The 57,483-nt window shown below is 70.3% G+C and carries 51 protein-coding genes, 3 tRNA genes, 1 other RNA gene and 1 pseudogene (1 of these 56 only partly in view); 24 read left to right on the forward strand and 32 right to left on the reverse strand.

All coding sequences use genetic code 11. The features are described from left to right. Positions 1-115 precede the first annotated feature (115 nt). From Aut01nite_RS12460 to Aut01nite_RS12480, 5 genes are read right to left on the reverse strand one after another with little or no spacing between them, the layout of a single operon-like run. Positions 116-1,294 carry a MarP family serine protease gene (locus Aut01nite_RS12460; RefSeq protein WP_084000077.1) on the reverse strand — a complete coding sequence of 393 codons (1,179 nt, stop codon included), beginning with the start codon at positions 1,292-1,294 and terminating at the stop codon, positions 116-118. A gap of 28 nt (positions 1,295-1,322) precedes the next feature. After that, complete coding sequence (locus Aut01nite_RS12465; protein WP_043533069.1) at positions 1,323-2,036, reverse strand: NUDIX hydrolase; 714 nt, start codon at positions 2,034-2,036, stop codon at positions 1,323-1,325. Between the two features lie 16 nt (positions 2,037-2,052). After that, on the reverse strand, positions 2,053-2,604 hold the full coding sequence (locus tag Aut01nite_RS12470) for a TlpA family protein disulfide reductase (RefSeq protein WP_043533068.1): 552 nt from the start codon (positions 2,602-2,604) through the stop codon (positions 2,053-2,055). After that, the gene (gene nth / locus Aut01nite_RS12475) at positions 2,601-3,452 is read right to left on the reverse strand and encodes an endonuclease III (protein WP_043533067.1); all 852 of its coding nucleotides are present in this window, start codon (positions 3,450-3,452) and stop codon (positions 2,601-2,603) included. Before nth ends, Aut01nite_RS12470 begins: the two co-directional genes overlap by 4 nt. An 18-nt stretch (positions 3,453-3,470) precedes the next feature. Continuing rightward, a complete protein-coding gene (locus Aut01nite_RS12480) occupies positions 3,471-4,640 on the reverse strand; it encodes a CapA family protein (protein WP_043533066.1) in 1,170 nt (389 codons plus the stop codon). 205 nt (positions 4,641-4,845) lie between these two features. Here Aut01nite_RS12480 and Aut01nite_RS12485 point away from each other — a divergent pair, with 205 nt between their 5' ends. The 4 genes from Aut01nite_RS12485 (at position 4,846) to Aut01nite_RS12500 (ending at position 12,144) form a co-directional block, all read left to right on the forward strand. Then, on the forward strand, positions 4,846-5,523 hold the full coding sequence (locus tag Aut01nite_RS12485; RefSeq protein WP_014447921.1) for a Crp/Fnr family transcriptional regulator: 678 nt from the start codon (positions 4,846-4,848) through the stop codon (positions 5,521-5,523). 161 nt (positions 5,524-5,684) lie between these two features. Next, a complete protein-coding gene (locus tag Aut01nite_RS12490; RefSeq protein WP_043533065.1) occupies positions 5,685-7,031 on the forward strand; it encodes a carboxyl transferase domain-containing protein in 1,347 nt (448 codons plus the stop codon). Between the two features lie 11 nt (positions 7,032-7,042). Continuing rightward, a complete protein-coding gene (locus Aut01nite_RS12495) occupies positions 7,043-9,049 on the forward strand; it encodes an ATP-binding protein (RefSeq protein ID WP_043533064.1) in 2,007 nt (668 codons plus the stop codon). A gap of 50 nt (positions 9,050-9,099) precedes the next feature. Next, positions 9,100-12,144 carry a M4 family metallopeptidase gene (locus Aut01nite_RS12500; protein ID WP_052164588.1) on the forward strand — a complete coding sequence of 1,015 codons (3,045 nt, stop codon included), beginning with the start codon at positions 9,100-9,102 and terminating at the stop codon, positions 12,142-12,144. A 310-nt stretch (positions 12,145-12,454) separates the two neighbouring features. Here Aut01nite_RS12500 and Aut01nite_RS12505 read toward each other — a convergent pair whose 3' ends face one another. From Aut01nite_RS12505 to sp36, 5 genes are all read right to left on the reverse strand, one after another. Then, the gene (locus tag Aut01nite_RS12505; protein ID WP_043533063.1) at positions 12,455-13,453 is read right to left on the reverse strand and encodes a serine/threonine-protein kinase; all 999 of its coding nucleotides are present in this window, start codon (positions 13,451-13,453) and stop codon (positions 12,455-12,457) included. Between the two features lie 31 nt (positions 13,454-13,484). Continuing rightward, complete coding sequence (locus Aut01nite_RS12510) at positions 13,485-17,084, reverse strand: adenylate/guanylate cyclase domain-containing protein (RefSeq protein WP_043533062.1); 3,600 nt, start codon at positions 17,082-17,084, stop codon at positions 13,485-13,487. Further along, complete coding sequence (locus Aut01nite_RS12515; protein WP_043533061.1) at positions 17,081-17,878, reverse strand: MBL fold metallo-hydrolase; 798 nt, start codon at positions 17,876-17,878, stop codon at positions 17,081-17,083. Before Aut01nite_RS12515 ends, Aut01nite_RS12510 begins: the two co-directional genes overlap by 4 nt. A gap of 95 nt (positions 17,879-17,973) precedes the next feature. Then, on the reverse strand, positions 17,974-18,465 hold the full coding sequence (locus tag Aut01nite_RS12520) for a RidA family protein (protein ID WP_084000075.1): 492 nt from the start codon (positions 18,463-18,465) through the stop codon (positions 17,974-17,976). Next, positions 18,462-18,620: a Sp36 family protein gene (sp36, locus tag Aut01nite_RS12525; protein ID WP_152629122.1), complete on the reverse strand. Its 159-nt coding sequence runs from the start codon at positions 18,618-18,620 to the stop codon at positions 18,462-18,464. Before sp36 ends, Aut01nite_RS12520 begins: the two co-directional genes overlap by 4 nt. 135 nt (positions 18,621-18,755) lie before the next feature. Between sp36 and Aut01nite_RS12530 the strand changes: the two genes are divergently transcribed. Genes Aut01nite_RS12530 through bagB form a run of 3 tightly spaced genes read left to right on the forward strand, consistent with a single transcriptional unit; the run spans position 18,756 to position 21,704 of the window. Beyond that, complete coding sequence (locus tag Aut01nite_RS12530; protein WP_052164586.1) at positions 18,756-19,550, forward strand: Rv0361 family membrane protein; 795 nt, start codon at positions 18,756-18,758, stop codon at positions 19,548-19,550. Between the two features lie 23 nt (positions 19,551-19,573). Then, the gene (gene bagA / locus Aut01nite_RS12535; protein ID WP_043533059.1) at positions 19,574-20,533 is read left to right on the forward strand and encodes an ATPase BagA; all 960 of its coding nucleotides are present in this window, start codon (positions 19,574-19,576) and stop codon (positions 20,531-20,533) included. A gap of 43 nt (positions 20,534-20,576) precedes the next feature. Then, a complete protein-coding gene (bagB, locus tag Aut01nite_RS12540) occupies positions 20,577-21,704 on the forward strand; it encodes an ArsA family ATPase (protein WP_084000072.1) in 1,128 nt (375 codons plus the stop codon). A 9-nt stretch (positions 21,705-21,713) separates the two neighbouring features. Here bagB and Aut01nite_RS12545 read toward each other — a convergent pair whose 3' ends face one another. After that, a complete protein-coding gene (locus Aut01nite_RS12545; RefSeq protein WP_043533057.1) occupies positions 21,714-22,016 on the reverse strand; it encodes a WhiB family transcriptional regulator in 303 nt (100 codons plus the stop codon). A 310-nt stretch (positions 22,017-22,326) separates the two neighbouring features. Between Aut01nite_RS12545 and Aut01nite_RS12550 the strand changes: the two genes are divergently transcribed. Continuing rightward, complete coding sequence (locus tag Aut01nite_RS12550; protein ID WP_043533056.1) at positions 22,327-24,738, forward strand: transglycosylase domain-containing protein; 2,412 nt, start codon at positions 22,327-22,329, stop codon at positions 24,736-24,738. Positions 24,739-24,820: 82 nt separating this feature from the next. Here the strand turns inward: Aut01nite_RS12550 and Aut01nite_RS12555 are convergent, their stop codons facing one another. Further along, on the reverse strand, positions 24,821-25,273 hold the full coding sequence (locus Aut01nite_RS12555) for a GatB/YqeY domain-containing protein (RefSeq protein ID WP_043533055.1): 453 nt from the start codon (positions 25,271-25,273) through the stop codon (positions 24,821-24,823). 25 nt (positions 25,274-25,298) lie between these two features. Between Aut01nite_RS12555 and Aut01nite_RS12560 the strand changes: the two genes are divergently transcribed. Together Aut01nite_RS12560 and Aut01nite_RS12565 are read left to right on the forward strand one after the other, a co-directional pair. Then, positions 25,299-26,192 carry a metallophosphoesterase gene (locus Aut01nite_RS12560; protein ID WP_043533054.1) on the forward strand — a complete coding sequence of 298 codons (894 nt, stop codon included), beginning with the start codon at positions 25,299-25,301 and terminating at the stop codon, positions 26,190-26,192. A gap of 74 nt (positions 26,193-26,266) precedes the next feature. After that, positions 26,267-26,343: transfer RNA gene (locus tag Aut01nite_RS12565), tRNA-Pro, on the forward strand. 367 nt (positions 26,344-26,710) lie between these two features. Here Aut01nite_RS12565 and Aut01nite_RS12570 read toward each other — a convergent pair. Continuing rightward, on the reverse strand, positions 26,711-26,980 hold the full coding sequence (locus Aut01nite_RS12570; RefSeq protein ID WP_043533053.1) for a hypothetical protein: 270 nt from the start codon (positions 26,978-26,980) through the stop codon (positions 26,711-26,713). 150 nt (positions 26,981-27,130) lie between these two features. On the opposite strand from Aut01nite_RS12570, the gene pyrE reads away from it, so the two are divergent. Next, positions 27,131-27,658: an orotate phosphoribosyltransferase gene (gene pyrE, locus Aut01nite_RS12575; RefSeq protein WP_043533052.1), complete on the forward strand. Its 528-nt coding sequence runs from the start codon at positions 27,131-27,133 to the stop codon at positions 27,656-27,658. 109 nt (positions 27,659-27,767) lie between these two features. Here the strand turns inward: pyrE and Aut01nite_RS12580 are convergent, their stop codons facing one another. Together Aut01nite_RS12580 and Aut01nite_RS12585 are read right to left on the reverse strand one after the other, a co-directional pair. Further along, complete coding sequence (locus Aut01nite_RS12580; protein ID WP_043533051.1) at positions 27,768-28,835, reverse strand: aspartate-semialdehyde dehydrogenase; 1,068 nt, start codon at positions 28,833-28,835, stop codon at positions 27,768-27,770. 8 nt (positions 28,836-28,843) lie between these two features. Further along, the gene (locus tag Aut01nite_RS12585) at positions 28,844-30,109 is read right to left on the reverse strand and encodes an aspartate kinase (protein ID WP_043533050.1); all 1,266 of its coding nucleotides are present in this window, start codon (positions 30,107-30,109) and stop codon (positions 28,844-28,846) included. A 162-nt stretch (positions 30,110-30,271) separates the two neighbouring features. On the opposite strand from Aut01nite_RS12585, the gene Aut01nite_RS12590 reads away from it, so the two are divergent. From Aut01nite_RS12590 to Aut01nite_RS12615, 6 genes and pseudogenes are all read left to right on the forward strand, one after another. Further along, entirely contained in the window at positions 30,272-31,057 is a 786-nt protein-coding gene (locus tag Aut01nite_RS12590) for a hypothetical protein (protein WP_043533049.1), read from the forward strand. Between the two features lie 155 nt (positions 31,058-31,212). Next, a complete protein-coding gene (leuA, locus tag Aut01nite_RS12595) occupies positions 31,213-32,934 on the forward strand; it encodes a 2-isopropylmalate synthase (RefSeq protein WP_043533048.1) in 1,722 nt (573 codons plus the stop codon). A gap of 22 nt (positions 32,935-32,956) precedes the next feature. After that, the gene (locus tag Aut01nite_RS12600) at positions 32,957-33,595 is read left to right on the forward strand and encodes an HNH endonuclease family protein (RefSeq protein WP_043533047.1); all 639 of its coding nucleotides are present in this window, start codon (positions 32,957-32,959) and stop codon (positions 33,593-33,595) included. Between the two features lie 2 nt (positions 33,596-33,597). Then, positions 33,598-33,840 (forward strand): annotated as a pseudogene (locus tag Aut01nite_RS12605) (hypothetical protein); the annotation flags it as partial. 81 nt (positions 33,841-33,921) lie between these two features. Then, entirely contained in the window at positions 33,922-35,043 is a 1,122-nt protein-coding gene (locus tag Aut01nite_RS12610; protein ID WP_161790761.1) for a calcium-binding protein, read from the forward strand. 28 nt (positions 35,044-35,071) lie between these two features. Continuing rightward, positions 35,072-36,634: a beta-N-acetylhexosaminidase gene (locus Aut01nite_RS12615; protein WP_043533045.1), complete on the forward strand. Its 1,563-nt coding sequence runs from the start codon at positions 35,072-35,074 to the stop codon at positions 36,632-36,634. A gap of 116 nt (positions 36,635-36,750) precedes the next feature. Here the strand turns inward: Aut01nite_RS12615 and Aut01nite_RS12620 are convergent, their stop codons facing one another. The 9 genes from Aut01nite_RS12620 to ffs form a co-directional block, all read right to left on the reverse strand. Continuing rightward, positions 36,751-37,812 (reverse strand): ABC transporter ATP-binding protein, encoded by a 1,062-nt coding sequence (locus tag Aut01nite_RS12620; protein WP_043533044.1) that lies wholly within the window; start codon positions 37,810-37,812, stop codon positions 36,751-36,753. Next, complete coding sequence (locus tag Aut01nite_RS12625) at positions 37,809-38,843, reverse strand: ABC transporter ATP-binding protein (protein ID WP_043533043.1); 1,035 nt, start codon at positions 38,841-38,843, stop codon at positions 37,809-37,811. The genes Aut01nite_RS12620 and Aut01nite_RS12625 overlap by 4 nt, the downstream gene beginning before the upstream one ends. Next, a complete protein-coding gene (locus tag Aut01nite_RS12630; protein WP_307837499.1) occupies positions 38,843-39,853 on the reverse strand; it encodes an ABC transporter permease in 1,011 nt (336 codons plus the stop codon). The genes Aut01nite_RS12625 and Aut01nite_RS12630 overlap by 1 nt, the downstream gene beginning before the upstream one ends. A 116-nt stretch (positions 39,854-39,969) precedes the next feature. Beyond that, positions 39,970-41,715 (reverse strand): ABC transporter substrate-binding protein, encoded by a 1,746-nt coding sequence (locus Aut01nite_RS12635; protein ID WP_236643174.1) that lies wholly within the window; start codon positions 41,713-41,715, stop codon positions 39,970-39,972. A gap of 58 nt (positions 41,716-41,773) precedes the next feature. Beyond that, positions 41,774-42,784, reverse strand: a complete 1,011-nt coding sequence (locus tag Aut01nite_RS12640; protein ID WP_084000070.1) for an ABC transporter permease — start codon at positions 42,782-42,784, stop codon at positions 41,774-41,776. A gap of 399 nt (positions 42,785-43,183) precedes the next feature. Next, positions 43,184-43,777, reverse strand: a complete 594-nt coding sequence (gene recR, locus Aut01nite_RS12645) for a recombination mediator RecR (RefSeq protein WP_043533040.1) — start codon at positions 43,775-43,777, stop codon at positions 43,184-43,186. 4 nt (positions 43,778-43,781) lie between these two features. Then, positions 43,782-44,081: a YbaB/EbfC family nucleoid-associated protein gene (locus Aut01nite_RS12650; RefSeq protein ID WP_043533523.1), complete on the reverse strand. Its 300-nt coding sequence runs from the start codon at positions 44,079-44,081 to the stop codon at positions 43,782-43,784. A 639-nt stretch (positions 44,082-44,720) separates the two neighbouring features. Further along, on the reverse strand, positions 44,721-48,617 hold the full coding sequence (locus Aut01nite_RS45065; protein WP_043533039.1) for a DNA polymerase III subunit gamma and tau: 3,897 nt from the start codon (positions 48,615-48,617) through the stop codon (positions 44,721-44,723). Between the two features lie 94 nt (positions 48,618-48,711). Then, an RNA gene (gene ffs / locus Aut01nite_RS12660) (signal recognition particle sRNA small type) lies at positions 48,712-48,808 on the reverse strand. Positions 48,809-48,891: 83 nt separating this feature from the next. On the opposite strand from ffs, the gene Aut01nite_RS12665 reads away from it, so the two are divergent. The 3 genes from Aut01nite_RS12665 (at position 48,892) to Aut01nite_RS12675 (ending at position 50,329) form a co-directional block, all read left to right on the forward strand. Then, positions 48,892-48,976: transfer RNA gene (locus Aut01nite_RS12665), tRNA-Ser, on the forward strand. Between the two features lie 118 nt (positions 48,977-49,094). Continuing rightward, positions 49,095-49,460 carry a PadR family transcriptional regulator gene (locus Aut01nite_RS12670; RefSeq protein ID WP_043533038.1) on the forward strand — a complete coding sequence of 122 codons (366 nt, stop codon included), beginning with the start codon at positions 49,095-49,097 and terminating at the stop codon, positions 49,458-49,460. Then, on the forward strand, positions 49,457-50,329 hold the full coding sequence (locus tag Aut01nite_RS12675; protein WP_043533037.1) for a hypothetical protein: 873 nt from the start codon (positions 49,457-49,459) through the stop codon (positions 50,327-50,329). The genes Aut01nite_RS12670 and Aut01nite_RS12675 overlap by 4 nt, the downstream gene beginning before the upstream one ends. Positions 50,330-50,466: 137 nt before the next feature. Here Aut01nite_RS12675 and Aut01nite_RS12680 read toward each other — a convergent pair whose 3' ends face one another. From Aut01nite_RS12680 to Aut01nite_RS12700, 5 genes are all read right to left on the reverse strand, one after another. Continuing rightward, on the reverse strand, positions 50,467-50,961 hold the full coding sequence (locus tag Aut01nite_RS12680; RefSeq protein WP_043533036.1) for a hypothetical protein: 495 nt from the start codon (positions 50,959-50,961) through the stop codon (positions 50,467-50,469). Between the two features lie 171 nt (positions 50,962-51,132). After that, on the reverse strand, positions 51,133-51,294 hold the full coding sequence (locus Aut01nite_RS12685) for a hypothetical protein (RefSeq protein WP_161790760.1): 162 nt from the start codon (positions 51,292-51,294) through the stop codon (positions 51,133-51,135). A gap of 13 nt (positions 51,295-51,307) precedes the next feature. Further along, the gene (locus tag Aut01nite_RS12690; protein WP_043533035.1) at positions 51,308-51,649 is read right to left on the reverse strand and encodes an STAS domain-containing protein; all 342 of its coding nucleotides are present in this window, start codon (positions 51,647-51,649) and stop codon (positions 51,308-51,310) included. Between the two features lie 205 nt (positions 51,650-51,854). Further along, positions 51,855-52,064 carry a hypothetical protein gene (locus Aut01nite_RS12695; protein WP_043533034.1) on the reverse strand — a complete coding sequence of 70 codons (210 nt, stop codon included), beginning with the start codon at positions 52,062-52,064 and terminating at the stop codon, positions 51,855-51,857. A gap of 344 nt (positions 52,065-52,408) precedes the next feature. Then, a tRNA-Ser gene (locus Aut01nite_RS12700) sits at positions 52,409-52,498 on the reverse strand. Positions 52,499-52,613: 115 nt separating this feature from the next. Here Aut01nite_RS12700 and deoD point away from each other — a divergent pair. After that, a complete protein-coding gene (gene deoD, locus Aut01nite_RS12705) occupies positions 52,614-53,327 on the forward strand; it encodes a purine-nucleoside phosphorylase (RefSeq protein WP_043533033.1) in 714 nt (237 codons plus the stop codon). A gap of 188 nt (positions 53,328-53,515) precedes the next feature. Here the strand turns inward: deoD and Aut01nite_RS12710 are convergent, their stop codons facing one another. From Aut01nite_RS12710 to Aut01nite_RS12720, 3 genes are all read right to left on the reverse strand, one after another. Further along, a complete protein-coding gene (locus Aut01nite_RS12710) occupies positions 53,516-53,962 on the reverse strand; it encodes a nucleoside deaminase (RefSeq protein ID WP_043533032.1) in 447 nt (148 codons plus the stop codon). After that, positions 53,959-54,465 (reverse strand): tRNA adenosine deaminase-associated protein, encoded by a 507-nt coding sequence (locus Aut01nite_RS12715; RefSeq protein ID WP_043533031.1) that lies wholly within the window; start codon positions 54,463-54,465, stop codon positions 53,959-53,961. Before Aut01nite_RS12715 ends, Aut01nite_RS12710 begins: the two co-directional genes overlap by 4 nt. Before the next feature lie 368 nt (positions 54,466-54,833). After that, positions 54,834-55,235 carry a hypothetical protein gene (locus Aut01nite_RS12720; RefSeq protein ID WP_236643173.1) on the reverse strand — a complete coding sequence of 134 codons (402 nt, stop codon included), beginning with the start codon at positions 55,233-55,235 and terminating at the stop codon, positions 54,834-54,836. A gap of 87 nt (positions 55,236-55,322) precedes the next feature. Between Aut01nite_RS12720 and Aut01nite_RS12725 the strand changes: the two genes are divergently transcribed. The 3 genes in view from Aut01nite_RS12725 to Aut01nite_RS12735 are tightly spaced (at most 41 nt apart) and all read left to right on the forward strand, a layout consistent with a single transcriptional unit that may run on beyond the window. Further along, entirely contained in the window at positions 55,323-56,102 is a 780-nt protein-coding gene (locus tag Aut01nite_RS12725; protein WP_043533030.1) for a M23 family metallopeptidase, read from the forward strand. Positions 56,103-56,112: 10 nt separating this feature from the next. After that, positions 56,113-57,045: a prephenate dehydrogenase gene (locus Aut01nite_RS12730; RefSeq protein ID WP_043533029.1), complete on the forward strand. Its 933-nt coding sequence runs from the start codon at positions 56,113-56,115 to the stop codon at positions 57,043-57,045. A 41-nt stretch (positions 57,046-57,086) separates the two neighbouring features. Beyond that, positions 57,087-57,483 carry the 5' portion of a DinB family protein gene (locus tag Aut01nite_RS12735; protein WP_043533028.1) on the forward strand. 173 nt of this gene lie beyond the right edge of the window, so only the first 397 of its 570 coding nucleotides appear in the window; it begins with the start codon at positions 57,087-57,089; its stop codon lies beyond the right edge, outside the window.

Raw genomic sequence — 57,483 nt, forward strand, 5'->3', positions numbered from 1 at the left:
ACGCCACCACCGGCTGACCCCTTCAGCCGCCCGGAGACGCCACCACCGGCTGACCCCTTCAGCCGCCCGGAGACGCCACCACCGGCTGACCCCCTGCAGCGGCCCGGAGAGCCGGTCAGGCGCACTTGCCGGTGCGCACCCGCTCGTTGTTGGTGAGGCCCGCCTTGGCGACCGGGGCGGCCTCCTGGGCGGTCAGGGCGAATCCGACGTTCCGATCGTCGGCCGCGGCCGCGAAGATCACGCCGAGGACGTCCCCGTTCGGGGCGATCAGCGGGCCGCCCGAGTTGCCGCTGCGGACCAGCGACTTGATCGTGTAGATCTCCCGGGTCACGTCGCCGGACTTGTAGATGTCGGGGCCGGGGATGTCGCTGACCTCGCGGATCCGGGCGGACTGCGCGTTGTACGGCCCGTCCTGGGGATAGCCGAGGACGATCGCGCTGGCGCCGGTCCCGGCCTCCTTGGCGGCGAAGGGCATCACCGGCGCCTTCAGGCCCGGCACGTAGAGGACGGCGAGGTCACGCTTGGGGTCGTAGACGACGACCTGGGCGGTCACCTCGCGGCCGCCGCTCTCCACCACCACCTCCTCGGTGCCGGCCACCACGTGCGCGTTGGTCATCACCCGCTCCCGGGCGTAGACGAAGCCGGTGCCCTCGATGCGGCGGGAGCAGCTCGGCGCCGAACCGAGGATCTTCAGCACCGAGCTCTTCGACTCCTTGACCACCCTGGAGCCGGCCAGAGCCGGGTCGGGGGCGGCCACCTCACGGGCCTGGGTGCGGGCCAGCCCGCCGAAGACGTCCGGGAAGCCGCTGGTGTCCAGGGTGTCGCGCAGCCCGGCGGAGAGCGCCTGCACCTGCTCGGGGACCAGCTCGTCGACTCCACCGAGGATCGCGCTGTCGCGGACCGCCGCGTTGATCGCCGGGAACGGCGTGGAACCGAACGGGACCGCCACCAGCCAGGCGGCGAACAGCACGGCGACGACCGAGACGAGCGCGCCGCCGGCATCGTCCAGGTATTGCAGGGGACGGCTCTCGATGTTCTGCCGCAGGTTGGTGCCGAGCCACCCGGCGAGGGTCTGGCCCAGCACCGCGAGCACCAGGATGACGCCGAGCGCGACGACCAGGCGGACCGTGCCGTTCTCGGACTGGCGGGCGATGAGCGGGCCCAACTGGAGACCGATCAGCACACCGCTGAAGAAGCCACCGAGCGACAGCGCGCCGATGACGAAGCCCTGGCGATATCCGCTGATCGCGAACAGCACCATGAGCACGATCAGGAAGATATCGACCACGGGCACTCATTCAGCGTAGAAGTCGGGGGCCATCTCACGGGAGCACCTCGTCGGGCGCACCGCCACGGGCGGCCGGGACCGGCGCGGCGGCGCCGGGCAGTTCCACCACCCGTCCGGGCTCCCACGGGCGCGACCACCCGGCCATGTCCAGCAACGTCGAGATCACCCCAGCCGTGAAACCCCAGACGAGCAGCCCCCGGATCTGGAACGCAGGCCCGACCCAGCCGCTCGGATGTCGCACCCGGATACGGTTCTCCGGGTCGGCGAGTTCACTGATCGGCAACCGGGCGACGTGCGCGACCTCGGTCGCCTGCAGCGGGTACACCGGATGGGGCTTGCGCCACCAGGCCAGCACGGGGGTCACCACGAAGCCGCTGACCGGGATCCACAGGTCCGGCAGCAGGGCCAGCACCTCCGCCGACGACGGGTCGAGGCCGACCTCCTCGCTGGCCTCGCGCAGCGCGGTGGCGGGCGCGTCGGCGTCCTCCGGGTCGGTGGCGCCGCCCGGGAAGGCGGGCTGGCCGGCATGGTTCCGCATGGTCGCGGCCCGTTGCAGGATCAGCAGATCGGGTTCCCCGGGAGTGTCCTCGCCGAGCAGCACCAGGACCGCGCTGGCCCGGCCGCCGCCGCCGATCGGGGCGCGCAGGGTGGTGAAATCCTCGGTGCGGCACACGGCGACCCGGGTGAGCAGCGGGTCGAACCAATCCGGCAGCCCGTCCGGCCGCTCCAGCACCACACCCCGGCTCATCTCGTCCCGCCCGCGCTCATCGGGTCACCGTAACGCCGAAGTGTTTCTTGACCTGTTCGATCACCTGGTCGACATCCATGGCGGCACGATGCACGTCCATCCTCCCGTCGGCATCGATGAACACGGTGGCCGGCAACATCGTCGTCCGGAGCGCACCGAGCAGGCGCTTGTCCTGGTCGAAGAGCGTCGGAAAGGTGACAGCGTGGTCGGCGGCGAAGCTGGCGGCCTTGTTCCGGCTGTCGCCGGTGTTCACCCCGATCACGGTGAACCGGCCCTGTGCCCGGTCGGCCAGCCCCTGGATGACCGGCAGCTCGTCCCGACAGGGGCCGCACCAGGACGCCCACAGGTTGATCACCGCGGGTCCGCGCAGGTCACGCAGCCGCACGTCGGCGCCGCCGGTGAAGCACCGCAGGGAGATGTCGGGTATCTCCGATGCGGCGGGAGTGGCGGTGGTCAGGCCGTCGCACAAGGCGAACGGGGAGGGTATCTCCGGCTCGTCCGGGTCGACGGCGGCCGTGCAGCCCGACAGCAGCAGGACCGCGGCGATCGCCGCCAGCAGCCGCTTCATGCTTCCTCCGGGACGGACGCGGGAGCGTCTGCCGCGGCGTCCTCCTCCAGGATCGGCACCGCGGCGGCGGGCACCAGGTCCGGGTCGACACCCGCGGCCACGGCCAGGTCACGCGCCCGTGGTCCCTTCAGGAGTTTCGCCGCCGGGGCCGCCTCGGTCGGGCCGGCGCCGTACGACGGGCACATGCTCGCCAGCGTGCACGCCCCACAGGCGGGCGTGCGAGCGTGACAGACCCGCCGGCCGTGGAAGATCACCCGGTGCGACAGCATGGTCCAGTCGCGTTTCTCGATCAGGTCGGCGACCAGGAACTCGATCTTCACCTCGTCCTGCTCGTCGACCCAGCCGAACCGGTTGGTCAGCCGCCGGAAGTGGGTGTCGACGGTGATGCCCGGCACGCCGAACGCGTTGCCCAGCACCACGTTGGCGGTCTTGCGCCCGATGCCGGGCAGTTTCACCAGGTCGTCCAGCTTGCCGGGGATCTGCCCGTCGTGCCGCTCGATCAGCTCCTGACCGAGGCGGATCAGCGAGTTCGTCTTCGCCCGGAAGAAGCCGGTGGGGCGGAGCAGCGCCTCCATCTCGGCGCGGTCGGCCGCGGCGTAGTCGGCGGCCGACCGGTAGCGCCGGAACAGCTCGGGCGTGACCTGGTTGACCCGGACGTCGGTGGTCTGCGCGGAGAGGATGGTCGCGACGGCCAGCTCGAGCGGATTGCTGAAGTCGAGCTCGCAGTGCGCGTCGGGGTGCGTCTCGGTGAGCACCCGCGCCATCCGGCGGGCCCGGCGTTTGCGGCCGAGGACCGTCTCACCGGCGAAGCGCTGGGGCGAGAGGGTCGCGGCGCGCGGTCGGGTCACCGGTAAAGAGTACGTCGGTCACGCCGGCGCCTTGATGCTCCCGTCCGCCCCGATCACCGCCGCGGTCGCGCCGAAGTCGGCCTCGGACAGCTCGGCGACCATCTTGCGACCGCGCTCGTTCGTCTTGTCCCGGGTCGGCACCCCGACGTCGTCGAGGTAGGTGGAGACGAACTTGCCGCCGGCGAACCGGCCGTCCTTGGTGAGCGACACATGCAGGACGCCCGAGTACTTCAGGTCGCCGGTACGCGACAGGGTGCGGCCGCCGCCGGCGAAGTTGCCCAGGCTGTAGGCGATCAGTCTGCCCTGGTAGAACTCCATGCCCCGGAGGATGTGCGGCCCGTGCCCGACGACCAGGTCGGCGCCGGCGTCGATCACCGTCCGGCTGAACTTGATCGGGTTGCCACGGTTCTCCCCGAAGTAGAGCTCGTTGCCCGGCTTCACGTGCGACTTGTCGGAGCCCTCGGCGCCCATGTGCACCTGCACCACGACCAGGTCCGCCTGGCCCTCGGCCTTCGTCACGATCGCCGCGGCGGCGTCCAGGTCGTTGAGGTTGTTGGCGCCGGCGTACGGCGAGAAGCCGATCACGGCGACCTTGACGCCTTTCACGTCGACCACGGTGATCTGGTCCTCGGCGCCGGTGTGCTCCAGCCCGGCGGCCTCCAGCGCCTCGACCGTGTTCCGGTAACCCTGGGCGCCGTAGTCCTTGGAGTGGTTGTTCGCCGTGTTCAGCAGCTGGAACCCGGCCTCCTTGAGGTGCTCCGCGTATTTCGGCGGGGACCGGAAGGCGAAGCAGTTGGGCCGTTTCGGCGTGCCGCACTTGGAGGTGCCGGTGTCGCCGGTGAGCGGCTGCTCCAGATTACCCATCACCAGGTCGGACTCGAGGCTGGACGCCACCGAGTCGAAGAAGCCGTCACCGTCGCGGGCGGGCAGCTTGTTCGGTGCGTCGCCCATGATGATGTCGCCGGTGGCGGACAGGCTGATCGACTCGACCGGGGCGGACTCCTGGACGGGACCGCCGCTGGTGGTGGCGGCCGGTTTGCCGGTGGCGGCCGGGGAGTTCCAGACCGGCTGGTCGTCGGAACCAACCAGGCCACATCCCCCCAAACCGGATCCAACCAGCACAGAGGCGGCAATAGTGACGGCGAGAACAGGCCGCTTCTTACGGTGGGACAGGGGGTGCAGATTCATCGACGCGGACGATACCGTCGGCGCGCAAGCGGATCGACAGACGAAAGGACCGTCCTGATGTGACCGGACCGCCGAATTGTCACCGGCGGAGATGGCAATCTTGTTACCGTCCAGTATCTGGATCAAGGGGTGGCCGCCCGTTTCCCGCCCGCGTGCGCCTAGACTGATCGAGCGCAGACGTTGCGCGTTTTCGAAAGGTGCGGCGATGGATGAGGTACTGGCCCGGAGCGGAATCTTTCAGGGTGTAGACCCGGAAGCCGCTGAGGCGCTCGCCAAAGAGATGGACACGATCGAAGTCCGCAAGGGCGACGTCGTCTTCAACGAGGGCGAGGCCGGCGACAGCCTGTATATCGTTCTGTCCGGAAAGATCAAGCTCGGGCGCCGAGCCGCTGACGGCCGGCAGAACCTCGTCTCCATCATGGGCCCGTCCGACATGCTCGGCGAGCTCTCCCTGTTCGACCCCGGCCCGCGGACGGCCACCGCCACCGCGGTGACCGACAGCCGCCTGGCCCGGCTGAAGAAGTCGTCGCTGCGCCCCTGGCTGAACAACCGGCCGGAGATCGCCGAGCAGTTGCTGCGCGTGCTGGCCCGCCGCCTGCGCCGCACCAACGACGCGCTCGCCGACCTGATCTTCACCGACGTCCCCGGCCGGGTGGCGAAGAACCTGCTGCAGATGGCGGGCCGCTTCGGCACCCGCGACGGCGGTGTCCTTCGGGTGACCCACGACCTCACCCAGGAGGAACTGGCCCAGCTGGTCGGCGCGTCCCGGGAGACGGTCAACAAGGCGCTCGCCGACTTCGCGTCGCGCGCCTGGCTCCGCCTGGACGGCAAGAGCGTGATCATCCTGGACCCGGAGCGCCTCGCTCGCCGCGCCCGCGTCTGACCCGCCACTTATAAGGGGCCGTCTTCACCGACGGCCCCTTAATCGTGCCGTTACACCTGTCCGTGTCGCATCCGCACGGCCACTCGTTACCGAGGTGGCCGAGAGGCACCGGCGTGGACAGGGAAGGGCGCGGCATTGAAGGCAGGCAGGGGTGTGGCGGGATGACCGTGCTCGACACCGCGCTCGACCCGCGCGATCCCGCCTATCTGGAGGGTCGCAGCACCACCCTGGAACGCCTCGCCGACCTGGAATCCGCCCTCGAGGAGGCGCGGGCCGGCGGCGGCGAGAAGTACGTGACCCGCCACCACGCCCGCGGCAAACTGCTGCCCCGGGAACGTATCGAGATGCTCCTCGACCAGGACAGCCCGTTCCTGGAGCTGTGCCCGGTCGCCGCCCGCGGCTCGCAGTATCCGGTGGGCGCCAGCGTGGTCACCGGGATCGGCGTGGTCGAGGGTGTCGAGTGTGTTGTCGTGGCGAACGATCCGACCGTGGAAGAGGGTGCGGTCAACCCGTACACCGCCGAGAAGATCCGGCGGGCCACCACGATCGCCTCGGTCAACCGGCTCCCGATGGTCCACCTGGTCGAGTCGGCCGGTGACAACGGCACCTCCGGCGGCCTGTTCCCGCCGGACCGGGTCCCGTCGATCTGTGTCGTGTTCGGCGCCACCACCGGCGACGCCTCCTACCTGCCGGCTCTCTCCGACTACACGATCCGGGTACGCGGTCACGCCAAGGTTCTGACCATCCACCCGCAGCCGATAAACGGTCCCGCCGGCGTCGAGGTGCGCGCCACCCCGGTGGTGCCGGCCGGCCCGGACGGGCCCGCCGATCAGCTCGCCGAGGACGAACGGGACGGGTTGCGGCTGGCCCGGCAGTGCGTGCGCCGGCTGAACTGGCGCAAGCAGGGCCCGCCGCCGCGGACCACCCGCCCGCTCCCGCCCCGCCACGAGGCGGAGGACCTGCTCACCCTGGCCGCCGCCGACCCGGCCGTGTTCGACCCGCGCGAGGTGTTCGCCCGGGTTCTCGACGACAGCGACTTCGACGAGTTCAAGCCCGGTCACGCCGCCGGCATCCCGGCCGGCTGGGGTGAGCTGCACGGGTATCCGCTCGGCGTGCTCGCCGTACCGAACCGGTCGTGCTCGGCCGTCGAGGCGCAGAAGGTGGTGCACTTCCTGCACCTGGCGAACGCGACGGCCACCCCGGTCCTCTTCCTGCGGCACATCGGGACACCTGCCGACGAGGAGCACGACACCCGGCACGACGCCCCGATGGCGCACGCGATCAGCCGGTCCACCGTGCCGCACCTGCTCCTCACCGTCGGCGACGTCGTCGCCGAGCGCACCGACGAAGCCCGGTTCCGTTTCAGCTGGCCCTCGGCCGGCGCGAGCAGAGCCGACGACGGCGTCATCGACCCCCGCGACACCCGTACTGTCCTCGGCCTCTGCCTCTCCGCGGCGCACAGCGCGGCTGTGGAGGGCGCCGGACACGTCGGCGTGTTCCGATCTTGAAAGGTAGACCAGTGATCCGACGACTTCTGGTGGCCGACCGTGGAGAGGTCGCCCGCCGGGTGTTCGCCACCTGCAGGCTGGTCGGCATCGAGACCGTCGCCGTCTATTCCGACGCCGACACCGATGCGCCGCACGTGATCGAGGCCGACTATGCGGTCCACCTGCCCGGCAACACCCCGTCGGCCACGTATCTGCAGGCCGATGCCCTGATCGCGGCCGCCCAGCGGGCCGGGGCGAACGCCGTGCACCCGGGGATCGGCGTGCTCGCCGAGAACTCCCGGTTCGCGCAGGCGGTGGTGGACGCGGGCCTGATCTGGGTCGGCCCGCCACCGCCGACCCTGCGCACCCTGGCCGACAAGATCGAGACGAAGAAGCTGGTCGCCGAGGCGCGGGTGCCGGTCCTGCCGACGTTCACCGATCCGGACCAGGTGCCCGGTTTCCCGGTGCTGATCAAACCGGCGGCCGGCAGCGGCGGCACCGGCATGCGGGTGGTCCGGGACGCCGGGACGCTCGCCGAGGCGGTCGCCTCGACCCGGCGTGAGGTCGGCGGGGACGTGTTCTGCGAGCCGTACGTGAGCAACGTCCGGCACATCGAGGTGCCGATCCTGGCCGACGCGCAGGGCGCGGTGATCCCGTTCGGTGAGCGGGAGTGCTCGGTGCAGCGCCGGTACCAGAAGATCGTCGAGGAGACCCCGTCCCCGGCGGTGAACCCGGCCCTGCGCGAGGACCTGTGCCGGGCCGCGATCATCGCGGTCCGGGCGCTCGGCTATGTCGGTGCGGGAGCGGTCGAGTTCCTGCTCGACTCCCGGGGCGACTTCTGGTTCCTCGAGCTGACCCCGACCCTCCAGGCCGACCACGCGGTGACCGAGTGCGTCTCCGGCTACGACCTGGTCCGGTTGCAGCTGCTGGTGGCCGAGGGCGGCAGCGTGCCGATGCCCGGCCCGCCGCCGATCCGCGGGCACGCCATCGAGGTGCGGATCTGCGCCGAGGACCCGGCGTACGCGTGGCTGCCGGCGGCCGGGACCCTGCACCGGTTCGCGGTGCCGGACATCGCCGGTGAGTTCCGCCCGCTCCCACAGCCGGGCCTGCGCCTGGACGCCGGGGTCTCGGACGGCTCGGTGATCGGCATGCACCACGACCCGATGCTGGCGAAGCTGATCGCGTGGGCGCCGAGCCGCCAGGAGGCCGCCCGGATGCTGGCGTCGGCGCTGGCCCGTACCCATCTGCACGGTGTCGTCTCGAACCGGGACCTGCTGGTCCGGGTGCTGCGGCACCACGCGTTCCGGGCCGGCGACGTGGACACCGGCTTCCTGGACCGGCATCCGGAGGTGTTCGCCCCGCTGCTCTCCTCGGTCGACGCGGTCCGGTTGTCCTGCCTGGCCGCCGCGCTGGCCGGGGCCGCCGCCCGGCGGGCCGCCGCGCCGGTGCTGAGCTCGCTGCCGTCCGGCTGGCGCAACGTCCCGTCCGGTTCGCAGTCCGCGGTGTACGACGGCCCCACCGGCCCGGTCGAGGTCGGTTACCGCATGAACCGCCAGGGTGAGCTGGCCGGCTGGTGGGTGCGGGCGATCGATCCCGAGGAGCTCGATCTGGCCGGTCTCGGGCAGGCCCCGGTCGCCGACGAGCACCCGCCGGTGGTGGTGGTCCAGGCCGGCAGCGGCCGGGTGGTCCTCAACGTGCAGGGCATCCGGCTCGCCGTCCACGTGCACCGGGTCGGCGACGTCTCCTATGTCGACAGTCCAGAGGGGTCGGTCGCGTTGCGGGAGATCTCCCGGTTCCCGCTGCCGGCGCCGGAGGCCGCGGAGAGTTCGCTGATCGCCCCGCTGCCGGGCGCCGTCCGGCGCGTCCTGGTGGTGCCCGGCCAGCGTGTTCGCGCTGGTGAGCTGCTGCTCACCCTGGAGGCGATGAAGCTAGAGCATCCGGTGCACGCGCCGTCCGCGGGGGTGGTCTCCTCGCTGCCGGTGCAGCCGGGGGCCGAAGTGGACACCGGTGAATTGCTGGCCGTGCTCGATCCGGAGTAAACGAACCGGTATCGTTCCACCGTCATCGATTACTGACGGGGGACAGACGCATGGCAGTACGGCATCGCCGTACCCTGATCGCGCTCGCCGCCACACTGGTTCTCACCGGTGGCGGCTGCGCGATCGCCGAAGACAACGACGACAGCACCGCGCGGCTCGCACAGGAGCAGCCGGCAGCCGCGAAGACCGCGTCGAGCGGGACTCCGGCGTCACCGGCGCCGGGGAAGAAGGCACCTGCCGCGGCCGAGAAGGCGCAGACCGAGGTGCGCCGCAACAGCGCGGCGGTCAAGTCCGCGCCCGAGGACGTGTTCCGGCCGGTCGACACCACCGTGGATCCGAGCGGTGAGCAGCACGTCCGGTTCCACCGCACCCACCAGGGACTGCCGGTGCTCGGCGGGGACTTCGTGGTCCACTCCGACGCGTCCGGCAACTTCCGGAGCGCGACGGTGGCTCAGGACCAGGTGATCGACGTCCCGGCGACGGCGAAGATCAGCCGGCAACAGGCGATCAAGACCGCCGGGCTCCGCGGCAAGGTCGAGGCTCGACTGGTCGTCGACGCTCTCGACGGCAAGCCCGCGCTCGCCTGGGAGATCACCGGCGCCGAAAAGGTGGTCGTCGTCGACGCGACGACCGGGAAGGTCCGGCTCTCCTACGAGACCGTGCACACCGGGGAGAAGGGCACCGGTAAGGGCCTGCACGTCGGGGACGTCGAGTTGAACACCACGAAGCGGGCGGACGGCGTCTACACGCTGACCGACCCGGATCGTGGCGGCAACACCGTCCGCGACGCGCTCAACAACGACTACTACTCGCAGATCGGGGCGTCCGCCGAGCTCACCGACGCGGACAACGCGTGGGGCGACGGCACCCGCCTCGATCGCGCCACCGACGGCGTCGACGTGCTCTACAGCATGGCGAAGACCTGGGACTACCTCCAGGAGACGTTCGGCCGCTCGGGTCTGTTCAACGACGGCAAGGGCACGACCGCCTACGTCCACGAGTTCGTGAAGCAGAACAACGCCTGGTGGAGCGGCACCTGCAGGTGCATGGCGTTCGGTGACGGCGACCCGGCCACCCGCAACCCCTATACGCCCATCGACATCGTCGCGCACGAGATGGCACACGGGCTCACCGACGCCACCGCCGACTTCGTGTACTCCGGCGAGTCCGGTGGCCTCAACGAGTCCAGCAGCGACATCTTCGGCACTCTGGTCGAGTTCTCCGCCGCCAATCCGGCCGACAAGCCGGACTACACGATCAGTGAGAAGACCCGGCTCGACGGCACCCCGTCCCGCTGGATGGACGAACCCAGCAAGGACGGCAAGTCCGTCTCGTGCTGGACGCCGACCACCAAGGACCTGGACGTGCACTACTCGTCCGGCATCGGCAACAAGTTCTTCTACAACCTGGCCGTCGGCAGCGGCGCCTCGGCCTGGGGCGACAGCAAGCCCTGCGGCAACGCCGCACCGGTGGTGGGCATCGGCAACGACAAGGCCGCCCGGATCTGGTACCGCGCGCTCACCCTCTACATGGTCTCCAACTCCAACTACGCCAACGCCCGGGAAGCCACCCTGAGCGCGGCCGCTGACCTCTACGGCGCCGACAGCGTCGAGCGGAACACCGTCGACGTTGCCTGGCGCGCCGTCGGTCTGGACGGCACGCAGCTGCCCTACGGCACGCCGTCGATGCTGCCGTTCCCGGACAGCTCGCCCGCCGCCGAGATCGGCAAACCGGTTCGGATTCAGGCCGCCGCCACCGACCCGCAGAAGCAGCAGCTGACCTTCAGCGCCACCGGGCTGCCCGCCGGCGTGACGATCGACGCGAACGGCCTGATCAGCGGTACGCCCATTATCCGGGGACGGCCACTGAGCAAGATCACCGTGACCGATCCCGACGGCAACAGCGACTACGACTACCTGCTCTGGGTCGTCAAGGGTCCGCCGGTGATGAAGCTGATCGCCCCGACCATGACGGGATACGTGGAGACGCCCGTCTTCCGCGGTTTCGGTGCGACGTTCACCGAGGAACCGGACATCGACGATCAGCCGTGGGATGCGTTCAAGGTGACCGCGACCGGCCTGCCGGAGGGCCTCGACCTGTCGGTTCCGAAGCCGGTCCCCGGTAGCGGCCTCTACGTCGCCAGCATCACCGGCATCCCGACGAAGGCCGGCTCCGGAACCACGGTGCTGACCGGCACCGACCCTGACGGCAACCAGGTCTCCGGCTCGATCCAGTGGGAGATCCTCCCGGCCGGTCTGCCGGCTGAGCCGAACAACCTCACCGTCATCCCCGAAGGCGCCGGCGTCGCGACCCTGGCCTGGGAGCCGCCGACCTCCCAGGCCGGAACCTCGACGCGAACCGGTTACGTCGTCCGGGTCACCCCGGGCACCGAGACCAAGCTCAAGGCCAGCGCCCAGACGCACACCGTCTCCGGGCTCGACCCCCGGCAGACCTACACCTTCAGCGTGCACGCGACGAGCAAGGCCGGTGACGGAGCGGCGAAGACCGTCACGATCGCCCCGGCCACCGCCTCGCTGAGTCTGTCGGCGACGGTGATCACCGACGGTCAGGCGGTCACGCTCAGCGGCAAGGTCCTCCAGGGTTCCTCGCCGATCGCCAACACCACCGCAACGCTGGAGCAACTCGCCGCCGGCAGCAGCACCTGGGTTCGGGTGAGCTCGGTCCAGCTGTACTCCAACGGGGCCTGGCAGGCCTCGGTCCGCCCCACGGTCACGACCGCCTACCGGCTGCGTTTCGACGGCCGCGCCGGCATCTGGCCGGCCACCTCCCCGGCCCCGTGGATCGCGGTCCGCTACGCCGTCTCCGCCAAGCCCGCCACCGCCACCCCGAAGGCGGGCCAGAAGATCACGATCGGCGGTTCGGGCCGCCCCGTGCGTGCCGGCACCCTGGTCACCCTGCAACACGCGGTCGGCGGCCGCTGGGTCGACCTGGCCACCACCAGGATGTACTCCAACGGCGCGTACTCGTTCTCCCGCGCCTTCACCCGCGGCACCTGGACACTGCGGGTCGTCGTCGCCGGCGGCACCCAGAACGCCACCGGCATCAGCGGCAACTTCACCGTCAAAGCAAGCTGATCGGTGAGAGAGGCGGGCCGGGTCACTCCCGGTCCGCCTCTTTTTTCGGCCCTTTCGCGGTACGGGTCAACGACCGCCCTCCGCCGGATCCGATCGTCCCGTGGCTCCCGCGCGAGGTGGCCGCCGGTTCGGGCCGCAGCGCGGCCACCGGGCCGAAGGCGATGGTCACCGCTACCCCCATGACCGCGGCGGGCATGCATGACCCGCACCGGGGGACGGTCGTGAGGCGACGCCTGCCGTGGCCGCCGCGAGTCACCGGACGGGCGGGATCCGGCGACGGCGGCCGGCAACCCGTACCACATCAGGGTTTTCAGCCCCCGAAGAACCATTTCTGGAAGAAGTTCTTGCGGTTCGGGCTGTTGTGGACGGTCGGGGTCTCGTCGAGCGTGGGTGTGCTCGGCGGGATCGGGCGCGGCCGTGGCGGGGGCACGTGGTTGACCCGCGCGGTGCGGTAGACCGTCGGTGGCGGCTGCGGCTGGCTCGGGTCCAGGTGCAGGTTGTTGAGCAGGTCGCGCAGTTCCTCGGCAGTGGGCCGGGACGCCGGGTCGTTGTTCATGCCGTAGCGCAGCACATCGGTGAGCTGCCGCGGCACGCCCGGAAGGTCCGGGATCGGGTGGTTGAAGAGGTCCATCAGGGTGAGGATGCTGGGGCTGCGGTTGGAGTCCCAGCGCGGCGGGCGGCCGTTCATCACCGCGTAGAGACTCGCGCAGAGCGCGTAGACGTCGGCGGCGCCGGACGGGCTGTCGTGGCGGAACATCTCCGGCGGCGCATAGGCGGGCGTGAGCACCTCGAGGGTCACCGAGGAGTCGCGCATCTCGCCGAGCACGGCCAGGCCGAAGTCGGCGAGGACGGCCGTGTTGAACTCGGAGTAGAGAATGTTCGCCGGCTTCACGTCGCGGTGCAGGACGCCGTTGGCGTGCGAGTGCACCAGCGCGTCCGCGATCTTGATGCCGACGTCCCGGGTCTCGGCCGCGGTGAGCGGGGACACACGCATCCGATCCAGGTACGACCCGTCGCAGAGTTCCATGATCAGGTAGGGATGCTGATCGACCGTCACGCCCACGTCGAACAGGTCGACCACGTGCGGATGCGACGACATGCGCCCGGCAGCCCGCGCCTCGCGCAGGAATCGCGCCTGGTCACGGGCGTTGTCGAGGGTTCGATTCTCGACCTTGATGGCGACCTCGCGGCCGACGGAGTCCTGCGTGGCCCGATAGACGGTGGCATATCCACCACGGGCCATAACCGACAAACCGGACATGCCCGGCACGTATGGTACGGGTAGGGCGCCAGGCGGAGTCTCCGTCACGAGATAGAAAATACGCCAGCCGCTGCGGAGATCATCCGGGCACGTCAGACGCGTAGGCGACAGTTTCCTCCACGACGGTCACCGAGAGGGTGTCCCGCAGCTCCTCGGCGGCCGTCCGCTCGCTCGCCTGCTCGGTCGAATAGGCCAGCCGGACCGCCTCCTCCGCCGAGGCGCGGGCCTCCTCGCACCGGTCCGCGGCGGCCAGAACCCGGGCCCGGACCATCGCCGAGATCACCCCGCTGCGGACGTCCTCCGCGGACGCCTCACCGGCCCGGCCGATCCAGGTCAGGGCCGACTCCACCCGGCCGTCGGCGAGCAGGGCGGAGGCGTACGACGCCAGCGCGTGCCGCCGGGAGAACAACAGCGACGGCTGTGACGTGTCGCTCGCGATCGGCGCCAGCAGCCCGATCGCGGTCCCCGCGTCCCCGGCCCGCATCCGCGCCTCGGCCAGCAGCACCCGCGGGCCGACCTGTGCCGGGGCGAGCGGATTGTGCGGCTCGACAGCGGTCATCACCCGCCGCGCGTCGGCCTCCGCGGTCGCCAGGTCGCCGCGTTGCAGCGCCACGAAGCCGCGCAGGGTCCCGGCCATCCCGAGCAGCAGCGGGTGCCCGGTCCGGTCGGCGTACCCCAGGGCGTCGGTGAGCAGGTCGTAGGCGTGCTCCGGCTCGTTCAGCCCGCGGGCGATCGCACCGCGGACGACGAGCGCGAGCCCGCAACCCCAGTCGTCGTTCACTTCGAGGAACTCCCGGTACGCCCGGCGGGCCTGCCCGTCGGCGGCGCCGAGATCACCGAGTTCGGCGGCCGCGTACGCCTCGACGACCCGCAGCGTGCCGACCGCCCACCCCTCACCGACCCGATCGCCGAACGGCAGGAACAGCCGGGCCAACCGGCGCGCCTCCTGCAACCGGCCGGCCAGCAGCCGGGCGAACGCCGTGGTGCCGCGCAGCCACGACCGCCCGACCGGGTCGCCGAGCTCGGCGAAGAGCCGGGCCGCCCGGCCGAGCACCGCGTCGGTGCCGGCGAAGTCGCCGCGGGTGGTGGTCACCCAGGCCAGGTTCTGCAGCGCCCAGGCCTGTCCGTGCCGGTCCCCGGCGGCGAGCGTGACCTGGTACGCCGCGGCGAACCGGCTGCTCGCCTGGCTCAGCTTGCCGGACAGGAAGTCGGCCATGCCGAGGCGGCGCATCGCGTTGGCCCGCTCCGGTAGCAGCTGAGCCTCGGTGGCGATCTCCAGAGCCTCCTGCCACCCGGCGACGGCCCGGCCGGTGTCGCCGAGCGCCTCGTAGGCCCGGCCGACCACGATCATCGCCTCGGCCCGGCAGACCGGTTCCCCGGCGGAGGCGGCGGCGATCTTCTCCCCGTACGCCAGCGCCTCCTCGGCCCGGCCCAGGCGCAGCAGCGCACGGGCGTGCACCAGCTGGTCGGGCAGCGGCAGGTCGCCCTGGGCCAGGGTGGTGGCGCGTTCGGCGTACTCCAGGGCGGCGGCCGGCTCGATGTCGGCCAGCGCGCGCCGCGCCATCCGGCCGAGCGCGGCGACCCCGAGCGGGGCCACCTCGCGGGCCGGGGCGTCCGGGCGCAGCCGCACCGCGTCGGCCAGCTCGATCGCGTGCTCGGCGTGGGTGGCGATGAACGCGTCCCGCTCGCCGCCGGTCAGATTGAGCCGGACCGCGCCGTCGTGGCCGGGCCGGTCCACCGTCTCCGGCGCCGCCCAGGCGGCCAGGTAGGCGTGCCGCTCGGCCAGGTCCGCCTTGCCGATGCCCGCGTACGCCGCCTCGCGCATCAGCGGGGTGGTGAACTGGAACCCGCCCCGCGACCGGTGCAGCATGCGGCGCTGCAACAGCTCGTCGACAGCCCGTTCCAGCTCGACGGCGACCACCACGTCGGGCCGGGAGTCGGCGACCACACGCCGCTCCTGCAGCGCCTCCAGGACTCCGCTGGGCACCGTCGTCCCGGCGACCGAGGCGTCCCGCAGCACCGACCGCGGCGCCGGCGACAGGGCGTCGATACGGGCGGCGAGCACGGCCGCCAGATCCCGGGAGAGCAGCCGGCTGCCCAGGGAACCGGCCGCCAACTGCCACCGCCCGGCCGCGTTGGCGCCGACCGCCGGGGTGAGCGCGCCCCGTTCCATCAGCAGGGTGACCATCTCGGCCAGATAGAACGGGTTGCCCTGGGCGGTGGCGAGCAGCCGGTCGCTGTCCGGCTGGGGCAGCTTGCCGCCGCTGAGGTAGGAGGTGAGCAGCCGGGACGCGTCCGCGCCGCGCAGCGGAGGCAGGTTGTGCACCTCGGCGTCGGCGAGCCGGGTCATCGCGCCGGAGGACCGCACCAGCTCGGGGCGGGCGAGCAGCAGCACGACGGCCGGCCCGTCCAGCCGGTTCACGGTGCGGCCGATCGCGTCGAGCGTGGTGTCGGTGGCGTCGTGCAGGTCGTCCACGATCACCACCAGCGGTTCCTCGGCGGCGAGCGCGTTCAGCAGGTCGGCCACGGCGACCGAGATGGCCTCGGCGTCGGTGCGTTTGGCGCTGGGCGGCCAGTCGGCGGGGGCGGCCGGGCCGATCGGGCGGTCCGGGGCCTCGCCGTAGCCCAGCAGGACCAGCAGGCGGTCGCTGTCCAGGGTGACGTTGAGCCGGCCGCCGAGTTTGCGCAGCCGCTCCTCGACGACCGTGCGGGCGACCGTGGTGGCGACGTCCTTGGGCAGGCCGGCGGCCTTGCGGACGATGTCGGCGAGCGGGGCGTACCGCCGGCGTTCGCCGAACGCGCGGCAGCGCACCCGCAGCACACGGGCGCCGTGTCCGGAGTAGCCGGTGGCCAGGCGTTTCACCTCGCCGGCGAACCGGGACTTGCCGATCCCGGCCTCGGCCGTCATCACGATGATCTTCGGAGTGCGGTTGTCGATCGCCTCGGCCAGCGCGCCGGAGACCCGGCCCAGCTCGGCCTCCCGGCCCACGAACGGCGCCTCGTCGCCCACCCCCGACCGGGTGCCCGGCGCGTCGTGCAGGCCGAGTAACTCGTAGGTGGGCACCGGCTCCCGCTTGCCCTTGAGCCGCAGTGGCCGCAACTGCCGCCAGGAGGCCACGTGCCGGGTGCCGGCGCTGGTCCGCTCACCGGCGTAGACCGTGCCCACCGCGGCGGCGTCGGCCAGCCGGGCCGCGGTGTTCACCGTGTCGCCGATGACCGTGTACTCGATGCCGGCCTGCACACCGGCCACCACTTCTCCGGTGTTCAGCCCGACCCGCAGACCGAGCGGCGCGCCGCCGCCCCGTTCGTCGTCGAGCACCCGGCGGACCGCCCGCTGCATGCTCAGCGCCGCCCGGACCGCCCGCTCGGCGTCGTCCTCGTGGGCCACCGGGGCGCCGAAGACCGCCATGATCCCGTCGCCGGTCAGCTTGTCGACGTGCCCGCCGAACGTCTTGACCGCGCCGGCCAGCGACGCCAGCACCCGGTCGGTGACGGCGCCGACCCGTTCCGGGTCGAGGTCCTCGGAGAACGAGGTGAAGTCGGAGAGGTCGCCGAAGAGCACCGTGACGATGCGCCGCTCGGCGGCCGGCATCTGGGCGGCGACCGGTAACGCGGCCCCGCAGTGGTGACAGAAGCGGGCGCCGGGAACCGGAACGGTCCCGCAGACGGGGCAGGTCACGGCTTTTCCTGTGGGTTGCGCAGATAGTCGAGCTGGGCGGCCGCGGACCATTCGGCGGCGAACCGCAGCGCCGGGTCGAGGTCGGGGTAGACCAGGTCCACGACGGCCGCGGGCGTGTCCGCTCCGGCGGCCATGGCGGCCGCGACCTGCGCCAGCCGCTCCCGGCGATGAGCGAGATAGAAGCGGGCACGCTCGGCGGTGTCGGTCCGGGCCGGTCCGTGGCCCGGCAACATCAACACCTCGGGGTACGCGCTGAGCAGCTCCAGACTGCCCAGGTACGCCCCGAGGTCGCCGTCGGGCGGGGCCACCACCGTGGTCCCGCGCCCGAGCATGGTGTCACCGGTGAACATCGCGGAAGAGCTCTCACACTCGACGAGGAAGGACACCGAGTCGCTGGTGTGCCCCGGAGTCTGCAGCACGCGTATTTCCAGCCCGTTCCCGTCCAGCGACTCGCTGGGGTCGAACGGCTCACCGCCCAGGCAGTGCACCGGTGAACCGGCCCGGACCGGCGCCCCGCCGAGCAGCTCGGAGAGGCGGGCGGCGCCCTCGACGTGATCGTGATGACCGTGTGTGATCAGGATGCGCTCGACCGGCCCGTGCTCGGCGATCCGGCGCAGATGACCCTCGTCCAGCGGGCCGGGGTCGACCACCGTGGCCCGGCCGGAGCCGGGCGCTCGCAAGATCCACGTGTTCGTGCCGTCCAGCGTCATCGGCCCCGGGTTGGGCGCCCGCAACAGCGTCACCCAACCCGGTAGCCGGTCGGTCTCGGCCGACTCGGGCTCAGCACCCCCCATGCCCCGAATCGTACGTCGGCCCGGCACCGTTCTTGGAGACACGATGTCCGATCCGGTCACCATCGGTGAGCAAATGCGGCCGAACCACCGCAAGATCAGGCCACTTCGGCGATGACCTCGACCTCGACCGGCGAGCCCAGCGGCAGCTCGGAGACCCCCACCGCGGCCCGTGCGTGCCGGCCCTGCTCGCCAAGGACGGCGGCGAAGAGGTCGGACGCACCGTTGATCACGGCGGGCTGGGCGGTGAAGCCCGGCGCCGACGCGACGAACCCGCCCACCTTGACGATCTTGACGATTCGGCCCAGACCGACCAGTGCCTCGATCGCGGCCAGCGCGTTCAGAGCGCAGAGCCGGGCCAGCCCGGTCGCCTCCTCGACACTGACCTCGGCGCCGACCTTGCCCACCTGAGGCAGCTTGCCGTCGACGAACGGCAGCTGGCCGGAGACGTAGACGAGGTTGCCGGACTGGACGGCCGGCACGTACGACGCGACCGGCGCCGCCACCTTCGGCAGGGTCAGACCCAGCTCGGCCAGCTTCGCGTACGCGTCGACCGCGCCCGCACCGGCCACCGGAGCAGGCGTGGTCACTGTTTGGGCCGCTTCATGTACGCCACCAACTGCTCGGGGTTGTTGGGCCCCTGGACGACCTGGACCAGCTCGTAGCCGTCCTCGCCCCAGTTGTCGAGGATCTGCTTGGTCGCGTGGACCAGCAGGGGCACGGTCACGTACTCCCACTTCTGCATGGCTTGCGTACTCCCCTGTTCGTCGGATACCGGCACAGCTTAGGACGCGGGCCGCTCCCCTGTTGGTTAGGCTGAGCGGGATTTGAACACGTAGCGCAGGCATGCCATCACTGAATGCGATGAGCGGAGGATGACATGACGCACGCCGTCGGAGGCCACCCCGAGCCGCCGCCGTCACCGGAGCCCGATCCGCCGATGCCGATCCCGCCGGAGGAGCCGATCCCGGTGCCGGAGCCGCCGCACACGGCCGCGGACCACGACACCGCCGAGCATCCCGTGGTGCCGGCCGAGGTGATATCGGCCACCACGGTCTGGCATCAGCCGCCGCCCACCGGCCCGTGGCACGCCCGGCACGAGAGACCCGGCGAATGGCGGCATCCGCCTCCACCCCATCTGGCGTACCAGCACTCCCCGCCGGCCGAGATCCAGCCGCAGCCGGACCCGATCTGGGCCGGGCCACCGCCCGGCCTGCCTCCGGCGGCCGACCCGCGGCGCCGGTCGACGATCTTCCTGTCGATGGCGTTCGTGGCCACCCTGGCGCTCTGCAGCGGCGGCGCGGTCTCGGCGTACTACCTGCTCAGAGACGCGGACAACCCCGGCTCGGCGGACCCGGCCACCGCCGTCAACCGGTTCCTGACCGCGGTCTACACGCAACAGGACGCGGTCGCCGCGCAGAACCTGGTGTGCGCGAAATCGCGCGACGAGACGAAACTCGCCGCCCGGGTCGAGCAGATCAGCTCGTACGCCGACGGCTACCAGGGACCGGTCTTCCGCTGGGACGAGCCCGCCGTGTCCCAGCGCGACGAGGAGAAGGCCAGCGTGGACGTACGGCTGGTGATGTCGACCGAGGACGAGAAGACCGCCGCCCAGGACCTCGAATTCACCGTGGTCCGCAAGACCGGCTGGCTGGTGTGTGAGGTCACCGGCTGACACGTCGCCGTAACGTGGATCCCATGGGCGACGAACAGCGCGACTGGCCGGAGCGGCTGCACGTGGTGACCGGCAAGGGCGGGACCGGCAAGAGCACCGTGGCCGCGGCCCTGGCGCTGGGCCTGGCCGCCGGCGGCCGGCGCACCCTGCTCGTCGAGGTGGAGGGCCGGCAGGGCATCGCCCAGCTGTTCGGCCTGGAGCCGCTGCCCTACGCGGAGCGGCGGGTGGCCGTCACCAGCGGCGGCGGTGAGGTCCGCGCGCTGGCCGTGGACCCCGAGGAGGCCCTCCTCGAGTACCTGGCGATGTTCTACAAGCTCGGCGCGGCCGGGCGGGCGCTGCGCAAGGTCGGCGCCATCGACTTCGCCACCACCATCGCCCCCGGCCTGCGTGACGTGCTTCTCACCGGCAAGGTGAAAGAGGCCACCACCCGGACCGCGGACGGCCGCCGGGCCTATGACGCGGTGGTGCTGGACGCCCCGCCGACCGGCCGGGTGGGCCGCTTCCTCAACGTCACCGAGGAGACCGCGAGGCTGGTCAAGGTCGGTCCGATCAAGACACAGAGCGAGGGCGTGGCGAAACTGCTGCGCTCACCGATGACCGCCGTGCACGTGGTGACGCTGCTCGAGGAGATGCCGGTCCAGGAGACCCTGGACGCGATCGCCGAGCTGACCGCGCTGAAGATCCCGGTCGGCCGGATCGTGGTGAACGGGGCCCGCCCACCTCTGCTGGCCGGCGGCCGGGTGACCAAGGCGGAGATCAAGCGAGGGCTGACCGCGGCCGGCCTGCCCGCCGGACCGGCCACGGTGACCCAGCTGGCCGGCGAGGCGCAGGCCCATCTGACCCGGCGCGAGCTGGAGGAGTCGCTGCGGATGGAGCTGGCCGAGGTGGGCCGCCCGACGATCGAGCTGCCGCTGCTGCCGGACGGGGTGGACCGGACCACCCTTGACCAGCTCGCCGGACTCCTGATGCGGGGTCGATCGTGACGTCGGTCCGATCGAGACGCACTACCCTGAAACGGTGGCTGATGTGACGGCTCCACGGCTCGACGTCGACGCTCTCCTGGCCGACCCGGCCATCCGCATCGTGGTCTGCTGCGGGGCCGGCGGGGTCGGCAAGACCACCACCGCCGCGGCTCTGGGGCTGCGCGCGGCCGAGGTGCACGGCCGCCGCACGGTGGTGCTCACCATCGATCCGGCCCGCCGGCTCGCCCAGTCGATGGGCCTCAACGAGCTGGACAACACACCGCGCCAGGTCAAGGGCATCGCCGAGGGCGGTGGCGGCGAGCTGCACGCGATGATGCTCGACATGAAGCGCACCTTCGACGAGGTGGTCGAGCAGCACACCACGCCGAAACGCGCCGCCGAGATCTTCGCGAACCCGTTCTACCAGGCCATGAGCTCCACTTTCGCCGGCACCCAGGAGTACATGGCGATGGAGAAGCTGGGCCAGTTGCGGGCCGGCGGCCAGTGGGACCTGATCGTCGTGGACACCCCGCCGTCCCGCTCGGCGCTGGACTTCCTGGACGCGCCGGCCCGGTTGTCCCGTTTCCTCGACGGGCGGATGCTGCGGATGCTGCTGGCGCCCGCCCGCACCGGCGGCCGCAGCGTGTTCAGCCTCGTCACCGCCTCGTTCGGGCTGTTCTCCAAGACCGTTCAGAAAGTCCTCGGGGCGCAGCTGCTGACCGACCTGTCCGGTTTCGTGGCGGCGCTCGACTCGATGTTCGGCGGGTTCCGGCAGCGCGCCGACCAGACCTACCGGATCCTGCAGGACCCGCAGACCGCGTTCCTGCTGGTCGCGGCGCCCGAGCGGGACGCGATCCGGGAAGCCGCCTACTTCGCGGAGCGACTGGTGGCGGAGCGGATGCCGCTGGCCGGCCTGGTGCTCAACCGGATGCACAGCACCGAGGCGGCCGGGTTGACGCCCGAGGAGAGCGAGGCCGCCGCGGACCGGCTGGAGGCCGAGGGCGACCAGCAGATCACCGCGGACGTGCTGCGCATCCACGCCGGGCTGCTGCGCCAGGCGCAGCGGGAGACCGCGGTCGCGGCCGGTTTCATCGAGTCCTTCCCGGCCGTGCCGACCGTCCCGATCGCGGCACAGCCCGCCGATGTCCACGACGTCGACGGGCTGCGCACGATCGGATCACTTCTCGCCTGATCGAGGCGATCAGTGAGTGGAGACGAGCACCTTGTCGGCGCCCTTCTCCTTGAGGGCGGCCTCGAACATCTTCCGCCAGCTCGCCACGTGCGGGTGCCGCCGCAGCAGAGCCCGCCGCTCGCGCTCCGTCATACCTCCCCAGACGCCGAACTCGATGCGGTTGTCCAGCGCGTCGGCGAGGCACTCGTAGCGGACCGGGCAGCTGCGGCAGATCCGCTTCGCCACGTTCTGCTCGGCGCCCTGCACGAACAACGCGTCAGGGTCGCCACTCTGACACGCCGCCATGCTGGGCCAGTCGCTGATCATCCCCACGGTAAAAGTCCCCCCTAGCTGTCACACCCCCTGACGCCGGCCGGCCCCTGTTCCCCCATGCCTGACCGGCGTCCGTGTCTCGCCGCACCATCATGCTCTGTAGTTGGGTGATTACGCAACGTTGTCCCTCAAATACGTATAGGCCGGTAGTTCCGGGCATAGCGGCTGTGGAACCTCGGCCGAACGGGGGTATCTTTGGTGCGAAAGCCGAAAAACGCTCCGCCGAAAGAGGCGGCAGGTCACACTTGTAAGGCGCGAGGCAGGCCTTCTCGACAGGCGGCCACGTGCATCCGTCGCGTACCCTGCTCGGGTGACCTCCTGGTTTCGCCGACGCGATCACAACATCTTCACGAACGCGACCTCATTACTGGTCTGCGGCCTGCTGGCCGGCGTGGTCGTGGCCGCCGCCGCGTTCCCCGCTGCGGCGATGACCGGGCTCGCGGCCAAGGCGGGTGGCAAGACGTTCGCCAGCCTGCCGAGCGAGCTGAAGGAATTCAGTTCGCCGCAGATCACCCGGGTCTACGCGTCCGACGGCAAGACTCTGCTCACCCAGTTCTACGACGAGTTCCGCAGTGACGTGCCGCTGAAGGACATCGCGAAGAACATGCAGGTCGCCATCCTGGCCGCCGAGGACCGCAAGTTCTACGACCACAACGGCGTCGACCTCAAGGGCGTCGCGCGTGCCTTCGTGAGCAACAACCAGGGCGGCGCCCAGCAGGGCGCCTCCACCCTGACGATGCAGTACGTGCGGATGTCGCTGGCCTACTCGGCGACCAACCCGCAGGAGGTGATCGACGCCACCGAGGACAGCCCGAAGCGCAAGATCACCGAAATGAAGTACGCGCTGCAGATCGAGAAGGAGCTCACCAAGGACCAGATCCTGGAGCGCTACCTCAACATCGCGCCGTTCGGAAACCAGGCCTACGGCGTCTTCGCCGCCAGCCAGGTGTACTTCAACAAGCGCCCGAAGGACCTGAACGTCGCCGAGGCGGCCATGCTCGCCGGCATGGTGAAGGCGCCGAGCGCCTTCAACCCGACGACCAACGCCGGTAACGCGGACATCACCGCCCGCCGGGACAACTACATCATCCCGGCCATGGTCGAGATGGGCGCCATCACGCAGAAGCAGGCCGACGACGCCAAGAAGATCAAGGTCCCGAAGACGGTCAAGCAGGTCGGCCGGGGCTGCGCCTGGGTGGCGAAGAACCACTGGGGCTTCTTCTGCGACTACTTCCACCGCTGGTGGCTGGGCCAGGAGGCGTTCGGCGCGACGACGTACGACCGTGAGCGCCGGCTGAAGAGCGGCGGCTACCGGATCGTCACCACTCTCGACCTCAAGGGCCAGCAGGCCGCGCGTGACCAGGCCGCCAAGCGTGAGCCGGACACCAGCCCGGACGCCGTGCTCCTGGCCGGCATCCAGCCGGGCAACGGCAAGGTGCGGATCCTCGCGGCGAACCGGAAGTACAAGCTCGACGACCCGTCGAACCCGCAGAACAAGATCTCCTCGGACCCGAAGAAGGCCGCGAAGAAGATCCGGGGCACCCACCCGAACACGACGAACCCGTTGCTCACCGGTGGTGGCGACATCAAGGGCTACCAGGCCGGCTCGGTGTTCAAGATCTTCCCGATCATCGCCGCGCTGGAAGCCGGGTACCCGCTGGGCTACACGATCCACGCGCCGAAGATCTACAAGTCCGGCTATCCGGTCGGCCCCGGCCCGGCGTCCTGCGACGGTTACTACTGCCCCAAGAACTCCGGCGGTGGCGGTGAGGGCACCTACACCATGTGGTCCGCCTTCGCGAAGTCGATCAACACGTACTTCATCCCGCTCCAGGAGCGGGTCGGGTCGGACAAGGTGATCGCGGTCGCCAAGCGCTTCGGCGTGCAGTTCCGCGAGCCGAAGGAAGCCGGGATGACCACCAAGGAGGGTGGCGCCGCCAGCTTCGGCGCGTTCTCCCTCGGTGTCACCGCGTCGACCCCGCTCGACATGGCGAACGCGTACGCGACCCTCGCCGCCGACGGCAAGTACTGCCAGCCCACCCCGATCGAGCAGATCACCACGAACGAGGGTGAGAAGATCGACGTCGGCAAGCCGCACTGCATCGCCGCCACCTCCCGGGACGTGGCCCGTGCCGCCCTGGACGCGGCCCGCTGCCCGGTCGGCGACTCGGCCCAGCTCGGCAGCTGCGAGGGCGCCACCGCGCGGCCCACCAAGGGCATCGTCGGCCACCCGGTCTTCGGCAAGTCCGGCACTACCGACGGCTCGGCGACCGCTTCGCTGATCGCCGGCACCACGTCGCTGGTGGTCGCGGGTTACATGGCCAACCCGGACTACCCCGAGCACAAGAACCAGATGGAGCACTCCATCATCAACCCGGCGGTGCAGTACACGCTGGCGGCGTACATGGACGGCAAGCCGAAGGTCCAGTTCAAGAAGCCGGGCAGCGACAAGATCGCGTACGGGGACCAGCGCTCCATCCCGAACGTGGAGTGCGAGTCGGTCTCGTCGGCCCGCGACGAGGTCGAGGACGCGGGCTTCGAGGTCTCGGTCGGTGCGACGGTCGACTCCAAGTGCCCGGCAGGCACCGCCGCGGGCACCAACCCGCCGAACCGCACCGTCAAGGGCGGCGCGGTGAGCATCGAGGTCAGTAACGGCAAGGGCGCTCAACCGACGGCGCCAGGCCCGGGGACGAGCACCCCGACCAGGCCGGGCGGGCGCTGACGCTCAGCTAGCCAGGGGACACGAAACGGCCGGGAGATCCCATCTCCCGGCCGTTCTCCGTACCACCCAGGGGGTTGTGACCTCAGGCCAGCCGGCGCCGCACCTCGGCCGCCACGCGGCCGCCCTCCGCACGTCCCGCCACCGCGGCCTGGGCCGCCTTCATCGCCGGGCCCATCTGCGCCTTGCCGGTGAAGCCGCCGGCGGTGAGCGCCGCCCCGACGATCTCGCTGATCTCGGCGTCGGTGAGCTGCTTCGGCAGGTAACGGTCCAGGACCTCGCCCTCGGCCGTCTCCTTGGCCGCCTGGTCGGCACGACCGGCCCCGGCGAAGGCGGTGGCCGCCTCCCGGCGCTTCTTCGCCTCCTTGGTCAGCACCGCCAGAACCTCGTCGTCGGAGAGGTCGCGGGCCTCGTCACCGGCGACCTCGGCGGTCCGCACCGCGGACAGCGCCATCCGCAGCGTCGACGTGGTCAGCTCGTCCCGGGACTTCATGGCGGTGTGCAGGTCATCGTTCAGGCGGTCTTTCAACGTTCCCATGGAGGGAGAAACTACCCTTGCGGGCATGCGTAAGCGCTCCCTTATTTCGGCCGCCGCCACTCTGACCGCGCTGGGCGGGGCGACGCTCGCCTATGCGTCCCTCGTCGAGCGCAACATGTTCACCCTCCGGCGCTTCGATGTGCCGGTCCTGGAGCCCGACTCCGAGCCGCTGCGCATTCTGCATCTCTCCGACCTGCACATGATGCCCGGCCAGCGGCGCAAGCAGGACTGGGTGGCCGCGCTCGGCGGCACCGACCCCGACCTCGTCGTGGTCACCGGCGACAACCTGTCGGATCCGGAGGCCGTCCCCGGCGTCCTGCGCGCCCTCGACCCGCTGCTCGGCGTTCCGGGCGCGTTCGTCTTCGGCTCCAACGACTACCGCGGTCCGGTCTTCAAGAACCCGCTGACCTACCTGATGCCCGACCGGGAGTACGTGCAGGGTGTCGACCTGCCCACCGATGACCTGCGGGCCGCCCTGGTCGACGGGGGCTGGGCCGACCTCAACAACGCCCGGACCGTGGTCAAGGCGGGCGGCCGCTCCATCGAGATGGCCGGGGTCGACGATCCGCACATCGACCGGGACGACTACCCGTCCGTGGCCGGCCCGATCAGTCCCGGCGCCGACCTGCACCTCGGGGTCACCCACACGCCCGCCTCGCGGGTGCTGGACGCGATGGCCGCCGACGGGTTCGCCCTGATGCTGGCCGGGCACACGCACGGCGGTCAGGTCTGCGTGCCGTTCGTCGGCGCCCTCACCACCAACTGCGACCTGCCCACCTCGATGGCGAAGGGCCTGCACCGCTGGCCCGGCTCGGATTCGTGGCTGCACGTGTCCGCCGGATTGGGCACCCATCCCACCGCGCCGATCCGGTTCGCCTGTCGCCCGGAGGCCTCGCTGCTCACCTTGATTCCGCGCTGACCTGCGGTTTTACCTTTTGGGGATACCGGTTGGCGGGGCCTCTCGGGGCTCCGCTAGTATTTATCTCGCAGCAGCGGGGTGTGGCGCAGTTTGGTAGCGCGCTACGTTCGGGACGTAGAGGCCGTGGGTTCAAATCCCGCCACCCCGACCAGCAGCAGATGAGGGCCGAGCTCCGGAGACGGAGTTCGGCCCTCACTCGTTTACTCGACCAGCGGATTCTCCGGCGGTTCGATGCCCAGCCGGCGTAACGCGCCGGCTTCGACCTACCGCACGTAACGACCACCGAGGCTGCCGTCCGGCTGCGGAATCCGGCAGTACATGACGAAGCGGGCCTCGTCCTCGGGAAGGGGTTCCCGTCGATGCCCCGGCGCCGCAGTCAGCGCCACCAGGCTCGATCGATCTTTCCTGTGCCGACGTTTCCATCCGTGGCCGGCACGACCACCCATCCGGCCCCCGTCCATGGGGCCGCGGCTATCGCGCTGAGGCCCCTCCTGACAGCCTCAGCGCGGTCGGGTGGCTCAGAGGGCCAACTGCGGGCCGACCGTGCGTGGGGCCATCTGTTGGGGCACCGCGTAGGGCCCGAGCATCGACTCGACCGCCGGAGCGATCGACGGGCGCTCGGTGAGCTGCATGAGCCGGGTCGCGCGGGCGAGGGAGCCGGTCTCGCCGTCGCGGAAGCCCTCCCGGTAACCGCGTTCGTAACGTTCGCCGCGGCCGAAAGCCCGGCCGAGGGCGAAGCACGAGGAGCCGGCGAGGGCGAGCAGGAAGAGCATCGCGAAGGGTGTCACAGAACTATCCTTCCGGGCGCAAGCCACTAATTAGGCGAAAATTACCCTAAACAGGCATAGTTTGCGCCAGGCCGGAGATCAAGTACGCCAACGGGTGACCGTGAGGGGTGCCGTACGGCCGGTCGGGGCCACCTGACAAGCTGATTCCTTGTGACAGACTCGATCGACCTCGCCCGCCAGGTCCGCACCGTGAGCCGCCTGACCGGCGAGTTCACGCTCCGCTCCGGCCGCACCGCCACCGAATACTTCGACAAGTACCAGTTCGAGGCCGACCCGGTCCTGCTGGACAAGCTCGCCGAGCGCCTGGCCGTGCTCATCCCCGAGGGCACCGAGGTCCTGGCCGGCCTGGAGATGGGCGGCATCGCCGTCGTCACCGCCCTGGCCCGGCACGCCGGCCTGCCCACCGCCTTCGTCCGCAAGCAGGCCAAGCAGTACGGCACCGCCCGCCTCGCCGAGGGCGCCGAGGTGGCCGGCCGCCGCGTCCTGATCGTCGAGGACGTCGTCACCTCCGGCGGCCAGGTCGTCATCTCCACCAACGACCTGCGCAAGCTGGGCGCCCACGTGGACCACGCGGTCTGCGTCATCGACCGGCAGGAGGGCGGGTCCCAGGCGCTCGCCGCCGAGGGCATCACCCTGCGCGCCCTGCTGACCCGCGCCGAACTCGACGCGGCCGCCTGACCTTCCGCTCCCGGAGCCGGCTGGTCGTCAGTGCCGTCTCAACGCGCCCGAGACAGCGCTGCCGGCCGGCCGGAACTCACCGCTGGAACCCGCAGCCCTTCGAGGCGGGTCACGAGGCGGCGCGTTTGGCGATCTCGGCGGCGAGCAGCTCGGCGATCTGGACGGTGTTGAGGGCGGCGCCCTTGCGCATGTTGTCGCCGGTCACGAAGAACGACAGGGCGCGAGGGTCGTCCATGGCCCGGCGGATGCGGCCCACCCAGGACGGGTCGGTGCCGACCGCGTCGATCGGCATCGGGAACTCGCCGGCCTCCGGGTCGTCGACCAGGATCACGCCGGGGGCGTTGCGCAGCGCCTGCCGGGCGCCGTCGGCGGTCACCTCGGACGCGAACACCGCGTGCACGGCGATGGAGTGGCCGGTGACGACCGGGACCCGTACGCAGGTGGCGGAGACCTTCAGGGCCGGCACGGCCAGGATCTTGCGGGACTCGTTGCGGAGCTTGAGCTCCTCGGAAGACCAGCCGGCGTCGGCCAGGTCACCGGACCAGGGCACCACGTTGAGCGCGAGCGGCGCCGGGAACGGGCCGAGATCGTCGCCGACGGCCTGCCGCACATTGCCCGGCCGGGATCCGAGCGACCGGTCCCCGGCGACCTTGCTGAGCTGGTCGTGCAGGGTGTCCACGCCGACCTGCCCGGCGCCGGACGCCGACTGGTAGGAGGCCAGGACCAGCTCGCGCAGCCCGTACTCCCGGTGCAGGGGCGCCACCGCGACGATCATCGCGGCGGTGGTGCAGTTGGCGCTGGCGACGATGCCGGCCGGCCGGTGCGCCAGGTCCTCGCGGTTGACCTCGGGCACCACGAGCGGCACGTCGGAACGCATCCGGAAGGCCGACGAGTTGTCCACCACGGTGACACCACGGGCGACCGCGATCGGCGCCCAGTGCTCGGACACCTCGTCGGGCACGTCGAACATGGCCACGTCGACGCCGTCGAAGGCCTCGGCGGTGAGCTCGCGGACGTCCAGGCTCTCGCCGCGGCAGGTCAGCACCTTGCCGGCGGAACGGGCGGACGCGATGAGCCGGATCTCGCCCCAGACGTTGCGCCGGGACGAGAGCAGCTCGAGCATGACGGAACCGACGGAGCCGGTGGCTCCGACGACGGCGAGCGTGGGCTGCGCCATCGTTCGGGTTACCGGCCGGTACCGCCGTAGACGACGGCCTCCTCGGTACCGCCGAGCTCGAACTGGGCGTGCACGGCGCGGACGGCGGTGTCGAGGTCGGTGTCGCGGCAGACGACCGAGACCCGGATCTCCGACGTGGAGATCATCTCGATGTTGACGCCGGCGGCACCGATGGTGGCGAAGAACTCGGCGGCGACGCCCGGGTGCGAGCGCATGCCGGCGCCGACCAGGGAGACCTTGCCGATGTGGTCGTCGAAGAGCAGGCCCTTGAACTTGACCTGGTCCTTGATCTTGTCGAGCGCGTTCATCGCCGTCTGGCCGTCGGCCTTCGGCAGCGTGAACGAGATGTCGGTGCGGCCGGTGCCCTCGGTCGACACGTTCTGCACGATCATGTCGATGTTGATCTCGGCCTTGGCGACGGTCTCGAAGATGCGGCCGGCCGCGCCGGGCTCGTCGGGCACGCCGACGATCGTGATCTTCGCGTCGCTGCGCTCGTGCGCGACCCCGGTGATCAGTGCGTTCTCCACGTCAGGGTCCTCCATCGAGCCGGTGACGAGCGTGCCTTCTTTGTTCGAGTACGAAGAGCGTACGTGGATCGGCACGTTGAAGCGCCGCGCGTACTCCACGCATCGCAACATCAGTACCTTCGCCCCGCCGGCGGCGAGGTCGAGCATCTCCTCGTACGTGATCTTCTTGATGTGCTTGGCGTCCGGGACGATCCGCGGGTCGGCGGTGAAGACGCCGTCCACGTCGGTGTAGATCTCGCAGACGTCGGCGTGCAGCGCCGCGGCGAGGGCGACCGCCGTGGTGTCCGAGCCGCCCCGGCCCAGCGTGGTGATGTCCTTGGTGTCCTGCGACACACCCTGGAAGCCGGCGACGATGGCGATCGCGCCCTCGTCGAGCGCGGTCCGCAGGCGGCCGGGGGTGACGTCGATGATCCGGGCCTTGCCGTGCACCGAGGTGGTGAGCACGCCGGCCTGCGAGCCGGTGTAGGACCGGGCCTCGTAACCCAGGTTGTGGATCGCCATGGCGAGCAGCGCCATCGAGATCCGCTCGCCGGCGGTGAGCAGCATGTCCAGCTCACGGCCGGGCGGGAGCGGGCTGACCTGGTTGGCGAGGTCGAGCAGCTCGTCGGTGGTGTCACCCATCGCGGAGACGACGACCACGACGTCGTCTCCGGCCTTGCGGGCGGCCACGATGCGCTCCGCCACACGCTTGATGCGTTCAGCGTTCGCGACGGACGAGCCACCGTACTTCTGCACCACAAGCGCCACGACGAATCATTCCTTCGAGCTCGGCAATCGCTCCCACCCTAGCCGCGTCCCAGCGTGGCCTCGACAGGCGATCCCAGATTCCGGCCGGTGTGGCGCGACACGCCGGTGTCCCCGGAGCGCCGTACCGGGAAGCATCGCACGGTATGGGGCGAGAATGTCGCGATGCGCATTCCCTCCGCGTTGACCGTCGTGCTGCTGACGGTCGGGCTGGCCGGCTGTGGCGACAGCGACACACCGGAGGCCACCCCCGCCTCGCCGTCCGCGGCGCCGTCGGTCGCCGCCCCCGAACCCGCCGCCCGGGACGAGCTGGCCGGCCTGGCCGCGCTGGCCCTGGAGCGTCGGTACGCCGCCCGCTATTCCTTCGACGACGGCCGCGGCACTCCTCGTGAGGTGGTCGCGGCGGTCGCCCAGGACGGCACGTGGCGTGTCGACATCCCGGGCGGCGCGCTCGGCGGTTCCGCCGGCGTCACGATCATCCGGGTGCCCACCGGCCTCTATCAGTGCACGCTCGCCACCCCGGCGCTGCCGGTCAGCCCGACCTGCGTCCGGGTCGCCGAGGGCGGTGACAAGGTCCCCCGCCGGTACGACCCAGGGGTACAGCGCCTGTTCCGCCAGTGGCTGGCCGTCTTCACCGACCGGCGGGCCGCCCTGGCCGTCTCCGCGGTCCCACCGCTGGACGGCGCGCAGGGCGCCTGTTATGCCGTCGACTCGGTGACCGCCTCCCTCGATCCGCCGGTGGACGTGGGCATCTACTGCTACGCCCCGGACGGTCTGCTGACCGCGGCGCAGGTCGACTTCGGCGTCCTGAAGCTGGTCGGCCAGTTCGCCGGCCCGGCCACGCTGCCGTTGCCGGGGCCCGAGGTGGCCGGTCAGCCGATGGGGATGAGCGCCGATCCGCAGACGGTCACGCCGAGCGGCAGCGTTCCCACCATCCGGGCGAACGGTTAGCCGTTCGGATTCCCTTGACGTAACGTGACTGGCGACATGTGGCAGGTGAACCTTCTCCTTCGCTGCCGCGACGAGGCCCCATTCCAGGCCGGCACCTCGTCGCGGAGGTGACGCGCGCCGCCTGCTCGTCTTCTTCCTGACTGGAGCAGTCCCACATGTCCGTTTTTGGTTCTCAGCAGCCCAGCCCGATGCCGTTCCAGCGCTACGAGGCGTACCAGAAGCAGTTCTCCATCGCCCTGCCCGACCGTCAGTGGCCCGGCAACGTGACCGAGAAGGCGCCGCGCTGGTGCGCGGTGGACCTGCGGGACGGTAATCAGGCGCTGATCGACCCGATGTCGCCCGAACGCAAGCGGCGGATGTTCATGCTGCTGGTGAAGATGGGCTACAAGGAGATCGAGGTCGGTTTCCCGGCGGCGAGCCAGACCGACTTCGATTTCGTACGCCAGCTGATCGAGCAGGACCTGATTCCGGACGACGTCACGATCCAGGTGCTGGTGCAGTGCCGTGAGCATCTGATCGACCGGACGTTCGAGTCGATTCGGGGCGCCAAGCGGGCGATCGTGCACTTCTACAACTCGACCTCGACGCTGCAGCGGCGGGTGGTGTTCGGACTGGACTCCGACGGCATCACCGACATCGCGACGACCGGCGCGCGGCTCTGCCAGAAGTACGCGGAGATCCACACCCCGGACACCGAGATCTTCTACGAGTACTCGCCGGAGTCGTACACCGGCACCGAGCTGGAGTACGCACTGGAGATCTGCTCGGCCGTGATCGACGTGATCGACCCGACCCCGGCCCGGCCGCTGATCATCAACCTGCCGGCCACCGTCGAGATGGCCACGCCGAACGTGTACGCCGACTCGATCGAGTGGATGCACCGGAACCTGCCGCGGCGCGACAGCGTGATCCTGAGTCTGCACCCGCACAACGACCGGGGCACCGCCGTCGCGGCCGCCGAGCTGGGTCTGCTGGCCGGCGCCGACCGGATCGAGGGCTGCCTGTTCGGCAACGGCGAGCGCACCGGCAACGTCGACCTGGTCACCCTGGGGCTGAATCTGTTCTCCCAGGGCATCGACCCGCAGATCGACTTCTCGAAGATCGACGAGATCAAGCGGACCGTCGAGTACTGCAACCAGCTGCCGGTGCACGAGCGGCACCCGTACGCGGGCGACCTGGTCTACACCGCGTTCTCCGGCTCGCACCAGGACGCGATCAAGAAGGGCTTCACCGCCCTGGAGGCCGACGCCGACGCGGCCGGCACCCCGATCGACGAGTTCACCTGGGGTGTGCCGTACCTGCCGATCGACCCGAAGGACGTGGGCCGCACCTACGAGGCGGTCATCCGGGTCAACTCGCAGTCCGGCAAGGGCGGCGTGGCGTACATCATGAAGGAGGAGCACAAGCTGGATCTGCCGCGGCGGCTGCAGATCGAGTTCTCCGGCGTGGTGCAGCAGCACACCGACGAAGAGGGCGGCGAGGTCGGCCCGCAGCAGATGTGGGACTACTTCGCGGCCGAGTACCTGGTCGAGCACCAGAAGGAGCCGGCGATCCGGGTGGCGGGTTACACCACTGCCACGGTGGACGGCAAGGTGGAGATCGAGGCGCACGTCTCGCACTACAACCAGCGCCAGACCGTCACCGGCGTGGGTAACGGCCCGATCGACGCGTTCGTGCAGGCCATCGCCCCGCTGGGGATCCGCGCCCGGGTGCTGGACTACAACGAGCACGCCCTGACCTCCGGCGGCGACGCGCAGGCCGCCGCCTATGTCGAGGTGGAGGTCGGCGACGTGGCGGTGTGGGGTGTCGGGATCGACGCCAACATCGTCAGCGCGTCCATCAAAGCGGTGACCAGTGCGGTGAACCGCGCCTCCTGATTGGCGCCCACCAAGATCCGGTATGAGACTGGGCTACGTGGCCCCACGTAGCTCAGTCATCGCCGTAGCAGTCCTGTTCGCCCTCTCCGGCTGTGAGGTCGCCACCACCGGCGACCCCGGCGATCCGCCCTCCTCCTCGACCGGGGGAGGGGCGAGCCTCGACTCCCTGACCATCGCCGACGCCGGCTCGATGAAGGGTTACAGCCGGGAGAAGTTCCCACACTGGCGGGACACCGGCGAGAACTGCGACGTCCGCGACACCGTCCTGAAGCGGGACGGTGACAAGGTCAAGTTCTCCGGTTGCAACGTCGTCGCCGGCACCTGGGACAGCCTGTACGACGGCGAGGTGCTGACCTCCCCCACCAAGGTCGACATCGACCACATGGTGCCGCTCGCGAACGCCTGGCGGTCCGGCGCCGACGAGTGGACCACCGAGAAGCGCGGCGACTTCGCCAATGATCTCGACCGGCCCCAGCTGATCGCCGTCTCGGCCTCCTCGAACCGCTCGAAGGGCGACCAGGATCCGTCGACCTGGAAGCCTGAGGTCAAGGACGCCTGGTGCTCGTACGCCCGGGACTGGATTGAGGTGAAGAGCTACTGGAAACTCACCATCACGCAGAAGGAGAAGGACGCTCTCACCGAGATGCTGGGGACATGCTGATGAGCGAGACCACCGACATCGTGCCGGGGCCGGGCGGCGTGATGACCGACGAGGTCGGGGTCGTCACCGGCGACCTGACGCTGCGGACCGAACTGGTCGACGGCGACGCCGTGGTCCGGGTGCAGTACAAGGACGCCGAGGAGTGGTACACGGTGACCGGCGCCCGCGCGAAACTGGCCGACCCCGCCGATCTCGCCGCGGTGCACACCGTCGCGGCCGCCCTCCTGCACCGCCCCGAAGATTGATGTTTCCCTTTACACTGCGCAAACCATCCGCAGTGGATTCGGGGGGAACCCACGACAATGTCACACCATCTCAAACGGCCGGTGACCATCGGCCTCTCTCTACTGACCGGCCTCGCCGGAGCCGCGGTCCTCGCGGGTCCGGCGCAGGCGGCCTCGAGCGGTTACGCCACGATGCGCATGAACAACATGCAGGCCGTCTTCTGGGGCGCGCCCGGCTCGGCGAACCAGGTCGTGGTCACCGCCTCCACCAAGTCCGTCATCATCGACGACGTCGTCCCGATCCGGACCGGCCCGGGGTGCGCGGTGATCAGCAAGGACCGCACCGTGGTCCGGTGCACCTACGGCTGGGTGATGGATCACGCGCCGCGCGTCGTGGTCTACGCCGGTGACCGCGACGATCGGGTCACCAACCGGACCAAGCTGTGGACCGAACTGCGCGGCGGCGCCGGCAACGACACCATCCAGACCGCCGGCGGCCCCTCCGAGCTCTACGGTGAGGCCGGCGCGGACACCATCCTCGGCAGCGCCGCCGAGCACGAGTTCCTCGACGGCGGGCCGGGCGCGGACCGGATCTACGGCGGGGCCGGAGCGGAGCAGATCTTCGGCGGGGCGGGCGATGACACGCTCTCCGGCGGCGCCGGCCGGGATCAGCTGACCGGGGGCGCGGGCAGCGATCTGATGAGCGGCGGCGCCGACGACGATCTGCTCTACATGCAGACCGACACGATCACGGGTGACAACGACCGGGTCCTCGGCGACACCGGTACCGACACCGTCTCCTACACCGGTTACGGGGCCGGCGTCACGGTGGATCTGGACGGGGTCGCCGGCGACGACGGCGCCCGGGGCGAGCGGGACACCCTCCACCCGGACATCGAGCGCATCCAGGGCGGTGGCGGCGGTGACCTGCTGTGGGGCAGCGGCCGCGACGACGTCATCCTGGGCGGGCCCGGCGACGACACCATCATCGGTGGCTCCGGGGCCGACAAACTGGTGGGCGAGGAGGGCGCTGACCGGCTGTACGGCGGCGCCGGCGACGACGCCCTCGACGGCCGGGACTGGGTGGATTGGATGAGCCGCCCGTACCCGCCGCCGGACGTGCCGGACCTGGTCTCCGGCGGCGTCGACCGGGACACCTGCGAGCTCTACCCGGGCGACGTGCCGGACGGCTGTGACGTCACCGAATACCCGCACGGCCAGTAACTGGTGACCACTGGGTACGGTCGGGCGGGTGCGTCTCTCCCGCCTGGCCGTGACCCTGGTGGTGGCCCTTCCTCTGGTCACCGCCACCGCTTCGAGCGGTTCGCCGCCCGGTGGCGCGATCACCCTGTCCGATGTCATCCCGGCGGTCGCCGAGGCGATACCGGCGCCCGGTGACGGTTTCCGGCTCACCGGCAGCACCACGATCACCGCTTCCGGCGCCGCGACGCCGGTGGCCGGGCTGCTCGCGGAAGCGCTCCGTCCCGCCACCGGGTTGCCGCTGCCGATCATCGCCGGCGGCGGTGCCGAGACGATCGCTCTGGTCCTGGAGCCGGGTCATCCGGACGAGGGCTACCGCCTGCACATCCGGTCGCAGGGCGTCGAGCTGCGCGCCTCCCGCCCGGCCGGGCTCTTCGCCGGCGTGCAGACGCTGCGTCAGCTGCTGCCGCCGGAGATCGAGTCGAAGACCCCGCGACGGTTGCGGTGGGTGCTTCCCGGCGGTCAGATCAAAGATCATCCGCGGTACGCCTACCGAGGCGCGATGCTCGACCTCGCTCGTCACTTCCACGAGCCGGCCGAGATCCGCCGCTACATCGACCAGATCAGCCGCTTCAAGATCAATCACCTGCACCTGCACCTGAGCGACGACCAGGGCTGGCGTATCGAGATCGACTCGTGGTCGCGCCTGACCGAGGTCGGAGGCGCGCCCGGCACCGGGGTCGGCGGCCGGGGCGGCGGCTTCCTGACCAAGGACGACTACCGGGAATTGGTCCGGTACGCCGCCGATCGTCACATCACCGTCGTGCCCGAGATCGACATGCCCGGTCACGTCAACGCCGCCCAGGTCGCCTATCCCGAGCTGACCTGCGACGGGAAGGCGCCACGTCAGCGAACCGACATGCGGGTCGGATACAGCTCCCTGTGCGCGCACGACGAGACCACCTACCGGTTCGTCGAGGACGTGATCCGGGAGCTGGCCGAGATGACGCCCGGCCCGTACCTGCACATCGGCGGGGACGAGGCGATGTCCACCCCGCACGGCAGTTATCTGATCTTCCAGAAGCGGGTGCTGCCGCTGGTCCGCAAGTACGGCAAGATCCCGTACGGCTGGCACGAGATCGCCCAGTCCCCGGCCGCCGCACAGACCGGGGCGGTGATCCAGTTCTGGGGCCAGGAGAGCAGCCATCCGGCCGTGGCCACGTCGGTCGCCGACGGCGCGCGAGTGGTGCTCTCCCCCGCCGACCGGGTCTACCTGGACATGCGATACGACCTGCTGACCCCGCTCGGGCTGGCCTGGGCGGGGCACATCGAGGTGCGGGACGCCTACGACTGGGATCCCGGGCGGCTTCTGTACGGCGTACCGGAGGAGAAGGTTCTGGGGGTCGAGGCGCCGCTGTGGTCGGAGACGCTGCGCTCGTCCGCCGACATCGAGTTCATGGCCTTCCCGCGCCTGCCGGCGATAGCCGAGCTGGGCTGGTCACCGCGGTCCACCCACGACTGGGAGTCGTTCCGCGCCCGGCTCGGCGCTTACGGCCCCCGCTGGACCCACCAGGGCGTCCGCTTCCACCGTTCCACGCAGATCCACTGGTCCTGAGCCCGGCCCCCGGCATTCATGAGGCCGGCGAACGCAACAGATCTTGGGCGGCATGGGCGGCTGACCCCGGAGACAACGGTGGGGCCGGTCTCCCGGCCCCACCGTTGTTTCGTCTCTCAGGCTTTCGTGACCGCCGGGCGACGGCCGGCCACCGTCTCGTCCTCGGCCACCGGGAAGTGGCAGGCGGTGAGGTGCGAGCCGGGGTCGTCGAGCCGCTGCACCAGCGGCGGCTCCTCGGTGGCGCAGATGTCCTGCGCCTTCCAGCAGCGAGTCCGGAACCGGCAACCCGACGGCGGGTTGATCGGGCTCGGCACGTCGCCGGTGAGCAGCACACGGCCGCGCTGGTTGCGGTCGCGGCGGCTCGGGTCCGGCACCGGCACGGCCGACATCAGGGCGACGGTGTACGGGTGCCGCGGGTTGGCGTAGAGATCCTCGCGGTCGGCGATCTCCACGATCTTGCCCAGGTACATCACGGCGACCCGGTCGGAGATGTGCCGCACCACGGACAGGTCGTGCGCGATGAAGACGTAGGTCAGGTCGAGCTCGTTCTGCAGATCCTCGAGCAGGTTCACCACCTGCGCCTGGATCGACACGTCGAGCGCCGACACCGGCTCGTCGGCCACGATCAGCTTGGGGCGCAGCGCGAGGGTCCGCGCGATGCCGATGCGCTGCCGCTGACCGCCGGAGAACTCGTGCGGGTAGCGGTTGTAGTGCTCCGGGTTCAGGCCCACCAGCTTGAGCAGGTCCTGCACTTCACGCTTGATGCCCTGCTCGGTCTTGACCTTCTGGATCCGGAACGGGGCGCCGACGATCGCGCCGATCGTGTGCCGCGGGTTCAACGACCCGTACGGGTCCTGGAAGATCATCTGCATGTCCCGCCGCAGCGGGCGCAGCTTGCCCTGGCTGAGGTGGGCGATGTCCTGACCCTTGTACTCGATCGACCCGCCGGTCGGTTCCAGCAGACGGGTCAGCAGACGGCCGGTCGTGGACTTGCCACAACCGGACTCGCCCACCAGGCCGAGCGTCTCGCCCTTGAACACGTCGAAGTCCAGGCCGTCGACCGCCTTGACCGCACCGACCTTGCGCTTGAGCAGGCCCTTGGTGATCGGGAAGTGCTTCTCCAGCCCGCGGACCGACAGCAGCGCCTCACCGTGCACCGGCGTCTTCGAGTTACTCATTGGCCGGCCTCCAGCTTCGGCTTGATCTCTTCGGCCCAGATCCGCCGCCGCTCGGTGGACGGCAGGTGGCAGCGCACCCGGTGTCCACCGCCGGCCTCGGTCAGCTCCGGAACCATCGTCGTGCCGAGGCCGCCGGTCTGCGGCTCGTAGGCGCACCGCGGGTGGAACGCACAGCCCGACGGCAGGTTGATCAGCGACGGCGGGGAGCCGGGGATCGGCATGAGCCGGTCGGCCACCGGCCGGTCCATCCGCGGCATCGAGCCGAGCAGACCCCAGGTGTACGGGTGCTCCGGCGCCTCGAAGATCGTCTGCGCCGGCCCCTGCTCGATCGCCTTGCCGCCGTACATGACCAGGATGTCGTCGGCGAGCTCGGCCACCACGCCCAGGTCGTGGGTGATGATGATCAGCGCCGAGTTGAACTCCTGCTGCAGGTCGTGCATCAGGTCGAGGATCTGCGCCTGCACGGTCACGTCGAGAGCCGTGGTCGGCTCGTCGGCGATCAGCAGCTCCGGGTCGCAGGAGAGCGCCATGGCGATCATGGCGCGCTGCCGCATACCACCGGAGAACTGGTGCGGGTAGTCGTCGACGCGCCGGTCCGGCTGCGGGATGCCGACCCGGTTGAGCATCTCGATGGCGTGCTTGCGGGCCACCTTCTTGGACACGTTGTGGTGCACCCGGTAGGCCTCGATGATCTGGTGGCCGACCGTGTAGAACGGGTGCATCGCGGACAGCGGGTCCTGGAAGATCATCGCCATCTTCTGGCCGCGCAGCTTCCGCACGTCCTCCGGCGACGCGTTCACCAGTTCCTGGTTGTCCAGCCAGATCTCGCCGGACACCTGGGCGTTGCGCTTGTTGTGCAGGCCGAGGATGCCGAGGCTGGTCACCGACTTGCCGGAACCCGACTCGCCGACGATCCCCAGGGTCTTGCCGCGCTCCAGCGAGAACGTCAGACCGTCGACCGAGCGGACCAGGCCGTCGTCGGTGGGGAAATGGATCTTGAGATCCTGCACCTTCAGGAAGGGATCGGCCATCAGCTGAGCCTCACTCGCGGGTCGACGACCGCGTAGAGCAGGTCGACGATCAGGTTGGCGGCGACCACGAAGAAGGCGGTCAGCATGACCACCCCCATGATCTGGGGCAGGTCGTTCCGGGCGATCGCGTCGATCGAGAACTTGCCCAGGCCAGGAAGGGAGAAGGTGGTCTCGGTGAGAACCGCGCCGCCGAGCAGCAGACCCACGTCGAGACCGAAGATCGTGACGATCGGCGTCAGCGAGGCCCGCAGACCGTGCCGGGTGATCACGGCACTGTTGGGCAGTCCCTTGGCGCGCGCCGTTCGTACGTAGTCCTCACTCATCGTCTCCAGCATGCCCGCCCGAGTGAGGCGCGCATACGAGGCGGAGAAGAGGAATGCCAGGGTGATCCAGGGCAGGAGCAGGTTGTACGCCCACTCCAGCGGATTGTCCTCGATGGGGGTATAAGCCCCACCGGGTGCGGTGATGTCGAGCTGGTAGCTGAAGATGACCAGCGACATCAGACCGGTGAAGAAGATCGGGAGCGAGACGCCGGCCAGGGCGATGCTCATCGCGGCCCGGTCGAAGATGCTGCCGCGCTTCAGAGCCGACAGCACACCGACGGCCACACCGCTGATCAGCCACAGGACCGCGGCGCCCAGCGCCAGCGAGAAGGTGACCGGCATGCGGTCCACCAGCTCCGGCCAGACCGGGGACCGGGAGATGAAGGAGTAGCCGAAGCAGGGCGCCGGGCATGCTTCCGGGCCCGTGCCGAGATCGTAGGTCGAACCGACGAAGACGCCCTTGATCCAGTCCCAGTACTGCAGCCAGATCGGATCGTTGAAACCGAGTCGCTCGGCGGCCGCGGCGATCTCCTCCGCGCCGGCGGAACGGCCCACGTACCGGGCCGCGAGGTTCTCCGCGCTTCCGCCGGCCCACCGGGGCACCAGGAAGAAGATCGCGAAGGTCATCATGCTGACCACGATCAGCATGAGCAGGGCGCCGATAGTGCGCCGGATGATGTAGGTCACCACGTTGTCCGGCTTCGGGGGGCCGGCCTTTCCGGACTGTGGTCCGGACCGACCGGCCCCCCGAGCGCCTTCACCTGCCTAACTGTCTTCGTCGGGTACTGCGTTGACGCAGGGGATTACTTAGCGGCGCCCATCATCATGTAGTCGTACTGGCCGAAGGCCTCGTTCACGAAGATGTTGGTGGCGTTCTTGCTGCGCAGGGTCAGAGCCTTCGACCAGACGCTGGGCAGAACGACCGCGTTCTCCATGATCTTCTTGTCGATGTCGGCCCAGATCGCCTCGCGCTTGGCCTTGTCGGTCTCGGCGATGGCCTGGTCGATCAGCTTGTCCACCTCGGGCATGTAGATGCTGAGGTTCGACGAGCCACCCGACTCGCGGATGGTGCGGCTGTCGACGATCTGCGAGAGGAAGCCGAAGCCGTCGTTCCAGTCCGCGGACCAGCCGTTGGTCATCAGGCCCAGGTTGTTGCCGTCGCGGTAGCTCGGCTTGCCGGCGTACAGCGAGAAGTAGTCACCGGTGGGCAGACCCTTCAGGGTCAGCTTGATGCCGACGCGGGCCAGCGACTGCTGGAGCGACTCGGCGACCGCCTGCTCCTTCGGGCGGTCCGAGCGGAACGCCATGGTGGTGCTGAAGCCGTTCGGCTGGCCACAGGCCGTCAGGGCCTCCTTGGCCTTCGCGACGTCGCCCTTGTTGTCGGCGCCGGCCGGGTACAGGTCGATCTTCTGGTGACCCGCGATGTTCGGCGGCATCAGCGAGGTGGCGATCTCACCACCGGCGACCGGGCCACCGTACGCGGCCTGCAGGCCGGTGCGGTCGGCGGCGTACATGATCGCCTTACGGCAGTCCAGCTTGTCGAGCGGGGCCACCTTCGGGTTGATCGAGGTGTACCAGGTGCGGGCCGAGCCCGGGTTGTCCGACTGGGCCTTCAGGGCCGGGTCGTTCAGCACGCGGGACAGCGAAGCCGGCTGAACACCGGTGCCGGCGATGTCGACGTCGAGGTCACCGGAGATGAGCCGGTTGTCGATGTCGTTCGACTCCACGCCGAGGGTGACCTCGTAGCGGTCCGGCAGCGCCGGGCGGTTCGGGTCGGTGGCCTTGTCCCAGTTCGGGTTACGAACCAGGCTGAAGCCCTTGCCCTCCTGGTAGTTCTCGAACTTGTACGGGCCGGAGGAGACGACCTTCTCCTTGTACTTCACACCGGTGTCCTTCGCCTCCGGAACCGGCGCGGTGCCGGGCAGCATGGCGAAGTAGTCGAAGCCACCGAACGGCTGCTTCAGGTGGAAGACGATGGTCTTGTCGTCCGGGGTCTCGATCGCCTGATCGGTGTTGACGCCCTTGGACTTGTAGACGCCCTTGTAACCCGCGGGCAGGTTCAGGAAGTCACCGAGGTAGGTGGGGCCGTGGACCAGGACGTCCTTGTCGACCGTACGAAGGACGGCGTACTTGATGTCCTTCGAGGTGATCGGCGAGCCGTCCTCGTACTTCAGGCCGGAGCGCAGCTTGTACGTCCAGGTCTTGCCGCCCTCGCTGGAGACGCCGAGGCCCTCGGCCAGGTCGCCGACCAGTTCCTCGCTGCCCGTGCCGGGAACCGGCTTGAACATCGTGAGGGTCCGGGCGTACGTCCGGAGGAAGTTCCAGGAGAGACCGTAGTAGGTGTCACCCGGGTCGACCGAGTCCCAGTCCTCCGAGATGGCGAGCTTCAGCGTGCCGCCGGTCTTCGTGGAGGGGTTGAAGATGTTGCCGACCGAGGCGTTGAACGCCTGCTCGGTACCGCCGCCGTTGGACTTCTTGTCATCGTCGCTGCCCCCACCACAGGCGGCGACGCTGAAAGTGAGCGCCGCGGTCATGACGACCGCGGTCACCGACCTTCTCCTCATCAGATAACTCCCCTTCGCTGATTTGCGTGAGATCGAACGTTGGTCATCGCGTCTTCGGGTCGAGCGCGTCACGCAGCCCGTCACCGAAGAGATTGAAGGCGAGCACAGTGATGAAGATCGCCATACCCGGCCAGAACATGAAGTGCGGCAGCGTGTAGTAGTCCACCGCGGTGGACAGCATGCCGCCCCATGTGACGCCCGGCTCGCCCTCCAGCTGGCGCGCGACACCCACGCCGAGGAAGGACAGCGATGCCTCGAAAATGATGTTCGTCGGAATCAGCAGCGTGGCGTAGATCAGGATCGGCGCGACCAGGTTGGGAAGGAGCTCCTTCCACAGGATGTACGGGCCGCGCGCACCCATGCCCCGAGCCGCGTCCACGAACTCACGCTCGCGCAGGGAGAGAGTTTGCCCGCGAATGATGCGGGCGATGTAACCCCAGTTGAAGAAACCGATGATGAAGATCAGCAACACCAGGCGGAGACTCAGGCCGGAGAGCCCGAACGCCTCGTTCGGAATCACACCCGCCAGGGCCAGCGCGAACACCAGCACCGGGAAGGCGAGGAACACGTCCATCGCGCGGCTGATCACGGTGTCGACCCAACCGCCGAAATACCCGGCCATGACGCCGAGCACCGTGCCGAGCACCACCGAGAGCAGGGTGGCGAGGAACGCCACCAGCAGCGAGATGCGGGCGCCGTAGACGATGCCGGCGAAGAGGTCGCGGCCGTTCTGCGGCTCCAGGCCCATCGGGTGGTCCAGGCTCATGCCGCCGAAGGTGCCCTTGGGCACGAACGTCTCGTCGAGCAGATCCTGGTGGAACTCGTTCGGGGTGCTGCCGGTCAGCTTGACGATGAGCGGAGCGAAGAGCGCCATCAGCACAAGCAGGATGATCACAACGGCGCCACCGAGGGCACCCTTGTCACGCTTGAGCCGGGTCCATGCGATCCGCCCGAGCGAGCGTCCCTCGATCGCCTTGCCGGGAACCGGGCCCTCAGCCGGGTCCGGGGCCGCCGGAGCCTGGTCGGAGACCGTGGTGCCGGGTCCTATGACCATGAACTGTCCGGTCCTCTCCCGGCCACCGCGCAGCGGGAGTCATAGCCACCCGGACGACAGGGACACGGAACCCCTCGACCCGGTGACGATGGCCCACGCAGCTGACGGCAACCGATCGGTTGTCGCATGCCTCGAGTGCCGGCCTTCGACGCGTGACCCAGATCGGACCAGCGCACGAAGGCACTAGACGACGGGTGTGCCGCCATCGAGAGGAACATTCACCTAGTGCGGTACCCCGGGTCAAGGTCACTGACCGCACACGGACGCTTCCGTGTCTCCTCCGTGACATGTCTGTGACCTAGACCCCGAATAAACGGAAGGTACACCGCAAAAACCGCCCGGGGCACCATGCAGTGCCAATCGGGCGGTGCGTTTACTGCAACGTTACGAGAGGTGATCTCAAACTGCGCGACGGCCCTCGAAAGCACGACCGAGAGTGATCTCGTCCGCGTACTCCAGATCGCCGCCCACCGGAAGACCACTCGCCAGCCGAGTCACGGCGATCCCCATCGGTTTCACCAGAAGAGCCAGGTAGGTCGCAGTCGCCTCACCCTCCGTATTCGGATCCGTCGCCAAGATCAGCTCCCGGACCTCACCGGTCCCGAGGCGCACCAGCAACTCACGAATACGCAGGTTGTCCGGGCCGATCCCCTCCAGCGGATTGATCGCCCCACCGAGCACGTGATAGCGGCCCCGGAACTCGCCGGTGCGCTCGATCGCCACCACGTCCTTCGGCTCCTCCACCACACAGAGGACCTCGTTGCTCCGGCGCGGATCACGGCACACCCGGCACTGCTCCGACTCGGCCACGTTGAAACACGTGGTGCAGAACCGGACCAGGTCCTTCACCTTGCGCAGTGCGGTCGCCAGCCGGTTCACATCGGCCGGGTCCGCGGACAGGACATGGAACGCGATGCGCTGAGCCGACTTCGGGCCCACGCCCGGCAGCCGGCCCAGCTCATCGATCAGGTCCTGAATGGCACCTTCATACACGGGATCAGAACCCCGGCAGCGAGAGGCCGCCGGTCGCCGGACCCATCTTCTCCTCGGTCAGCTCACGCTGCGCCTCGGCCGCGTTGTGGATCGCCGCGAGCACCAGGTCCTCGAGAGTCTCCACGTCATCCGCGTCGACCACCTTCGGGTCGATCTTGACCGACTTGTACTCCCCCAGCCCGGTGACCACCACCGTCACCAGGCCACCACCGGCGGTGCCGGTCAGCTCCGCCTCGGCCAGCTCGGCCTGCGCGCGGGCGACCTGCTCCTGCATCTTCTGCGCCTGCTTCATGATCTGCTGCATGTTCGGCTGTGCACCGGGGCGCATGGCACCGCTCCTCAACTAATCAGTTCGTTGTCCACCGTCGATATGGCGCGCGGCGGTCGAAGTTACCGCCGCCAGCGTAGCCGCCACCGTCCCCATGCCCACCGAGACGCCACCGGACACCCCCAGCCGAGATCCACCCCTCCCCCGGCCCGTCCGAACTCCCGCATACGTGTGAGGTTCGGCCGCAATACGCGCCCGAACTCCACAACATCGGCAACGCCCGCCGCAGACCCGAGCCCAACTCACCCGCACGCCACCGCGGCCAGCCTGAAGCTCATTCCCGCCCACAGCCCGCCGCGGCCAGCGGGAAGCGGCGTACCACCCGTACTCCGCCTGGCCGCGTAGGCGTCCCACCCGCACGCCGTCAGGGGGCCTCAAGCTCGCCCCACCTGTAGCCCGCCGCCACAGGCTCGTAGCCCTGCCCACCTGTAGCCCGCCGCCACAGGCTCGTAGCCCTGCCCACCTGCAGCCCACCGCCGCAGGCCCGCAGCCCGCGGCGGCCTGACCTCAAAGCCGGCTCACCCGCAGGCTTTGAACGCGGCCTGCCCGCACGCCGCCGCAGCAGGCCTCAAGCGCAGCCGAGCCGGTGACCTTTGACTCGGCCTGAGAACCGGCTCACAGCTCGGCGATCTTCTCCGCGCCGAAGGCTTCCCGGAGCAACTGGATCGCCTGCTCCTCGCTGCTCTGACGGGCCGTCTTCTCGTCGATCACGACGTCGAGCGGCTCGTCACCCGGGTCGAAACCCTCATAGGCCGTTCCGCTCGGAGGCGCCGGACCGTCGTACTCCGGGTCGTAGGGCGCCTCCTCGACCGGAGACCCGTCGGACCATGTGGTGCCGGCCGGGCGACCCGCCGCCCCACCCGGAGCCTGGCCGCCCGCATTGCGCGCGCTGGCCAGAGCGGCACGTGCGGCAGCCGCCCCACCTCCGGAAGCAGAACCGCCCAATCCGGTACGCGCAGCCGCTCGAGCCGCCTCCATCGCCGCCGACCGCGCCGGCGCCGCCGGTGACGCACTGTCCCGCGGCGCGGCCGCAACCGCCGCTCCACCGAACGCCGACCCAGCCGCGAGCCCGGAGCCACCACCGGATCCTGGACCACCGCCTGCCCCCGATCCGGCACTCCGCGCCGAGCCCGCACCGATTCCCGGCCCCGTGCTCAGCCCCGAGCCTCCGCCAACGCCGGCCCCGCCACCGATCGCCGGGCCCTTGCCCGGAGCGGCCGGGTCACCCGCGCCAGCAGGTCCCGGCGCCACCGGCGACCCGGCCTGCCGACCGACAGCAGCCTCCGAGGCCGCGAGGGACCCACCGACGGCAGCCGACCCCGGTCGCACCGGCTCAGGCCAATCGGACCCGCTTTCAGCAGCCGCTTCAGACCCTCGCGGCCCAGCCCGATCAGACCCGCCCTGCGCGGACGCTCCAGGTCGCACCGGTTCGGGCCAATCAGACCCGTCCTGCTCGGACACTTCAGGGCGCGCGGGATCGAGCCGCACGGACCCGTCGCCGGTCCTTGCCGGATCGGCTGCCGCACCACCAGGACGAACCGGCTCCGGCCACTCTGACCCAGCCTCGGTCTCCGGCCCGGCGACCCGCTCGGGCGCGGATGCCTGATCAACGGCGCCAGGTCCAGCCGGCCGAACCGGCTCCGGCCAGTCAGCCTCGTCGGGCTGCCCTTGGTCAGCAGGCGCACGGTCTCCCGGCACCGCCGGCTCCGGCCAGTCGTCGCCGCCGACATCACGCTGTCCCTCGCCGACAGGCCGGGCATCAGGTGAAATAGAGGCCGGCCGGCCGCCATGCGGGGCCGCACCGGCGGTCGAAGGGTTCCCCGGTGAGACAGGTTCGGGCCAACCGTTTCCGGTGTCACCCTCCTGGGCGGGAGCCGATCGGCCACCCGGCGCGGCAGGTTCCGGCCAGCCCGAGTCTCCCACAACCGCAGCGGCACCGGATCGTCCGTGCTCCTCGGCAGACCGGCCCGCGCTGGAGTGTCCGCGATGCTCGGAACGGTCGATGCCGGTGGCTGGGCGGGCGGCCGCCGGCCAGTCTTCGTCGGCGTCGGCGGCCGGGGCGCGCTGAGGCCGGGACGGACGTGACTCGGTGCGCCCGGTGTTCCGCTCCGGAGCCGAGGCTGTGGAGGCGGCGGACGTGGGTGCGGCCCGGTTGGGCGCGCTGGAGGCGACGCGGCGATCGGCGGACTGGTCACGGCGGTCCGTGGACGCCCCGAGACGTCCCCCGCCCCGGGCGTCCGGCGAGCCCACCTCGCAGCGGATGCGCCACACGCCGCCGGGCGACTTGCGGAACTCGCCGGCGATCGCGTCGGCCCAGGTCAGGAAACGGTCCACGCCTGCCTGGGTGGGGGCGGTGAACATAACGGTGTTGCCGTCGACCTCGCGGACGCCGATGCCGTAGTCCTGCATCGCCTTGACCTTGGGCTGGCGCTGCCCGAGCACCTGCCAGGCGGTCCTGATCTGCTCCAGCCGCCCGTCGCGCTGAACCTGCTCCGCACCCACCGCCTCCGAACCGCCGGCCTGACCGCGGCCGGACTCGGCACCCATGAGTTCCGGGCGCACGAAGTCCGCACCGGCGGCCTGACCGCGGCCGGGCACGACACCCCTGGACTCCGGGCGCACGAAGTCCGAACCGCCTGCCTGAGCGCGGGCGGGCACGACATCCGCGGGTTCCGAGCGCGCGGATTCCGAACCGCCGGGCTGAATGCGGTCGGGCACGACACTCGTGGATCCCGGGCGCGGGGAGTCCGGATGGGCGGGCTGCTCGGCGCCGGCGGGTCCCGGACGGGTCGGCTCGGGACGTGCGGGGGCACGGCGAACCGGCTCGGGCGGGCCGGCCGCCTCCGGCGGATCCTCGTCCCACGGCGGCGGCTCGTCGTCGTAATACCCCGCTTCGACCGGATCGTTCCCCTCGGCGACCCGGTTCCAGTCGGGCTCGCCCTCCGCCCGCGCCGCACCGGCCGCCGGCGAAGAAGCAGCGGGTGAGGCACCGGCTGACGGCGAAGAAGCAGCCGGTGACCCACCGGCCGACGGCGAAGAAGCCGTGGACGGAGGAGCGAGGGCGGAAGATGGAGCAACAGCCTGGGCCGCGGGAGCGACCGGAGAGGTCGAAACGACCGGGGAGGGCTGGGCCGCCGGGGAGACCGGCCGGGCAGCCCCCAGGCCGGCCGAACGACCGCCGGCGGCCGCCCGGGCCGCTGCCATCGCCGCCGCTTTCGCGGCGCCCCCGCCGCCTCCGGCCGCACCCGCGTCGGCACCGGCCGGTCCACGGGGCGCCTCGACGGCGGGAGCCACGGGTGGGTGCTCACCTCGTACGTCTGAAGTCTGGGCAGGCCCGGCGGCGGACGGCGCAAGGGTGACCCCACGCTCCAGTCGCTCCAGGCGCTGCAGCAGCGCGGCCGCCGAAGAGTCCGCGCCCGGCAGCAGCATCCGGGCCGTGACCAGCTCCAGCAGCAGCCGGGGTGCGGTCGTGCCGCGCATCTCCACCAGGCCGTTGTGCAGGATGTCGGCGCAGCGGGACAGGGTGGCCGCACCCAGGCGGCCGGCCTGGGCGGCCATCGCCTCCAACTGGTCGGCCGGGCCGTCGATCAGGCCTTTGGCGACCGCGTCGGGCACCTGCTGCAGGATGATCAGGTCGCGGAATCGCTCCAGCAGGTCGGAGGCGAACCGGCGGGGCTCGTGGCCGGCCTCGGCGACCCGGTCGATGGTGGCGTAGGCGGCGGCGCCGTCCCCCTCGGCGAGGGCGTCGCACATCTCGTCGATCAGGGCGGCGTCGGTGACGCCGAGCAGGCCGACGGCGCTCGAGTAGGTGACCCCGGCCGGCCCGGAGCCGGCGATCAACTGGTCGAGGATCGACAGGGTGTCCCGGGCGCTGCCGCCGCCGGCCCGGACCACCAGCGGGAACACCGACGGCTCGACGGTGACGCCCTCGGCGTCGGTGAGCTGCTGCAGATAGGGCCGGAGGACGGCGGGCGGGATGAGCCGGAACGGGTAGTGATGGGTGCGGGAGCGGATGGTGCCGAGCACCTTGTCCGGCTCGGTGGTGGCGAAGATGAACCGCACGTAGTCCGGCGGCTCCTCGACGAGTTTGAGCAGCGCGTTGAAACCGGCCGACGAGACCATGTGCGCCTCGTCGATCACGTAGATCTTGTAGCGGCTGTTGGCGGGCGCGAAGAACGCTTTCTCCCGCAGCTCACGGGCGTCGTCGACACCGCCGTGGCTGGCCGCGTCGATCTCGATCACGTCGATCGAGCCGGCCCCGTCGATGGCCAGCGACTTGCACGACCCGCAGACGCCGCACGGCTCGGGCGTGGGGCCCTGCTCGCAGTTGAGCGAGCGGGCCAGGATACGCGCGCTGGAGGTCTTGCCGCAGCCACGTGGGCCGGAGAAGAGATAGGCGTGATTGATCCGGCCGCTGCGCAATGCCTGCGACAGCGGCTCGGTGACGTGCTCCTGGCCGATCACCTCAGCGAAGGTGCGCGGCCGGTACTTTCGATAGAGCGCGAGTGCCACTCCTGCCCCTCTCCAACGACCGCGCCATTGTCCGTCGGGGGTACGACAAGAACCAAGACTGTCCCGCTGCCGTGGCACCGACGGCCATCAGAACGCAAAGGACCCCTCGTGCACCCGTCAGAGCCCGCTTATCCTTGCTGCCTTCCGGCCCTGGGGAGGTTCACGAGATACACGCCGCACGAGGGGCTGTCCGGAAGCCTACCTTCTCCGGCAGTCGCGCGGCGGCCCACCCCCATGCACGGGGTGACCGGCGGAGTGCTCTATTCTGGCGCACGGAGGATTCGCCTAGAGGCCTAGGGCGCACGCTTGGAAAGCGTGTTGGGGGAAACCCCTCACGAGTTCGAATCTCGTATCCTCCGCTCTCTTCAGTAGAGCTCTCGCCGCGGGGCCGGATCGAAAGATCCGGCCCCGCGGCTTTTCTGCGTTCGGCATGCCATGCCTTGCCTCATATACAAGCTACTTGTATATTCGGTCGCCATGCGATCAACTTCGCGTGTCTCCCTGCGGGAGCCGTCGTACTTCGTCCTCGCCGCCCTGCTCGACGGCCGGCTGCACGGCTACGCCGTGGTCAAACGGGTCGAGGAGCTGTCCGGCGGCCAGGTCAAGCTCGCCGCCGGTTCGCTGTATTCGGTGGTGGACCGGCTGCTCGGCGAGGGTTACATCGCCGCGGACGGCGAGGAGATCGTGAACGGGCGGGCCCGCCGCTATTACCGCCTCACCGACGAGGGACACACGGTGCTCGCCGCGGAGGCGGACCGGCTCGCTCAGGCGGCCCGTGTGGTCCACGAGCGGCTGTCACCGGGAGACGGCCGACGATCGAACTGGAGGGCTTCACCGGCATGACCGACGACATCCTGGAACGCCGCTATCGGGCGCTGCTGCGGTCCTACCCGGCGGGTTACCGCGACGAGCGCGCCGACGAGCTGCTGGAGATCCTGCTGGCCGACAGCGGCCGCCGCTGGCCGGAGCCACGTCAGGCGCTCGCCCTGGTCCGCGGCGGCCTGCGGGTCCGGGCCGGCAGCGCTTCCCCCCGCCCCGGGCTGGTGCTGCTCTGGCAGGGCCTGCAACTGGCGGCGGTGGCCGTGCTGGCGCTGGGGGTGCTGGTCGGGATCGACGATCTCGTGGAGGCCTTCCAGTTCGGCGGCCTGGACGCCCCTCTGCTCGTGCTGCAGGACCTGGGGCCGAACGTGTTCTTCAACGCCGCCGCCCTGGCCGCCCTGTTCCTGGGCCGGCAGCGGCTGGCGGTGGGCTTCGCGGTGGCGGCGATCGTCGTGCAGACCGCGATCTCCCAGTACCTGTTCGCCAACGGCATGCCGCAGTGGTGGGCCCCGGTCCTGGCCCTGCCGTTGCTGATCATCGGGCTGCGCCGGCCGGCCCGCGTCGCGCCGCTGGAGCGGGGCAACACCGCCCTGGTCACGGTGGGCGTGCTGGCGCTGCACCTGATCCCGGTGGGCGAGTTCTGGCGGGTCGATCCGGTCGTACGGATCACGGCCCTGGTCGTGACCGTCGCGGCGGTCGCCGTCTTCCTGTGGTTCGCCACCGCTGACCAGCGCCTGCTGATCGCCGCCGCGCCGACCTTCCTGCTGGACCCGCTGCACCGGGCCATGACCGGGTCCCTGGACGCCCTGCAGACCTGGCCGTCGGTGGCCGCCGGGGTCGCCCTGGTGGCGTTCGCCGTCCTGCTGGCGAGTCGCCGCCGGGCTCGCGCCTGACTGCTCTGAGCTGGGCAGACGCCCCGCCGAGGGATGCCCCGCCGGGGCCGTCTATTGTCGAGAACGAAAACAGTGCGGGCGAGGGCCGGCTCCCGATCGGAGCCGGCCCTCGCCTTCTGTCGTCCTACCTGGCGACCTCACGGTGCTGGACACCGCCCAGCCGTTGGCGTGGCCGGTGATCCGCGGTTGACGGGCGTCACGCCGTACCCCACTGTGACCGCGGTCGATACGGCCCGGTTGGGGCGCCAGGCGGTCACGATCACCGCAGGGCGGGCCCCGCGAAGGGAGGCGGGGATGACGTACGCCGAACCGGTCGCCCCCTTGATCACCGCCCCGTTGGCCGTCCACTGGTAGGCGTACGCCGTCGGGGTGGGGTTCCAGGTTCCGGTGCCCGCCCGGACCGTGCCGCCGACCCGTACCGCTCCGCTGACGGCTGGTCCCCGGGTGACTTTCAGCGGGGCTGCCGTGACGGTGAACGCGCCGCCGAGGGTGGCGACTCTTCCGCCGGCCGGCCGGACCACGATGGTCCACGCGCCGGGGGTGCCGGTGGTGAGGCCAGCGGTGGCGGTCAGGACGGTGCCGCCGCGTACCGTCGCGTTGATCGACGGTGCGCCGGTGCGGGTGAGGGTCACCGTCTCGGAACCGGTGAGTCCGGAGCCGCGCGGGGTGCGGGTGGCGGGTCCGCTGTTCGCACGGCGGTGAGGGTGACCGACCCGGCCGCTCCGCGCGGCAGTGTTCCGTCGAGCAGGGGGCCGGCGGCGCTAGACGTCGACGGTGTGCACGCCGGGCTCGCCGATCACGCATTAGCCGGGGTACGAGCCGAGGAAGCAGGACGCGTCCACCACCTTGGCCTGCGCGTGGTCGCCTTCGTGGTGGAACCGGGTCAGGATCCGCTCGTCCGGGACCGTGGTCCGGAAGGTGTATCGGTGGATTCGGGAAACACTAGGCCGGAGGTGGCGACGCAACGGCTCCGTACCGTCAGATCTGGGCGGCCGCTATCGCGTCGTCCACTTCCGGGAAGATCGCGAAGTACCGGCCGAGGCCGACGGTTTCGAGCAGTTGGGCGAGGAAGGGGTTGGCGCCGGCGAAGCTCAGCCAGCCGCCCCGCGACGCGATCACCTGCTTGCTGGTGACGAACGCGCTCAGCCCTACCGAGTCACAGAACTTGAGTCCGGTCAGGTCCACCACGATCCGCGGCACCGGGCGTTCCAGCAGGTCCGCGAGCACCGTATGCAACTGGCCGGCGGTGTCCGCGTCCAACTCTCCCCGCAGGTGGAGCACCGCGACCTCGGCCCGGTGATCGGTGATTGTTGCGTGCATGATGATCAGGCTTCCTACCCGTGCGATGGGGATTCAGCCTAGATTCCGACCATCTCGACACATCGGACAGCGCGTGCGTCGGGAAACGCGCCGGGAAACAGGAACGGACCGGGCCCCTCATCGAAGGGGACCGGTCCGTTCGAGGCTGGCCGTATGAACAGGGTCAAGCATTTCGCGGCGCAGCCTGGAGGGGGCTCCTGGCGCCTTAGAGCTCGCGCCACCGCCAGCGTGGACCACGCCACGCGTCGGCCAGGATCATCGCTGACGCCTTGCCGGGACACTGCTGCACCTTCGACTTGCCCTCGGGGCCGCCCATCTGGGCCTCGACCTCCCAGAGCTCGCCGTCGGTGCGGACGTAGACGTCGCGGCGCCCGAGCCGGACGTCGCCATTCCACCAGTGATGCTCAACTCTCACATGACAAATCTAGGACAGACATCGACAGACCTGCACGGGGTAATTCCGCGAAAGTTTCTCGCCGCCCGGTCGGAACCGCATTGTCTGATCCGGTGTATTTGGCCCCCGTGACTTGCGCGACACCCTATGTATTAGGGCGGTCCGCATCCGACTACAGAACGTAGCCACATGCTCTGAGGTGCGACGAAACACCACCGTTACCCGAAAGTACGCTGATCATGGAGAACAACCGAACGGACGAGTCATGGCCGGCCTGGTCGGCGGACCTGGCCGCTGGCGACGGAGCGTAGCAGGGCCGGAGAGATAAAAGCAGAGAGCCCGGTCACATGAACCGGGCTCTCTGGTGGCGGTGGCGGCGGGATTTGAACCCGCGGAGGGCGTAAACCCTCACACGCTTTCGAGGCGTGCTCCTTAGGCCACTCGGACACACCACCGGGAAGTACGTTACCGGACGCCTCAACGGGTTTGTCGCCGGGTCACCCATAACCCGATGCGTGGCCGCTGACCTGGCAAGATCGACGTTCTAGTCACGGAACGTGGAGGAATAACATGAGCGTGCACATCGGCGGCAAACCGGGTGACATCGCCGAGCGGGTGCTGCTGCCCGGTGACCCGATGCGGGCCAAGTGGATCGCGGAGACGTTCCTGGAGGACGCGGTCTGTTACACCCAGGTCCGCGGGATGCTCGGCTTCACCGGCACCTATCAGGGCGTCCAGGTCTCGGTGCAGGGTTCCGGCATGGGCATGCCGTCGGCCTCGATCTACACCCACGAGCTGATCAACGAGTACGGCGTGAAGTCGCTCATCCGGATCGGCTCCTGCGGCGCCCTGGCCATGGACCTGAACCTGGGTGACGTGATCGCCGCGATCGGCTCCGCGACCGACTCCAACATGAACCGCACCCGCTTCGACGGCCTGGTCGACTACGCGCCGGTGGCCGACTTCAGCCTGCTGCGCAAGGCGGTCGAGGTGGCCGAGGCCCAGGGCACCCCGATCCGGGTGGGGCCGATCCTGGCCGCCGACGCCTTCTACACCGACCGCCCCGACCTCTACGACTCTCTCGCCGATTACGGCGTGCTGGCCGTCGAGATGGAGTCCGCCGCGATCTACACGATCGCGGCCCGCTACGGCGCCAAGGCTCTGACCATTCTCACGGTCAGCGACCACATCAAGCGCGGCGAGGCGATGGACTCCGCCCAGCGCGAGAAGGGCTTCTCCAACATGGTTCGGATCGGCCTCGAAACGGCCATCGCACAAGCCTGAGATCAAGACCCTTATTCGGTACGGGCCAGGCCGCCCTCAGCAATCCCGACTCCCGTGGCCCCCACGCGAGGCCGGCCCGGCTCGATGCCGTAACGCGGCCGCCGGGCTGAGGCGGTGGCCGGGCTGGTTGTCAGTGCTGTCTCAGCTGCGCTGAGACAGCACTGACAACCAGCCAGAAAACCCGAGCGCTACCGGAAGAAGTCCCGCATCAGGGCGGCGCACTCGGGTTCCAGGACGCCGGCGTAAACCTCGGGGCGGTGGTTGAGGCGAGAGTCGCGGACCACGTCCCAGAGCGAGCCGACGGCGCCGGTCTTGGGCTCCCAGGCGCCGAAGACCACTGTCGAGATCCGGGCCAGGACCAGCGCTCCGGCACACATCGTGCACGGTTCCAGGGTGACCACCAGGGTGCAGCCCTCCAGCCGCCACTCGCCCCGGCGGGCGGCGGCCCGGCGGATCGCCAGCACCTCGGCATGCCCGGTGGGATCCCCGGTCAGTTCCCGCTCGTTGCCGGCGGCCGCCAGTTCGGCGCCGTCCGGACCGAGGATCACGGCGCCGACCGGAACGTCCTCGGGCGAGGTGGACGCGACGGCGAGCGCCCGTCGCATCCACTCCTCGTGCTGCCGGCGGCGTATCACGCCTCGCGCAGCTCCTCCATCTCGTCGCCGCAGCCGATCCTCTGACAGATCTCCGCGGTGACGTCGGACGGCAGCATCCCCTCCATGCCGCAGAGGGCCAGCAGCCGCTGGGCGTTCACACCCAGGTCGCCGAGCAGTTCGGCGTCGCCGATCGGATCGGCGTCCGGGTCGGCCGGCTTGTCGTCCTCGTCCTCGGCGGCGGCCAGGTCGTCCAGCCCGAGGGCCGGTGTCTCCACCTCGCCGAGCAGCACCGAGCCGATCCGGGACTCTTGAGCGAAGGCCGAGTCGGAACCGAAGACCCGCACGTCCTCACCCTCGTCGAGGCGCAGGATGGCGAGGTACTCGTCGTCGCTCTCGACGAACAGCAGCGCGAGGTCGGCGTCCGGCTCGGCATCCCGGAGCGCGTCCACCACCTCGTCGATGTCGGCCAGGGCCGAGAGGTCCAGCTCCGACGCCGTCCAACCGTTCTTGCTCCGGGCGACAGCGGCAGCGAAAATCGACACGATTCCCCCAACGCGACTCTAATCTCTCAGCGCCTGACGGTAGCGGGTGGGACGGCGGGCGCATCGCGCCACGCCTTGACCGACCCGAAGTCAGTTGGCCGGGCGTCGGCGCATGGCGATCAGCTCACGGATCCGGAGTCCGCGCAACCGCGGCGACCGCATCGACTCTCGTGTGGATTTCGCCTGCGCGAGAGCCGCGAGCAACTGAAGACGACGGCGGCTGCGATCGGGGTCGAGCCACTGTGGCGAGGGGGCCATGCAGCCGAGAGTGCGACAGGCGCGCGCGTTCGTCAAGGGTCGATGAGCATATCGGCAGACCCACTGCTCAGGGCTACCGAAGGGGCACATCGCGTGGTCGCCGGAGCGGGTTACCAGAGGGGCCAGTCGAGCGAGTGGTACCACCGCAGGGTCACGAAGAACAGGGCGATCGACAGGCCGAAACCGCTCGCCACCGCCACACCGACGGCCACGCCGCGGTCGCCGAGGACGGCGAGGAGGAGCGCGACGGCCCAGGCGACGGCGGCGGCTCCGATCGTCCACCACGCGTACGACCCCAGAGCGTCGCCGAGACTGCCGAACAGCGCGAACCAGAGCGCCGTCGCCGCCAGCCCGCTGATCACCGCGCCGGTCGTGATCGGATGCGGCTCCCGATAGAACGGCCGGGGCGGCAGCGCGGCGAAGACCGGCGTGGAGTGGGGCAGCTCACGAGGCGGGAGATAGCCCGAGGGCGGAGGCTCGGTCGCGGCCCAGGACACTTGCCGTTCTGCCATTTCCCGTCCCCTCCTCACACCGACCCCTGCAGCGTAGCCACCCGGCACGGTCCTGCACGATCTCCGGTCTTCTGCCAGGATGTCGCGGTGCGCTTACTCCGTACCCTCTCGGGATTGACGATCGTGGCGGTCGGCCTGACCGGCTGCGGGTCCACCACCGGTGGGTCGGCTTCGCCGGCCTCGACGCCACAGTTCGTCGACCCGGCGGCGCAGTCCTCGGCCGCGGCCCCGCCCACGACGGCCTCGATCCCGCCGAAGGCGCCGGGCACGTCCGCGCCCGTCTCGCCGTCGGTGACGCCGAAGGCCAGCAGGAGCGCGAGCCCGTCGCCGAGCGCGAGCGCGACCACGAAACCGGCGAACGTGAAGTACGTCTTCCCGGTCACCGCCTCGAACGTGGACTGGCACGACACCCACTCCAAGTACCCGGCGACCGACCTGTTCGTCGACTGCGGCGAACCGTTCGTGGCCACCACCAGCGGCGTCGTGCTAGAGGTCAGCCTCAAGGACGTGTACGTGGAGGGCAACCCGGACGGGCCGGCCAACGGCGGCCTCTCGGTGTCGATCCTCGGCGACGACGGGGTGCGCTATTACGGCTCCCACCTGAGCAAGGTGCTGACCGGCATCAGGGCCGGGGTCCGGGTCAAGGCGGGCCAGCGGCTCGGCCTGACCGGCAAGACCGGCAACGCCAACAACGTCTGCCACGTGCACTACGGCATCTCCCCGCCGTGCGCGAAGACCGGTGACTGGAAGGTGCGGCGCGGCGTCGTCTGGCCGTACACCTATCTCGCGTCGTGGCGTAAGGGCGGTCAGAAGAGCCCGGCCGCGACCGTCGCCACCTGGAAGAAGGAGAACGACTGCACCGCCTAGAGTCGGCGGGGTGCATATCGCGGTCATCGGGCTGGGACTGATCGGCGGGTCGCTGCTGCGGGCCCTGGCAGACGCCGGGCACGACGTGGTGGGCTTCGACGCTGATCCGCCGACGCGGGAGCTGGCCGGTGCGGCCGGTTTCACCGTCGCCGAGTCGGTGCGGGAGGCGGTCGAGGGCAGTCACGTGACGGCTCTGGCCGTACCCCTCACGGTCTTGCCGCACGTGCTCGCCGACCTGGACGGATATGGCGGCCTGGTGACCGATGTGACCTCGGTGAAGGGTCCGGTCAGGGATCTGTTGACGGGTTTCCGGTTCGTCGGCGGGCATCCGATGGCCGGTAAGGAGACGTCCGGGTTCACCGCGTCCGAGGCGGATCTGTTCGACGGGTGCGCGTGGGTGCTGTGCCTGGAGCCGGACGAGACCGACCTGGCCGACTGGCTGCTGCTGGCCGCGCTGTTCACCGGGATGGGCGCGCGGGTGGTCCCGGTGACCGCGGACGAGCATGACACCGCGGTGGCCCGGATCAGCCATGTCCCGCACCTGTTCGCCGCCGTCCTGGCCGGGCAGCTGACGACCGATCCGCTGGCCGGAACGCTGGCGGCCGGATCGTTCCGGGACGGCACCCGGGTCGCGGCGACCCGGCCCGAGTTGATCGCGGCGATGTGCGGCGGCAACCGTGGCGCGGTGCGGCAGGAGCTGAGTCGGCTCATCGCCGAGCTGCAGACGCTGTCGGAGGCGCTGGACCGGCCCGGGTTGATCTCGCTGCTGCGGCCGGCCTCGGAGGCACGCCGGGGCTGGCCGGCGCGGCCGGGCGAGCCCGCGGCCGTCGCGGCGGACGTGCCGGCGCTGCTGGCGCTGGGGCGATCGGGCGGGTGGGTGACGTCGGTGCATGACACCTGGCTCGTCGGATTGCGGCCGGAAACTGACCGCAAAGGCTTATAGCGTTACGGGTGTCAACGACGCCCAGCCGCAGGGAGCCTCCGATGCCCGGTCAGGTCCGCCCCGTCACCGACGAGCAGGACGGTCTGCTCGCCTACCTCGCCCAGATGCGTCACGTGATCAAGCTGACCGCGTACGGCCTCACCCCGGAGCAGTTGCGGGCCACCCCGAGCGCCAGCGCACTCAGCGTCGGCGGCCTGATCAAACACTGCGCCTCCACCGAGGAGGGCTGGATGACGACGGTACGCGGCGAGCAGCAGCCGCTGGACTACGAGCGTTACGAGCGCGACTTCGCGATGGCCGACGGCGAGACGGTCGAGGAGCTGTTCGCCTTCTACGACCGGGTGGCCGAGGCGACCGAGAAGACGGTCCGTGACATCGCGGACCTCGATCACCCGGTGCCGATCGACCACTCCGTGCCGTGGAACCCGAAGGAGTACG

This window comes from Actinoplanes utahensis, assembly GCF_016862455.1.
Taxonomy (GTDB): domain Bacteria; phylum Actinomycetota; class Actinomycetes; order Mycobacteriales; family Micromonosporaceae; genus Actinoplanes; species Actinoplanes utahensis.

What these genes read in the sequence shown, in the direction of transcription:
- Aut01nite_RS12465 (WP_043533069.1), bottom strand. Translation starts at nt 2,036, where the DNA reads ATGAGCCGGGGTGTGGTGCTGGAGCGGCCGGACGGGCTGCCGGATTGG.
- Aut01nite_RS12690 (WP_043533035.1), bottom strand. Translation starts at nt 51,649, where the DNA reads ATGCACGCAACAATCACCGATCACCGGGCCGAGGTCGCGGTGCTCCAC.
- Aut01nite_RS12670 (WP_043533038.1), top strand. Translation starts at nt 49,095, where the DNA reads ATGCGATCAACTTCGCGTGTCTCCCTGCGGGAGCCGTCGTACTTCGTC.
- Aut01nite_RS12485 (WP_014447921.1), top strand. Translation starts at nt 4,846, where the DNA reads ATGGATGAGGTACTGGCCCGGAGCGGAATCTTTCAGGGTGTAGACCCG.
- Aut01nite_RS12640 (WP_084000070.1), bottom strand. Translation starts at nt 42,784, where the DNA reads ATGGTCATAGGACCCGGCACCACGGTCTCCGACCAGGCTCCGGCGGCC.
- Aut01nite_RS12555 (WP_043533055.1), bottom strand. Translation starts at nt 25,273, where the DNA reads ATGGGAACGTTGAAAGACCGCCTGAACGATGACCTGCACACCGCCATG.
- sp36 (WP_152629122.1), bottom strand. Translation starts at nt 18,620, where the DNA reads ATGCAGAAGTGGGAGTACGTGACCGTGCCCCTGCTGGTCCACGCGACC.
- Aut01nite_RS12560 (WP_043533054.1), top strand. Translation starts at nt 25,299, where the DNA reads ATGCGTAAGCGCTCCCTTATTTCGGCCGCCGCCACTCTGACCGCGCTG.
- deoD (WP_043533033.1), top strand. Translation starts at nt 52,614, where the DNA reads ATGAGCGTGCACATCGGCGGCAAACCGGGTGACATCGCCGAGCGGGTG.
- Aut01nite_RS12620 (WP_043533044.1), bottom strand. Translation starts at nt 37,812, where the DNA reads ATGAGTAACTCGAAGACGCCGGTGCACGGTGAGGCGCTGCTGTCGGTC.
- Aut01nite_RS12675 (WP_043533037.1), top strand. Translation starts at nt 49,457, where the DNA reads ATGACCGACGACATCCTGGAACGCCGCTATCGGGCGCTGCTGCGGTCC.
- Aut01nite_RS12600 (WP_043533047.1), top strand. Translation starts at nt 32,957, where the DNA reads ATGAGACTGGGCTACGTGGCCCCACGTAGCTCAGTCATCGCCGTAGCA.
- bagA (WP_043533059.1), top strand. Translation starts at nt 19,574, where the DNA reads ATGGGCGACGAACAGCGCGACTGGCCGGAGCGGCTGCACGTGGTGACC.
- Aut01nite_RS12490 (WP_043533065.1), top strand. Translation starts at nt 5,685, where the DNA reads ATGACCGTGCTCGACACCGCGCTCGACCCGCGCGATCCCGCCTATCTG.
- Aut01nite_RS12720 (WP_236643173.1), bottom strand. Translation starts at nt 55,235, where the DNA reads ATGGCAGAACGGCAAGTGTCCTGGGCCGCGACCGAGCCTCCGCCCTCG.
- Aut01nite_RS12650 (WP_043533523.1), bottom strand. Translation starts at nt 44,081, where the DNA reads ATGCAGCAGATCATGAAGCAGGCGCAGAAGATGCAGGAGCAGGTCGCC.
- Aut01nite_RS12480 (WP_043533066.1), bottom strand. Translation starts at nt 4,640, where the DNA reads ATGAATCTGCACCCCCTGTCCCACCGTAAGAAGCGGCCTGTTCTCGCC.
- Aut01nite_RS12580 (WP_043533051.1), bottom strand. Translation starts at nt 28,835, where the DNA reads ATGGCGCAGCCCACGCTCGCCGTCGTCGGAGCCACCGGCTCCGTCGGT.
- Aut01nite_RS12515 (WP_043533061.1), bottom strand. Translation starts at nt 17,878, where the DNA reads ATGGGGGGTGCTGAGCCCGAGTCGGCCGAGACCGACCGGCTACCGGGT.
- Aut01nite_RS12625 (WP_043533043.1), bottom strand. Translation starts at nt 38,843, where the DNA reads ATGGCCGATCCCTTCCTGAAGGTGCAGGATCTCAAGATCCATTTCCCC.
- Aut01nite_RS12500 (WP_052164588.1), top strand. Translation starts at nt 9,100, where the DNA reads ATGGCAGTACGGCATCGCCGTACCCTGATCGCGCTCGCCGCCACACTG.
- Aut01nite_RS12590 (WP_043533049.1), top strand. Translation starts at nt 30,272, where the DNA reads ATGCGCATTCCCTCCGCGTTGACCGTCGTGCTGCTGACGGTCGGGCTG.
- Aut01nite_RS12530 (WP_052164586.1), top strand. Translation starts at nt 18,756, where the DNA reads ATGACGCACGCCGTCGGAGGCCACCCCGAGCCGCCGCCGTCACCGGAG.
- leuA (WP_043533048.1), top strand. Translation starts at nt 31,213, where the DNA reads ATGTCCGTTTTTGGTTCTCAGCAGCCCAGCCCGATGCCGTTCCAGCGC.
- Aut01nite_RS12470 (WP_043533068.1), bottom strand. Translation starts at nt 2,604, where the DNA reads ATGAAGCGGCTGCTGGCGGCGATCGCCGCGGTCCTGCTGCTGTCGGGC.